At 64.3% G+C, this 57671-nt stretch carries 50 protein-coding genes, 1 tRNA gene and 4 pseudogenes (1 of these 55 running past the window's edge); 16 read left to right on the forward strand and 39 right to left on the reverse strand.

The window, feature by feature from the left end; translation table 11 throughout:
- From NCT32_RS28035 to NCT32_RS28090, 12 genes are all read right to left on the reverse strand, one after another.
- On the reverse strand, positions 1 to 212 hold a 212-nt coding region (locus NCT32_RS28035), incomplete at its 3' end, for an aldehyde dehydrogenase family protein (protein ID WP_250490734.1).
- Between the two features lie 33 nt (positions 213 to 245).
- Positions 246 to 662: a helix-turn-helix domain-containing protein gene (locus tag NCT32_RS28040; RefSeq protein ID WP_061121224.1), complete on the reverse strand. Its 417-nt coding sequence runs from the start codon at positions 660 to 662 to the stop codon at positions 246 to 248.
- The gene (locus NCT32_RS28045; RefSeq protein WP_061121223.1) at positions 659 to 1828 is read right to left on the reverse strand and encodes an FAD-binding oxidoreductase; all 1170 of its coding nucleotides are present in this window, start codon (positions 1826 to 1828) and stop codon (positions 659 to 661) included. Before NCT32_RS28045 ends, NCT32_RS28040 begins: the two co-directional genes overlap by 4 nt.
- Positions 1825 to 3213, reverse strand: coding sequence for an NAD(P)/FAD-dependent oxidoreductase (locus NCT32_RS28050; protein WP_250490735.1), 1389 nt, complete (start codon positions 3211 to 3213; stop codon positions 1825 to 1827). The genes NCT32_RS28045 and NCT32_RS28050 overlap by 4 nt, the downstream gene beginning before the upstream one ends.
- Positions 3198 to 3512 carry a (2Fe-2S)-binding protein gene (locus NCT32_RS28055; protein WP_061121221.1) on the reverse strand — a complete coding sequence of 105 codons (315 nt, stop codon included), beginning with the start codon at positions 3510 to 3512 and terminating at the stop codon, positions 3198 to 3200. Before NCT32_RS28055 ends, NCT32_RS28050 begins: the two co-directional genes overlap by 16 nt.
- Complete coding sequence (locus NCT32_RS28060; protein WP_250490766.1) at positions 3509 to 5332, reverse strand: ABC transporter ATP-binding protein; 1824 nt, start codon at positions 5330 to 5332, stop codon at positions 3509 to 3511. Before NCT32_RS28060 ends, NCT32_RS28055 begins: the two co-directional genes overlap by 4 nt.
- A 20-nt stretch (positions 5333 to 5352) precedes the next feature.
- Positions 5353 to 6282: an ABC transporter permease gene (locus NCT32_RS28065; protein ID WP_061121220.1), complete on the reverse strand. Its 930-nt coding sequence runs from the start codon at positions 6280 to 6282 to the stop codon at positions 5353 to 5355.
- Positions 6279 to 7235, reverse strand: coding sequence for an ABC transporter permease (locus NCT32_RS28070; RefSeq protein ID WP_250490736.1), 957 nt, complete (start codon positions 7233 to 7235; stop codon positions 6279 to 6281). Before NCT32_RS28070 ends, NCT32_RS28065 begins: the two co-directional genes overlap by 4 nt.
- A gap of 78 nt (positions 7236 to 7313) precedes the next feature.
- The gene (locus tag NCT32_RS28075) at positions 7314 to 8936 is read right to left on the reverse strand and encodes an ABC transporter substrate-binding protein (RefSeq protein ID WP_061121218.1); all 1623 of its coding nucleotides are present in this window, start codon (positions 8934 to 8936) and stop codon (positions 7314 to 7316) included.
- Between the two features lie 79 nt (positions 8937 to 9015).
- Positions 9016 to 10290, reverse strand: coding sequence for an FAD-binding oxidoreductase (locus NCT32_RS28080; protein WP_250490737.1), 1275 nt, complete (start codon positions 10288 to 10290; stop codon positions 9016 to 9018).
- A gap of 29 nt (positions 10291 to 10319) precedes the next feature.
- Positions 10320 to 10988, reverse strand: a complete 669-nt coding sequence (locus tag NCT32_RS28085; RefSeq protein WP_250490738.1) for a haloacid dehalogenase type II — start codon at positions 10986 to 10988, stop codon at positions 10320 to 10322.
- Positions 10989 to 11196: 208 nt separating this feature from the next.
- On the reverse strand, positions 11197 to 12675 hold the full coding sequence (locus NCT32_RS28090) for an aldehyde dehydrogenase (RefSeq protein ID WP_250490767.1): 1479 nt from the start codon (positions 12673 to 12675) through the stop codon (positions 11197 to 11199).
- 247 nt (positions 12676 to 12922) lie between these two features.
- Here NCT32_RS28090 and NCT32_RS28095 point away from each other — a divergent pair, with 247 nt between their 5' ends.
- Positions 12923 to 13795, forward strand: a complete 873-nt coding sequence (locus NCT32_RS28095; RefSeq protein ID WP_250478038.1) for a GNAT family N-acetyltransferase — start codon at positions 12923 to 12925, stop codon at positions 13793 to 13795.
- A gap of 33 nt (positions 13796 to 13828) precedes the next feature.
- On the opposite strand, the gene NCT32_RS28100 is transcribed toward NCT32_RS28095, so the two are convergent.
- Both NCT32_RS28100 and NCT32_RS28105 read right to left on the reverse strand, forming a co-directional pair.
- Positions 13829 to 15406 carry an ABC transporter substrate-binding protein gene (locus NCT32_RS28100; RefSeq protein WP_250490739.1) on the reverse strand — a complete coding sequence of 526 codons (1578 nt, stop codon included), beginning with the start codon at positions 15404 to 15406 and terminating at the stop codon, positions 13829 to 13831.
- Positions 15407 to 15468: 62 nt separating this feature from the next.
- On the reverse strand, positions 15469 to 17496 hold the full coding sequence (locus tag NCT32_RS28105) for an FAD-dependent oxidoreductase (protein ID WP_061121214.1): 2028 nt from the start codon (positions 17494 to 17496) through the stop codon (positions 15469 to 15471).
- 96 nt (positions 17497 to 17592) lie between these two features.
- Between NCT32_RS28105 and NCT32_RS28110 the strand changes: the two genes are divergently transcribed.
- Positions 17593 to 18555, forward strand: a complete 963-nt coding sequence (locus tag NCT32_RS28110; protein WP_250490740.1) for a LysR family transcriptional regulator — start codon at positions 17593 to 17595, stop codon at positions 18553 to 18555.
- Positions 18556 to 18561: 6 nt separating this feature from the next.
- On the opposite strand, the gene NCT32_RS28115 is transcribed toward NCT32_RS28110, so the two are convergent.
- Positions 18562 to 19764 carry a mechanosensitive ion channel family protein gene (locus tag NCT32_RS28115; RefSeq protein ID WP_061121212.1) on the reverse strand — a complete coding sequence of 401 codons (1203 nt, stop codon included), beginning with the start codon at positions 19762 to 19764 and terminating at the stop codon, positions 18562 to 18564.
- 165 nt (positions 19765 to 19929) lie between these two features.
- Between NCT32_RS28115 and NCT32_RS28120 the strand changes: the two genes are divergently transcribed.
- Positions 19930 to 20014 (forward strand) — tRNA-Leu (locus NCT32_RS28120).
- Between the two features lie 47 nt (positions 20015 to 20061).
- On the opposite strand, the pseudogene NCT32_RS28125 reads toward NCT32_RS28120, so the two are convergent.
- A pseudogene (locus NCT32_RS28125) lies at positions 20062 to 20997 on the reverse strand (LysR family transcriptional regulator); the annotation flags it as partial.
- A gap of 114 nt (positions 20998 to 21111) precedes the next feature.
- Here NCT32_RS28125 and NCT32_RS28130 point away from each other — a divergent pair.
- Positions 21112 to 22461, forward strand: coding sequence for an NAD(P)/FAD-dependent oxidoreductase (locus NCT32_RS28130; protein WP_250490741.1), 1350 nt, complete (start codon positions 21112 to 21114; stop codon positions 22459 to 22461).
- A 43-nt stretch (positions 22462 to 22504) separates the two neighbouring features.
- Here NCT32_RS28130 and NCT32_RS28135 read toward each other — a convergent pair whose 3' ends face one another.
- Entirely contained in the window at positions 22505 to 22753 is a 249-nt protein-coding gene (locus NCT32_RS28135) for a hypothetical protein (RefSeq protein WP_061121210.1), read from the reverse strand.
- A 350-nt stretch (positions 22754 to 23103) separates the two neighbouring features.
- Here NCT32_RS28135 and NCT32_RS28140 point away from each other — a divergent pair, with 350 nt between their 5' ends.
- The 3 genes from NCT32_RS28140 to NCT32_RS28150 all read left to right on the forward strand — a co-directional run bounded on the left by NCT32_RS28140 (position 23104) and on the right by NCT32_RS28150 (position 27323).
- The gene (locus tag NCT32_RS28140) at positions 23104 to 24636 is read left to right on the forward strand and encodes a NuoM family protein (RefSeq protein ID WP_250490742.1); all 1533 of its coding nucleotides are present in this window, start codon (positions 23104 to 23106) and stop codon (positions 24634 to 24636) included.
- A gap of 419 nt (positions 24637 to 25055) precedes the next feature.
- Positions 25056 to 26363, forward strand: a complete 1308-nt coding sequence (locus tag NCT32_RS28145; RefSeq protein WP_061121208.1) for a dicarboxylate/amino acid:cation symporter — start codon at positions 25056 to 25058, stop codon at positions 26361 to 26363.
- Between the two features lie 12 nt (positions 26364 to 26375).
- Entirely contained in the window at positions 26376 to 27323 is a 948-nt protein-coding gene (locus NCT32_RS28150) for an amino acid ABC transporter substrate-binding protein (protein WP_061121207.1), read from the forward strand.
- A 7-nt stretch (positions 27324 to 27330) separates the two neighbouring features.
- Here the strand turns inward: NCT32_RS28150 and NCT32_RS28155 are convergent, their stop codons facing one another.
- From NCT32_RS28155 to NCT32_RS28175, 5 genes are all read right to left on the reverse strand, one after another.
- Complete coding sequence (locus NCT32_RS28155; RefSeq protein WP_250490743.1) at positions 27331 to 28983, reverse strand: response regulator; 1653 nt, start codon at positions 28981 to 28983, stop codon at positions 27331 to 27333.
- A gap of 138 nt (positions 28984 to 29121) precedes the next feature.
- Complete coding sequence (locus NCT32_RS28160) at positions 29122 to 30645, reverse strand: sensor domain-containing diguanylate cyclase (protein WP_250490744.1); 1524 nt, start codon at positions 30643 to 30645, stop codon at positions 29122 to 29124.
- Between the two features lie 134 nt (positions 30646 to 30779).
- Positions 30780 to 31919 (reverse strand): acyl-CoA dehydrogenase family protein, encoded by a 1140-nt coding sequence (locus tag NCT32_RS28165; RefSeq protein WP_250490745.1) that lies wholly within the window; start codon positions 31917 to 31919, stop codon positions 30780 to 30782.
- Between the two features lie 12 nt (positions 31920 to 31931).
- Positions 31932 to 33110, reverse strand: a complete 1179-nt coding sequence (locus tag NCT32_RS28170) for an acyl-CoA dehydrogenase family protein (protein WP_250490746.1) — start codon at positions 33108 to 33110, stop codon at positions 31932 to 31934.
- Between the two features lie 38 nt (positions 33111 to 33148).
- Positions 33149 to 35275, reverse strand: coding sequence for a 3-hydroxyacyl-CoA dehydrogenase NAD-binding domain-containing protein (locus tag NCT32_RS28175; RefSeq protein WP_250490747.1), 2127 nt, complete (start codon positions 35273 to 35275; stop codon positions 33149 to 33151).
- Between the two features lie 123 nt (positions 35276 to 35398).
- On the opposite strand from NCT32_RS28175, the gene NCT32_RS28180 reads away from it, so the two are divergent.
- Positions 35399 to 36319 carry a LysR family transcriptional regulator gene (locus NCT32_RS28180; RefSeq protein ID WP_250490748.1) on the forward strand — a complete coding sequence of 307 codons (921 nt, stop codon included), beginning with the start codon at positions 35399 to 35401 and terminating at the stop codon, positions 36317 to 36319.
- A gap of 87 nt (positions 36320 to 36406) precedes the next feature.
- On the opposite strand, the gene NCT32_RS28185 is transcribed toward NCT32_RS28180, so the two are convergent.
- Positions 36407 to 37333 (reverse strand): DMT family transporter, encoded by a 927-nt coding sequence (locus tag NCT32_RS28185; RefSeq protein ID WP_250490749.1) that lies wholly within the window; start codon positions 37331 to 37333, stop codon positions 36407 to 36409.
- Positions 37334 to 37419: 86 nt separating this feature from the next.
- On the opposite strand from NCT32_RS28185, the gene NCT32_RS28190 reads away from it, so the two are divergent.
- Complete coding sequence (locus tag NCT32_RS28190; RefSeq protein ID WP_061121228.1) at positions 37420 to 38289, forward strand: LysR family transcriptional regulator; 870 nt, start codon at positions 37420 to 37422, stop codon at positions 38287 to 38289.
- On the opposite strand, the gene NCT32_RS28195 is transcribed toward NCT32_RS28190, so the two are convergent.
- Both NCT32_RS28195 and NCT32_RS28200 read right to left on the reverse strand, forming a co-directional pair.
- The gene (locus NCT32_RS28195) at positions 38281 to 39267 is read right to left on the reverse strand and encodes an FkbO/Hyg5 family chorismatase (RefSeq protein ID WP_250490750.1); all 987 of its coding nucleotides are present in this window, start codon (positions 39265 to 39267) and stop codon (positions 38281 to 38283) included. The genes NCT32_RS28190 and NCT32_RS28195 overlap by 9 nt on opposite strands.
- A 14-nt stretch (positions 39268 to 39281) precedes the next feature.
- Positions 39282 to 39545: a hypothetical protein gene (locus NCT32_RS28200; RefSeq protein WP_250490751.1), complete on the reverse strand. Its 264-nt coding sequence runs from the start codon at positions 39543 to 39545 to the stop codon at positions 39282 to 39284.
- A gap of 206 nt (positions 39546 to 39751) precedes the next feature.
- Here NCT32_RS28200 and NCT32_RS28205 point away from each other — a divergent pair, with 206 nt between their 5' ends.
- Positions 39752 to 41938 (forward strand): hybrid sensor histidine kinase/response regulator, encoded by a 2187-nt coding sequence (locus NCT32_RS28205; protein ID WP_250490752.1) that lies wholly within the window; start codon positions 39752 to 39754, stop codon positions 41936 to 41938.
- A 13-nt stretch (positions 41939 to 41951) separates the two neighbouring features.
- On the opposite strand, the gene NCT32_RS28210 is transcribed toward NCT32_RS28205, so the two are convergent.
- Positions 41952 to 42545, reverse strand: coding sequence for a nitroreductase family protein (locus tag NCT32_RS28210; RefSeq protein ID WP_061121198.1), 594 nt, complete (start codon positions 42543 to 42545; stop codon positions 41952 to 41954).
- A 216-nt stretch (positions 42546 to 42761) separates the two neighbouring features.
- Between NCT32_RS28210 and NCT32_RS28215 the strand changes: the two genes are divergently transcribed.
- Positions 42762 to 42899: a hypothetical protein gene (locus NCT32_RS28215; RefSeq protein ID WP_250490753.1), complete on the forward strand. Its 138-nt coding sequence runs from the start codon at positions 42762 to 42764 to the stop codon at positions 42897 to 42899.
- A gap of 26 nt (positions 42900 to 42925) precedes the next feature.
- Positions 42926 to 43564, forward strand: a complete 639-nt coding sequence (locus tag NCT32_RS28220) for an NADPH-dependent FMN reductase (protein ID WP_250490754.1) — start codon at positions 42926 to 42928, stop codon at positions 43562 to 43564.
- A gap of 48 nt (positions 43565 to 43612) precedes the next feature.
- On the opposite strand, the gene NCT32_RS28225 is transcribed toward NCT32_RS28220, so the two are convergent.
- From NCT32_RS28225 to NCT32_RS28235, 3 genes and pseudogenes are all read right to left on the reverse strand, one after another.
- Positions 43613 to 43837 (reverse strand): hypothetical protein, encoded by a 225-nt coding sequence (locus NCT32_RS28225; RefSeq protein WP_061121196.1) that lies wholly within the window; start codon positions 43835 to 43837, stop codon positions 43613 to 43615.
- A gap of 173 nt (positions 43838 to 44010) precedes the next feature.
- Positions 44011 to 44759, reverse strand: a pseudogene (locus NCT32_RS28230) (DUF2278 family protein).
- Positions 44760 to 44851: 92 nt separating this feature from the next.
- Positions 44852 to 45676 (reverse strand): CHAD domain-containing protein, encoded by an 825-nt coding sequence (locus tag NCT32_RS28235; protein WP_250490755.1) that lies wholly within the window; start codon positions 45674 to 45676, stop codon positions 44852 to 44854.
- A 215-nt stretch (positions 45677 to 45891) separates the two neighbouring features.
- Here NCT32_RS28235 and NCT32_RS28240 point away from each other — a divergent pair, with 215 nt between their 5' ends.
- Positions 45892 to 46263: an NUDIX hydrolase gene (locus tag NCT32_RS28240; protein ID WP_061121194.1), complete on the forward strand. Its 372-nt coding sequence runs from the start codon at positions 45892 to 45894 to the stop codon at positions 46261 to 46263.
- A gap of 27 nt (positions 46264 to 46290) precedes the next feature.
- Here the strand turns inward: NCT32_RS28240 and NCT32_RS28245 are convergent, their stop codons facing one another.
- The 4 genes and pseudogenes from NCT32_RS28245 to NCT32_RS28260 all read right to left on the reverse strand — a co-directional run bounded on the left by NCT32_RS28245 (position 46291) and on the right by NCT32_RS28260 (position 48542).
- Positions 46291 to 46575 (reverse strand): hypothetical protein, encoded by a 285-nt coding sequence (locus NCT32_RS28245; protein ID WP_250490768.1) that lies wholly within the window; start codon positions 46573 to 46575, stop codon positions 46291 to 46293.
- Between the two features lie 48 nt (positions 46576 to 46623).
- Positions 46624 to 47092, reverse strand: a pseudogene (locus NCT32_RS28250) (MFS transporter); the annotation flags it as partial.
- Between the two features lie 45 nt (positions 47093 to 47137).
- The gene (locus NCT32_RS28255) at positions 47138 to 47503 is read right to left on the reverse strand and encodes a BON domain-containing protein (protein ID WP_061121191.1); all 366 of its coding nucleotides are present in this window, start codon (positions 47501 to 47503) and stop codon (positions 47138 to 47140) included.
- Between the two features lie 103 nt (positions 47504 to 47606).
- Entirely contained in the window at positions 47607 to 48542 is a 936-nt protein-coding gene (locus NCT32_RS28260; RefSeq protein WP_250490756.1) for a LysR family transcriptional regulator, read from the reverse strand.
- 119 nt (positions 48543 to 48661) lie between these two features.
- On the opposite strand from NCT32_RS28260, the gene NCT32_RS28265 reads away from it, so the two are divergent.
- The gene (locus NCT32_RS28265; protein ID WP_250490757.1) at positions 48662 to 49519 is read left to right on the forward strand and encodes an oxidoreductase; all 858 of its coding nucleotides are present in this window, start codon (positions 48662 to 48664) and stop codon (positions 49517 to 49519) included.
- A 68-nt stretch (positions 49520 to 49587) separates the two neighbouring features.
- On the opposite strand, the gene NCT32_RS28270 is transcribed toward NCT32_RS28265, so the two are convergent.
- The 5 genes from NCT32_RS28270 to NCT32_RS28290 all read right to left on the reverse strand — a co-directional run bounded on the left by NCT32_RS28270 (position 49588) and on the right by NCT32_RS28290 (position 54600).
- Positions 49588 to 49872, reverse strand: a complete 285-nt coding sequence (locus NCT32_RS28270) for an alpha-hydroxy-acid oxidizing protein (RefSeq protein ID WP_250490758.1) — start codon at positions 49870 to 49872, stop codon at positions 49588 to 49590.
- A 174-nt stretch (positions 49873 to 50046) separates the two neighbouring features.
- The gene (locus tag NCT32_RS28275; RefSeq protein ID WP_250490759.1) at positions 50047 to 50880 is read right to left on the reverse strand and encodes a Rossmann-like and DUF2520 domain-containing protein; all 834 of its coding nucleotides are present in this window, start codon (positions 50878 to 50880) and stop codon (positions 50047 to 50049) included.
- A 23-nt stretch (positions 50881 to 50903) separates the two neighbouring features.
- Positions 50904 to 52352 carry an aldehyde dehydrogenase family protein gene (locus tag NCT32_RS28280; protein ID WP_250490760.1) on the reverse strand — a complete coding sequence of 483 codons (1449 nt, stop codon included), beginning with the start codon at positions 52350 to 52352 and terminating at the stop codon, positions 50904 to 50906.
- A 2-nt stretch (positions 52353 to 52354) separates the two neighbouring features.
- Complete coding sequence (locus NCT32_RS28285; RefSeq protein ID WP_250490761.1) at positions 52355 to 53458, reverse strand: tartrate dehydrogenase; 1104 nt, start codon at positions 53456 to 53458, stop codon at positions 52355 to 52357.
- A gap of 221 nt (positions 53459 to 53679) precedes the next feature.
- Positions 53680 to 54600 (reverse strand): LysR family transcriptional regulator, encoded by a 921-nt coding sequence (locus NCT32_RS28290; RefSeq protein ID WP_061121185.1) that lies wholly within the window; start codon positions 54598 to 54600, stop codon positions 53680 to 53682.
- 262 nt (positions 54601 to 54862) lie between these two features.
- Here NCT32_RS28290 and NCT32_RS28295 point away from each other — a divergent pair, with 262 nt between their 5' ends.
- Together NCT32_RS28295 and NCT32_RS28300 are read left to right on the forward strand one after the other, a co-directional pair.
- Entirely contained in the window at positions 54863 to 56191 is a 1329-nt protein-coding gene (locus NCT32_RS28295; protein ID WP_250490762.1) for an MFS transporter, read from the forward strand.
- Positions 56192 to 56230: 39 nt separating this feature from the next.
- Entirely contained in the window at positions 56231 to 57103 is an 873-nt protein-coding gene (locus NCT32_RS28300) for an NAD(P)-dependent oxidoreductase (protein WP_250490763.1), read from the forward strand.
- A gap of 64 nt (positions 57104 to 57167) precedes the next feature.
- Here the strand turns inward: NCT32_RS28300 and ilvD are convergent.
- A pseudogene (gene ilvD / locus NCT32_RS28305) lies at positions 57168 to 57671 on the reverse strand (dihydroxy-acid dehydratase); it runs 1355 nt beyond the window's last position.

Genomic DNA, 57671 nt, shown 5'->3' on the forward strand with positions numbered 1-57671 from the left:
TGTAGCAACGCGACGCGCTCTGCCACGCGCGTCTGCGAGAACGACACGAACGCGCGCCGCGCCGCTGCCACCGCGCGGTCCACATCGCGTGCATCGCCGAGGGCGACTTCGCCGATCGTTTCTTCCGTGGAAGGATCGATGACAGGCAAACGCATGCTGCCGAAAGGCTCGACCCATTCGCCATCGATATAGAACTGCTGTAGATGTCGCATGTTTTCGAGTAGTGGCGGATCGTTCAGGAAGCGTCAGGCGGCGTGCGCGCTGTCGAAAGCAAATGCCCGCGGTCGATTTTGCGCGACGCGCTTGGACAAACCGGCATCGAGCTCGGCCGAGCGGGCCTTCTTTTGCGTGCGCTCGACGAAAGCGCTCGGCGTCATGCCGCATAGGCGCTTGAAGTGCCGCGCAAGATGACTCTGATCGAAAAAGCCGACTTCCGTCGCGACGACCGAACCCGGCACACCCGCGAGCAACAAGGTCTGCGCGCGCCGCACACGCAGCTCGCACAGGTACTTGTACGGCGACAGCCCGAATTGCTCGCGAAACACGGTCGCGAAGCGCGATACGCTCAGCGCCGAGAGATCGGCGAGTTGCGCGAGGCTCACGGTCTTGTCGAAATTGGCTTCGATATAAGCGAGCGCGTCGACGAGATTGGCTTGGCTCATGGCGAAGTCTCGGAGGTGACCGATTCGGCGTGCGTCGACGAAGCGCGCTGAAATCGTCCAATGGAAAACGATGTGAGGTCGACGGGCGTGCTGCCGCTATCGAGCAACTCGGCGAGCGTTTCGCCGACGCCCGGCCCGATCTGAAAGCCCGATCCGCTGAAACCAAACGCATAGAAAAGACCATCGGCTTTCGTGCTTGGGCCGATCACCGGCTCCGAATCCGGCAGATAGCTTTCCACGCCGCTCCATACGCGAATCACATGCAGCGGGCGCATCGCGGGCACCATGCGGCAGAACTGCGCCATCTGTGCGACCGTATTCGCGGGCAGCACGGATGCGCGCCGCGTGCCGGCATCGGCGGGACCGGGAGGGCCGCCACCCAGCACGATATTGCCGCGCGGAATCTGCCGGAAGTACACGCTCTCTTCTTTGATGGACGTGTACACGCCCATCGAAAACTGGAAGACGTAGGGCACGGGCTCGGTCACGGCCATCTGCGGACCGCGTGCGGTGAGCGGCACAGGCTCGCCGAACTGCGTCGATAGCGCATTGGCCCACGCGCCCGCGCAGATCAGCACCTGCTCCGCGCGATACACGTCGCCCGTTGCGCTTTCCACGCGAAAGCCGCCCGCTTCCTTTTCGACGCGCACCACTTCCGTGTTCTCGACGATGCGCGCACCGAGCCGCGCCGCCGCGCGGCCGAACGCGGGCGCGGCGAGACGCGGGTTCGCGTGGCCATCGAGCGGCGAGATCGATGCGGCGAGCACATCGCGGCCGAGGAACGGAAAGCGCCTGAAAAGGGCCGCGCCTTCCAGCACATCGAGATCGAGGCCATACGCGCGCGCATCGGCGGCATAGCGATGAAAGTATTCCGCGTCATGCGCGTGATAACACACACGCGTATGCCCCGACGGCAGGAACTCGACGTCCTCGCCGAGCAATTCGCGCGAACGCCGCCATGTGTCGAGCGCACGATTCGACATCGCGAGTTGTTCGAGCGCGCGGCCTTGGCGACGCACGCCGCCGAAGTTCACGCCGCTCGCCTGCTGTCCCGTCAGACCGCGTTCGAGCAGAATCACCGAACGCTTGCGTCGGCGCAGAAAGAAAGCGGTCGAGGTGCCGACGATGCCGCCGCCGATCACGATCACATCGGCGCGTTCGATCATTCGCTCGTCTCCATGTCCTCGTGCGGCGCAAGCGCCATCGGTAAAGGTTTGACGGGCGCCTGCCCGCGCAGGCGCCCGACTGCTTCGAGCGGCACGCGTGCTTGCGCGGCGATCACTTCCGCGCCCGCATGCGCGCAGAACCGGCCCTGGCATCGGCCCATGCCGACACGGGAGAATGCCTTGGCGCGATTCGCTTCCTTCGCGCCCATGTCGTTCACGACGCGCCTCAGCTCGCCGGCGGTGACCGCTTCGCAGCGGCAGACGATGGTTTCGTCCGGCAGCGTGGCTGCGAATCGCGCGGGCCACGGAAATGCGGTACGCAAGCCCGCCGCGAAACGCGTGAAGCGGCTTAGTTGCGTACGCAATTTGTTTGCTTCGTCTTCGTTGCAGGTCATGCCGAAGTCTTTGATCGCCGCAAGCGCGGCGAGCCGTCCCGCGCGTTCAGCGGCATCCGCGCCGCGCACACGCGCGCCATCTCCCGCGAGATAGACGCCCCTTACGTTGCTGCGGCCGTCTTCATCGGCGACGGGAAGCCACTGTTGCAACGCATGATCGAAACGGAATTCGCAGCCCGCGAGATCGGCGAGTTGAGTTTCGGAGCGCAGGTGATAACCGAGCGCGACGGCATCGCATTCGACTTCGAGCATTGCGCCATCGGCAAGCGTCACGCGCACGGCTTGAACGCCACGCTCAGGTGTGCCGCGAACCTCGACCGGCGTAATGCCGCGATGAATCGGCACGCGCGCATCCTTGAGAATGCCCATCAGCGCGATGCCTTTCTTCAGCGTCGATGGAATCGCGAGCAGTTGCGGCAACGCGCGCAGACGTTGCGCAAAAGTCGATGTATCGAGCACCGCGCTCACCGTCGCGCCCGCTTTGACGTATTGCGCGGCGACGAGATAAAGCAGCGGCCCCGTGCCCATCATCACGACGCGAGAACCGATCGCGCAGCCCTGCGATTTCAGCGCAACCTGCGCGCCGCCGAGACTATAGGTTCCCGCGTGATGCCAGCCAGGCACGGGCATCACGCGATCGGCCGCGCCGCTGCAAATGATGAGCGCATCGAATGCAAGCTCGCGATGATGCGTGCCGCTCACTACATGCACCGCATTCGGCGCTACGTTCCACACGAGCGTATCGGGCATATAGTCGATGTGCGGGCGCAATGCATCGAAGGCCTCGTGCAACGCACGCGCGCGTTGCGCCTCGGTGCCGTACAAGGTGTCATAGGTGCGCGTGAATCCTTCCGGCTGACGACGATAGATCTGCCCGCCATCGCGCCGGCTTTCGTCGATCACCACGGGACGCAAGCCGGCTTCGACGAGCGCCTGCGCCGCGCGCACGCCTGCAGGCCCCGCGCCGATCACGATCACAGTCGCGGCCATACGCCCTCCTCGGCTTGCGAGAGACGCGTGACAATGGACATGCCTTCGACCGCCGGCGTCGTGCACGCGCGCACGCGCTCGCCGGCTTCCGTCCACACCCAGCAGTCCTGGCATGCGCCCATCACGCAGAAACCCGCACGGCGTCCGTCGCCGAACTCGGAATCGCGCAAGTCTTCCTGCGAGGTGAGCAGCGCGACCATCAACGTGTCGCCTTCGGACGCGAGCGCACGTCTGCCGTCGATGACGATACCGAACGTCCTGCGCTCTTTCTCCGCGACCCTCACGAAACGTCCGCTCATGCCGTCTCCGCTTCTGTGGACTGCATGCGCGAGAGATCGCCCGCGCTGTGATGACACAAAATCTGCGCGCCCGACGGCAAGGTCTTCCTCGCTGGCGGCGTCACATTGCATTTGCCGTCGATGCGCGCCGAACAACGCGAACGGAAGCTGCACAGTTCGGGTGCATCGCTTTCCGGGCCGAGCACGGGCAACGCGCCGAGCGCCATCGCGCGGCGCGAATCGAGCCAGCCGGGACGCAGCGCGGGCACCGAGTCGATGAGCAAGCCCGTGTAAGGGTGATAAGGCGGATGCGAAAGCGCATCGCGCTGGCCCGCTTCGACGCACTGGCCCGCATAGAGCACGATTACTTCGTCGCAGATCGCGCGCACCGTCGAGATGTCGTGGCTGATGAACATGTACGACACGTGCAGTTCGCGGCGCAGTTCCGCGAGCAGATCGAGGATCGCCGCGCCGACGACGGTATCGAGCGCAGACGTCACTTCATCGCAGAGAATGAGTTCGGGATTCGCGGCGAGCGCACGCGCGAGGTTCACGCGCTGCTTCTGTCCACCCGACAAACCGCCGGGCTGACGCTTCGCAATCGATGCGGGCAGCTTCACCAGATCGAGCAGTTCGAGCATGCGCTTTTGCGCAGCCGCGCCGCGCAAGCCGTGATAGAAGTTCATCGGCCTGGCGAGGATATCGGCGATGGTGCGGCTCGGGTTCAGCGCGGTATCGGCGTTCTGAAACACGATCTGCACGCGCCGATACTGCTCCAGCGTGCGCTCCGACAGCTTCGCGGGCAAGGGCTTGCCATCGAGCAGCACGTCGCCGCGCGCACGATCGACGAGGCCCGCGATCACGCGCGCGAGCGTCGTCTTGCCCGAGCCGGATTCGCCGATCACGCCGAGCGTGCTGCCGCGCGCGATCTTCAGGCTCACGTCATCGAGCACGCGCACGGCGGGCACGCCGTTCGCATCGATACGGCCATAGCCCGCGCTCAGGTTGCGTATTTCGAGCAGCGGCACGTCGCGCGCTTCGTCGGGCATCGTGAGCTGCGCTTCCGGACGGCGCGTAGCAGCAAGCAGTTGACGCGTGTAATCGTCGGCGGGTGCATCGAGCACTTGCGCGGTCGCGCCATTCTCGCGCACGCGGCCGCCATTCAATACGACGATGCGATCCGCCATCTGCGCGACGACCGCCAGATCGTGCGACACGTACACGGCTGTCGTGCCCAGTTCGCGCACCACGCCCTTGAATGCGGCGAGCACTTCGATCTGCGTGGTCACGTCGAGCGCGGTGGTCGGTTCGTCGAACACGACCACGGCGGGATCGGTGATCAACGCCATCGCCGCCATGAGCCGCTGCAACTGACCGCCCGACACCTGATGCGGATAACGATCGCCGATGGTCTCGGGGTCCGGCAATGCCAGCGAACGGAAGAGACCGATCGCCTTCTCACGCGCGGCGGCGGGCGTCATCAGCTTGTGCAGCAGCGCGGGCTCGGTGACCTGATCGATGATCGTGCGCGCCGGATTGAAGCCCGCCGATGCGCTCTGCGCGACATACGCGACCGTTCGTGCACGCAATGCGCGACGGCCCCTGGCGTCGAGCGACAATACATCCGTATCGCCGATCTTCACCGAGCCGCCCGCAATCGCGCATCCGCCGCGCGCATAGCCGAGCAGCGCGAGCGCGATCGTCGTCTTGCCCGAACCCGACTCGCCGATCAGCGCGAGCACTTCGCCCTTCTTCACCGTGAAATCCACGCCTCTCACGATCTCGACGACCGGATCGGGCGCCACGCCCGCGACGACGCGCAAGCCTTTCACTTCGATCATGTTCGTGCTCGTTGCCGTATTCACTGAGCGCCTCCATGCGAACGCGCGCCATGACGACGCAGGCTGTCGATAAGCAGATTCACACCGACGGTCAGCGTCGCGATCGCCACCGCGGGCATCAGCACCGCGGGCGCGCCTTCCGAAAGTCCGCCGATGTTCTCGCGCACGAGCGAGCCCCAGTCCGCATTCGGCGGCTGCACGCCGAGGCCGAGGAAGCTCAGGCCCGAGAGCAGCAGCACGATGAACACGAAGCGCAGGCCGAAGTCCGCGAGCATCGGATGAATCATGTTGGGCAGCACTTCCACGCGCGCGATATAGAAGAGTTTCTCGCCGCGCGCCTTCGCCACCTGCACATATTCGAGCGTCATGATGTTCACCGCGAGCGAGCGCGAAATGCGGAATGCGCCGGGAATGTAGGCGAGCGCGGCGACCATCATCAGCATCGGAATGGATGAGCCGAACGCCGCGATCACGACGAGCGCGAGAATCTTGCTCGGGATGGAAATGAGCGCATCGAAGAGGCGGCTCAGCACTTCATCGACCCAGCGCCCCGACACGGCGGCGATGAGACCGAAGAACGTGCCGATGACGCTCGCCGCCACCGTCGATGCGAGTGCGAGACCCACCGTGTATTGCGTGCCGTAGAGAATGCGGCTTAGCATGTCGCGGCCGAGATAGTCGGTGCCGAGCAAATGCGCCGGGCTATACGAGCCGAAGACTTCCGTCGATGTGAACGCGCCGCCTTTATACGGCGCGATGACCGGCCCGATGAATGCAACCGCGAGCCAGAACACGACGATGAAAAGACCGACGAGCCCCAGCACGGAGAAGCGATCGACGAGGCGCTTCGGCATGCTGCGCTTGACGACGGGCGCCTGTTCCTGCGGCGCATCGGCGGGAGGCTGCTCGTATAGCACGGTCGTGGCGTGAGAAGAGACGTTCCGGTTCATCGTTGACGCAGCCTCGGGTTGGAGACGATCTGAGCCAGATCGGCAATGAGCACGAGCGCGAGATAGGCCGCGCAGAAGACCATCACGCAGCCCTGCACGAGCGGCATGTCGCGATTGGTGACGGCATCGACCATCAGGCTCGCGAGACCGGGATAGTTGAAGATCGATTCGACGATCACCACGCCGCCGAAGAGATACGACAGCGAAAGCGCGACCGCGTTGGCAATCGGTCCAATGGTGTTCGGCAACACATGCCGCAAGACGACACGCATGGGCGTTGCGCCCTTCAGCAAGGCCATTTCCACATACGACGCATTCAGTTGATCGAGCACGGCCGCACGCGTCATGCGCGCCATCTGCGCAACGATCACGCAGCAGAGCGTCATCACCGGCATCGCATACGTGCGCACCAGGCCGCCGAACGACGACACATCCGACAAATACGACAACGCGGGCAGCCAGCGCAGCTTCACGGCGAAGATCAGCACGGCGATGGTCGCGACGAGAAACTCGGGCACGGCGACGGTCGACAGCGTGAGCACATTGAGCACGCGATCGACGAGCGAGCCGCGATACATCGCCGATGCAATGCCGATCACGAGCGCGAGCGGCACGGACACGAGAGCGGTCAATCCCGCGAGCACGAGCGAATTCGGCAGACGCGTCGAAATCAGTTCGCTGACCGGCAGATTGTTCGACAGCGACGTGCCGAAGTTGCCCGTCATCACATGCACGAGCCATTGAACATAGCGCGTGAGCGCGGGTTGATCGAGACCGAACTGATGCCGCAGCGCCGTCACCTGCTCGGGCGTCGCCGCCTGACCGAGCGCCTGTTGCGCGGCATCGCCAGGCAACAGTCCGGTGATGCCGAACACCACCATCGACACGATCAAGAGCGTGAGCAGCGCGAGGCCGAGGCGCGCGGCGACGAGTCGTTGCGCATGAACTTTCATCGGATATCGCCTCTCGTTGAAGGGTTGACTTCGCGCGCCGCCGCTTCAAGCCGGCTCGCGTCCGCTGTCAAATCACGCTCATGCTTCGAGCCACACGTTTTCGGCGAACATCCAGCCCATCAGACCCGCGAGCGGAATGCCGCCAAGACCCTTGAGCTTCGCGCTGTGCGCATCGAGCGAGCTCTGGAACATCGGAATGCCGATGCCGCCATCCGTATGCACGAGCTCCTGCATGTCGCCGTAGATCTTCTTGCGCTTCGCTTCGTCCGGTTCGCCGCGCGCGGCGACGAGCATCTGGTCGAACTGCGCGCTCTTCCAGTTCGCTTCGTTCCACGGCGCGTCGGACTTGAAGAACTGCGTGAAGATCACATCCGCGCTCGGGCGCGCATTGATGTTGCCGAAGCCGAGCGGATGCTTCATCCAGTGGTTCGACCAGTAGCCATCGGATGGCACGCGCACGACTTGCAGATTGATGCCGGCCTGCGGCGCGACCTGCTGCATCAGCACGGCCATTTCGACGGAGCCTTCCGCCGCCGGCGATGCGTACAGCTGGATCGGCGTGTTGCCGACCTTCGCCTTCTGGAAGTGGAACTTGGCCTTGTCGGGATCGAACGCGCGTTGCGGCAGGCCCGACATGTAGTACTTGTTGCTCGGATCGATCGGCTGATCGTTGCCGATCGCGCCATAGCCGCGGAAGATCGTCTTGCGCATCTGCTCGCGGTCCATGAGATACGTCATGCCGCGACGAAAATCCGCGTTGCCCGTGATGCCGCCGTCGTCGCGCATGATGAGGTCGGTGTACTGGCCTGTCTTCGTTTCCAGCACCGCGAAACCCGGCGTGCCCTTGATGCGCTCGGTCGAACGCGCGCTCACCGCGTTGATGAGCTGCACGTCGCCGGACATGAGCGCGTTCACGCGCGCGGGTTCATCCGCGATACCGATGAGTTCCACTTCATCCAGATGCGGCATGCCCGGCTTCCAGTACTTCTCGTTGCGTACGCCCACGGTGCGCACGCCCGGCGAGAACTCCTTCAGCTTGAACGGGCCCGTGCCGACGGCGGTCTTGAAGTCTGTCGTGCCGTCTTTGATGATGAGGAAATGCGAGTCCGCGAGAATCACGGGCAGGTCCGCGTTCGCACCCGTCAGCGTGATGGTCAGTTCGTTCGGGCCGGTCGCCTTGATCTCCTTGAACTGATCGGCGAGCGTCTTCGCCTTCGAGGCGACAGCCGGGTCTTTATGACGCATCAGCGAATAGATGACATCCTGCGGCGCGAGCGCTTTGCCGTCGTGGAACTGCACGCCGTTGCGCAGCTTCACGACCCATACGGTCGCGTCTTTCGTTTCGAGCGACTCGGCGAGCGCCATCTTCGCGCCGAGATGATTGTCGAGTTCGGTCAGGCCGCTATAGAACATGAACGCGCGGGCGTAGTCCGTGCCGAGCGCGCCCTTGGCGGGATCGAGCGTATCGGCGGCCGACGACGACTGCGTCGCCACGCGGATGCGTCCGCCCTGCTTCGGCTTGTCCTGCGCGAAAGCCGCGCCGCTTGCGCTCAGCAGCCCCGCGCCTGTCACTGACAGCAAGCCGCCCGCGGCCATCGCGCGAAGGACGTTGCGCCGCGACGCGCCGCGGCGCGTCAGTTCTTCGAGCCGTTTGCCGGCATCGGCATGGACAAGTGCTTCAGGCGATGTGTCGATGCTCATGAACTTCTCCGCGATAGGGACTGTGAATGTTCGACGGCTCTTTGATTGAATGCTGGCCGCCTGTCTTTGCTTCGATGCTTCAATAGAACACGTCTTTGATCGAGTAATACGCGCCGACGAGCGGTAAGAACCACGGCTTGCCCGTATGACCCGGAATCGCGGGCCAGTCGAAATCGCGCCACGGGTTCGCATCGGCGTGGCCGTTCATCACGTCGGCCATGATCTGGCCCATGTGCGTCGACATCTGCGTGCCGTGGCCGCTGTAGCCCATCGAGAAATAGATGCCGTCGTGCTGGCCCGCGCGCGGCAAACGATCCGCGGTGATATCGACGAGACCGCCCCAGCAATAGTCGATGCGCACGTTGGCCAGGCTCGGGAAGATCGCTGCGAGATTCGCTTGCAGAATTCGGCCGCTCTTCGCATCCGATGGGCGCTCGGATGCGGTGAAGCGTGCGCGCCCGCCGAGCAGGAGACGCGCATCGGGCGTCACGCGAAAATAGTTGTGCATCAGGCGGCTCGTCGTGTACGAACGCCGGTTCGGCAGCAGCCGTTGCAGTTGGTCCGCAGGCAACGGCTCCGTCACGATGATGAACGAACCCACGGGCGCGAGTCTGCGCCGATACCACGAGAACGGGCCGTGCTTCGACGGGCCCGTCGCGATCAGCACCTGCTTCGCGTGCAAGGTGCCGCGCCTGGAATCGATTCGATATGCGCCGCCTTCCTTCGTGATTCCCGTGACTTCCGCGTGCTCGTAGAGACGCGCGCCTTGCCTGACCGCTGCCTGCGCAAGCCCGGCGGCGAACTTGCCCATATGCATCTGCCCGCCATGACGCTGCAGCAAGCCGCCGTAAAAGGCATCGGACTGCACTTCGTTGCGGACCTGCGCGCGATCGAGCAGATCGATGTCCGGATCGACTTCACGCCGGATCAGCTCGGCGGTCTTCGCGATATGGTCGAGATGATGCGGCTTCGCGGCGAGCTTCAGCTTGCCGGACGCGAGATAGTCGCAATCGATGTTCTCTTCGCGGATCAGACGCTCGACGGTGTCTACCGCCGCCGCATACGCGCGATAACAGCCTTGCGCCCGTTCGACGCCGAGTTGCGCGCGCAGCGCCGCATAGTCCTGCGCGACGCCCGTATTGCACTGACCGCCGTTGCGCCCCGACGCGCCGCCGCCCATGCGCCCGGCATCGAGCACGACGACGCTCGCGCCGCGCCTGGCCAACGCGAGCGCCGCCGACAAGCCCGTGAACCCGCCGCCGATCACGGCGACATCGGCCTGGCCATCGGCCGGGCCTTCGCACGTCGGGATCATCGCGGGCGCGGTGTCGAGCCAGTAGGAGTCGAGTTTCATCGGCATTGCTCGCGTGGAAGTGGCTTTCTTTACAGACCGAGTTGCGTGGCGAGATCGCCGATGGTGTCCACTTCGTAATACTCGTAGTACGGCGTGCCCGGCTCATGGCCGCGCTTCACGAACGCCTTGTGCTTGATGCCCATGTCGTGCGCGGTCATCAGGTCGTAACGCAGGCTCGACGACACATGCAGCACGTCCTCCGGATTGCAGTTCAACTGATCGAACATGTATTCGAAGCCCTGCATGCGCGGCTTGTACGATTGCGCCTGCTGCGCCGTGAATACGCGATGGAACGGCGCGCCGAGCTTGTCGACGTTGCTCTGGATCTGATCGTTCGATGCGTTCGACAGAATCACGAGCTTGTACTTCGTAGCGAGCCGCGAGAGGCCTTCCGGCACGTCCGGATGCGGGCCCCAGGTCGGCACGGCGAGGTAAAACTTTTCGGCTTCCGCTTCATCGAATGCGACGTTCGTGCGTTCGCACGTGCGGCGCACGGAGTTGACGACCACGTCGCGATACGGCTTCCACGCGCCGAGCACTTCGTCGCGGCGATAGCCCGCGAAAAACTTCACGAATTGTTCGAGGTCGTCGCCTTGCAGGCGGTCGCCGTACATCTCGCGGGCCATATCGGCCATGCGGAATTTCGTCAGCGTGCCGTAGCAGTCGAACGTGATGTACTTCGGCTCGAAATCGATCATGGTGTCAGTCCTGTCGTGTGATGAACCCGTCCGGAGTTCAGTGGTGAAAACAAGGAACAGCGATGTGTTGAGGAAAATTTAAACAGTGCAAAAATGACTGATGGCGTCGAATGCGTGCCTCGCGGCGACATAAGTCATGCGTTTTGAGGCATCGCCACAGCAGAAAATGCGGCGCCTTTTTTGCACGATCGTGCATGTCTTGTGCGCCTCATCCTTCCGTATCGATGAGCACGCTCTTGAAGCGCAGATTCGCTTCGTAAGCCTGCCGCCCGAGGTCCTTGCCGATACCCGAGCGCTTGTAGCCGCCGGTCGGAAGCACGAAGTCGCTCGTGCGGCCATAGCGGTTCACCCAGACGGTGCCCGCCTCGATGCCGCGCACCATCCGCAAAGCCAGCCCGATGTCCGCCGTATGCACGCCCGCGGCGAGACCGTATTCAGGATGCGCCGCGAGTTCGAGCGCTTCTTCTTCCGTATCGAAAGACTGCACGGTGAGCACAGGGCCGAAGATTTCGCTGCGCACGGCGTCGTTGTCCTGCGTGACATCGCATAACAAGGTCGGCGCGTAGAACGCGCCCGGCGTCGCCGCATCCGCGCGCTTTGCGCCGCAACGCAAGGTCGCGCCGCCCGCGATGCTGCGTTGAACGATCGCGTCGATACGTTGCGCCTGCGGCTCGGAGATGATCGGCGGCAGCGTCGTGCCCGCGGCCCACGTCGCGCCGGCTTTGAGTTCGCCGAATGCCTGCGCGATGCGATCGGTCAGCTCGCCGGCGATTGCGCGCTGCACGAGAAGCCGCGAACCCGCAACGCACACTTGTCCGGCATTGCCCGTGATCGCGCCGGCAATGCGCCGCGCTACATCATCGATGCGCGGTGCATCCGCGAACACGATCTGCGGACTTTTGCCGCCCAGTTCCAGCGTGACCGGCTTCGTGCCGGTTTCGGCGCATGCGGCCATGATCGCGGCGCCGGTGCGTGTCGATCCCGTGAACGTCACTTTGCCGATGCGCGGATGACGCACGAGCGCGTCGCCGGTCGTGCGGCCATCGCCCTGAACGACGTTGAAGATGCCAGGCGGCACGCCCGCTTCCAGTGCGAGCTCGGCGAGACGCAGCGTGGAAAACGGCGTCATCTCCGAAGGCTTCAGCACCACCGCGTTGCCCGCCGCGAGCGCGGGCGCGGCCTTCCAGATGCCCATCACGAGCGGAAAGTTCCACGGCGCGATCGCGCCGATCACGCCGTAAGGCTCCGCTATCGTCATGCCCAGATGCCGATGATCGGTCGCCGCGACATCGCCGCCGATCTTGTCGGCAAGCTCCGCATAGAAGCGGATGCTTTCGGCGGTGAACGGCACGTCCCAGTGGTACGCATCTCGCACGGGGCGCGTCGAGCCGAGCGCTTCGAGCGGCGCGAGGGTGGCGGCATCGGCGGCGACGAGATCGGCGAATTTGCGCAATACTCGCGCTCGCTCGCGCGGCGCGCGGCGTGCCCAGTCGCTCTTCTTGAACGCACTGAACGCGTTCTGCACGGCGTAGTCGATCATCGCGTCATCGGCGACAGGCACCGATGCATACGCGACGCCATCCGATGGCCGCGCGACCTCGATGCGCGACGCGCCCGCATCGATCAATTCGCCGCCGATGAAATGCCCGCTCCTGATGACGATGCTGGCAGGATCGAACCGGTCCATATGCGTGAGTCCTCTTCCGTGATGCTGCGTTGACATGGCTTCATCGTAGGACCGGAGCACCGGCATATTTCGCCGACAAAATTGCCGATACAGCACAGCATGCGCGTTCTTGCGGCGATAACCCGTGGTTTTGCGTTGCACCACATGCGCCGGTCCATGCACCATGCGTGACAGGAAGATCGTCCTAGCCACGCGCGCGCTGCGGTGTCAAAGTTGCGATAAATGTATTCAAGGTCAGGAGGCCGGCGTGCCCGACTCGAGCAATAACAATGTGGTCGAATACCGGGCTTTCACGCTCGACGACATTCCCGCGGCGCACGCGCTGTCGGCCTCCGTCAAATGGCGGCATCGCGCGGACGACTGGCGCTTTGCGGCGCGTCTCGGCGACGGCCTCGCCGCCGTCGATCCGGCGGGCGCGCTCGTCGGCACGGCGCTCGCCTTTCCGTTCGGCGCGAACGCCGCGACGCTCGGCATGTTCATCGTGTCGCCGGAACATCAACGGCAGGGCATCGGACGCGCGCTGCTCGACCGGCTGACGGCGAAGCTCGGCTCGCGCACGCTCCTGATTCACGCATCGAACGAAGGCAGGCCGCTGTGCGAGCAACGGGGCTTCACGCGCATCGACACGATTCAACAGCATCAGGGTGCGGCGTTTCAACCGCCGCTGGTTTCGCTGCCGCCCGGCGAGCGGCTGCGTCCGATCGGCGCGAAGGACACGCCGCGTCTCGCCGAACTGGCATCGCGCGCGAGCGGGCTGGACCGCTCGGCGCTGCTTCCGCAACTGCTCGATGTCGCGAGCGGCATCGCGCTCGATCGCGACGGCGAGCTGATCGGCTTCGCGCTCTTCCGGCGTTTCGGCGACGGACATGTGATCGGTCCGGTGATCGCACCCGAATCGCCGGATCAGAGCCGCGCCAAGGCGTTGATCAGTTACTGGCTCGCGCTGAACGCGGGCATGTTCGTGCGCGTCGATACGCCCTTGCGATACGGGCTTTCCTCGTGGCTCGAAGGGCTCGGGCTGCCGCTCGTCGATACCATCGAGCAGATGGCGTTGAACGGCGTGCCCGCCGCCGATGCCACGCTCACGCAGTTCGCGCTGACGAGTCAGGCGGTGTGGTAGTCGCGTGCGCGCAGACATCGGCGGAAGCGGCTTTCACGCCTTGTCCAGCCACGCGAACTCCGCGAACCGATAGCCCATCACGCGCCCCGAAGGCGTGCCCTTCAATCCGCGCAAGGTCGAGCTCTGTGCGTCGATGAAGTTAATGAATGCGGGAATCACGAGACTGTTCTTCTCGTAGATGATCGTCTGCATGTCGCCGTACATCTGCTTGCGCTTCGCTTCGTCGCGCTCGCGGCGCGCCTGGGTCAGCAACTGATCGAACTGCTCGTTCTTCCATCCCGACTCGTTCCAGTTCGCATTCGAGCGGAAGAACTGCGTGTACAGCAGGTCGAGCGTCGGGCGCGGCAGGATGGAGCCGTAGGTCATCGGATACTTCATCCAGTACGTCGTCCAGTAACCGTCGGCGGGCACGCGGCGCACGTTGATATCGACGCCCGCCTGCTTCGCGGCCTGCTGAATCATCATGGCGGAGTCGAGCGCGGTTTCGACCGATGGCGGCGCGATGATCTCCGCACGCGCGGCTGGCGTGCCGGCCTTCTTGAAGTGGAACTGCGCCTTGTCCGGATCGAACGTGCGTTGCGGCAATCCCTTCATGAAGTACGGATGCCACTCCGGCACCGGATGATCGTTCGCAAGCGTGCCGTGGCCGCGCAGCATCACGTTCACGATGCGCTGCCGGTCGTGCAGATACTTGACGCCCTCGTTGAAGTCCGCGCTCTTCGTCGGCAGCATGTCCTGCCGCAAGGCGAGGTCCGAGTAAAGCTGCGACGGACTTTCGAGCACCGTCACCTTGCCTGTCTGCTTGACGCGATCGACATCGCGCGCGGGCAGCGGCGAGATGAGCTGCACGTCGCCCGCGAGCAGCGCATTGGTGCGCGCCGCGTCGTCGCCGATGCCGATGATCTCCACTTCGTCGAGATACGGGCGCCCCGGCTTCCAGAAGTTCGGGTTGCGCGCGCCGATGCAGCGCTGCGCCGGCGTGAACTCCTTGCACGTGAACGGGCCCGTGCCGTTCCCTTTGGAGAAGTCCGTCGTATTCGCGGCGACGATCACCAGATGCGGAATCGCGAGCAGCGCGGGAAGATCGACGTTCGGCTCGGTCAACGTGATCTCGACCTTCAGCGGCCCCGCCGCCTTGACCGAGCTGATGCCATCGACGATCGACTTCGCCTTCGATGCCGTCGCCGGATCCTTGTGGCGCATCAGCGAAAAAACGACATCGTCGGATGTGAAGGGCTTGCCGTCGTGGAAATGCACGTTGGGCCGAAGCGTGACGGTCCATTTCACGAAGTCGTCGGATTCGAGCTTTTCCGCGAGCGCGTTCTGCGTCTTGAAGTCGGCGTCGAGTTCGGTGAGGCCGCTATAGAACATGTACGCGCGTGAATAGTCGCCGGTATGCGTGCCCTTCGCTGGATCGAGCGAATCCATGAGCGACTGGTTCGCCAGCGCCACGCGGATGCGTCCGCCGCGCTGCGGCGCGGGCTCCGTCGCGGCGAACGCGAGTGACGATGCGCCCGGCAGGATGAGCGTCGCCGCGCCCGCGGCGGCCAGCGTCTTCATCGCCTTGCGGCGGCCAGGATCGGCGACTACGAGTTCCTTCGGCAATATCATGGTCAGCCTCGCTCGGTCATGTCGTTATGCGGATGGTATGGCGAATACGATGCAACCGGCCTTCACAGCGCGAGGCATAGCCTGCAGGCGTCGTAGATGGCCGTGTGAATGTCGCGCGACGCGCTCGCGTCGCCAATGCGGTAAAGATGGAACTGTCCTTCTTCGCCCTTCTGCACTTCGGGCTGCGGCTTGCCCGTGGCGAACGCTTCGAGATCGGTGTAGCCGTCGTTCACGGAATACATACGCGTCGCCTCGAACAGATCATCGACTGCGAGCATGCCGCGCTCGACGACGACATGATCCGCTTCCATCTCCACGAGATCATTCGTCAGGTGATGACGGAACACGGCCCGGCGCTTGCCGGTATCGGACGTGCTCACTTCGATGAGCTCGATGTTCGTGCGCACGGGCACGTCCCAGCGCGCGATATTGCGCATCCAGACCTGATCGTCGCCGCGGCCGCCGGTTTCCTGCGCCGGCATGCTGTCGATGAGCGCGAGCGATACATCGAGGCCCGCATCGACATAACGCTCCGCGCACAGATACGCGTTGTGGCGGCCGGTGCCGTCGTACACGAGCACGCTGCCTTCGCGCGGCGGCGTGTCCGTGAGCGCGTCGAAGACCGACTTGCACAGCTCGCCGCCCGGCAGCGCATCGAGATTGGGCAGACCGCCCGTCGCGATAATGACGACATCCGCGCCATGATCGAGCACGTCGCTCAGTTCGGCGTAGTGGTTATAGCGCACGTCTACGCCGAGCTTTTCGATCTGCGCCACGCGCCAGTCCACGATGCCGATGAGGTCGCGACGCCAGCTTCCCGTCGCCGCCAGCAGCATCTGTCCGCCCGCCGTCGAGTTCGCTTCGAGCACGGTGACGTGATGGCCGCGCGTCGCGCAGATGCGCGCAGCTTCGAGACCCGCCGGTCCCGCGCCTACGATGAGCACGCGCTTCTTCCGCGCGGCTTCGGGTATGTCATGCGTGAGATAGGTCTCGCGCGACGTCGCCGGATTATGGATGCACGTCGCGCGGAAGTTGCGGCAAAACGATGCGCCGACGCACGGCCGCGCCTCGTCCTCCTTGCCCGCTGCGACGAGCTTCACGAGATGCGGCTCCGCGATATGCGCGCGCGTCATGCCGACCATGTCGAGCAGGCCTTCGCGGATCGCGTAGCGCGCGGTGGCGAGATCGGCGATCTTCGCTGCATGAAACACGGGCAGATCGACTGCGCGCTTGAATGCGGCGGCTTTCGGCAGCCACGGCGCGGACGGCACGAACATCCCCGGCATGGAATTGACCGCGAGCGACATCTTCGTGTCCATGCGCCCGAACGTGACGTTGAAGAAGTCGAAAAGGCCCGTGCCTTGCAGAATGCGCGACATCTCCAGCCCTTCCTCGAAGCTGCATCCGTCTTCGAGCGCGAAGCGAAAGCCGACGATGAAATCATCGCCCACCTGCTTGCGAATCTCCTCGTGAACCTCAATCGCGAAGCGCACGCGATTCGCCGTCGAGCCGCCGTATTTGTCGGTGCGCAGGTTCACGGTCGGGTCCATGAACTGGCCGATGAGATGACCGCCCGCATGCGATTCGATGCCGTCGAGGCCGCCATCGCGGCAGCGCTTCGCCGCGAGGCCGAAGTCGCGGATCACGCGTTTGATGTCCGCGTCGTGGATTGCTTGCGGCATGGCGCGGTGCAGCGTTTCACGCACGGCCGATGGCGCGATCATCGGCAGCCACGGCTCCGTGTACGCATCGCCGCGCCGCCCGAGATGCGTGATCTGGCACATGAGCGCCGCGCCGTGCGTGTGGATGCGATCGGAAAAGCGCCGCAGATGCGGCACCACGGCGTCGGTTCCGACGTTGATCTGCTGGAATGTGTTCGGACTGTCGAGGCTGACGTTCGACGACCCGCCGAACATCGTCAGCGCGATACCCCCTTTCGCCTTTTCCTCGTGATACCGTTGATAGACCTCCTGCGGGAATTCGTCGCGCGTCAGACGGCTTGCGTGACTCGTGCTCATCACACGATTTTTGAACACGAGATGCCTGAGTGCGAATGGCTGAAGCAACGGGTCCGACGAAGCAGTAGTCATGGCCTGCCAGATGAAGTGAGCGTCGGACTCAAGGTAAGGAGGTCAATATGCGCCGTCAAATTACAAATCGATGCATGCCCCATAACATGGTGTTGTATGAGTCTGCGACTTCCCTCGCTTCAGGCACTGGTCGTTTTCGAAACATCCGCGCGGCTGCTGAGCTTCACCAAGGCAGCCGGCGAACTCAACGTAACGCCCGTCGCGGTGAGCCGCATGGTGGCGCGGCTTGAAGACGCGCTCGGCTTCAGGCTCTTCGAGCGCACGAAGCTAGGGCTAACCCTGACCGATCGCGGTGCAACATTGCAGCACGCCGTGGCTTCCGGCTTCGGGCAGATCGGCGACACCATCGAGGAACTCAAGCGCGACCACGCGCAAGGCGAGATAGTCACGCTGTCGCTTGCAAGCGGTTTCGCCGCGTTATGGCTCCTGCCGCGATACGCCGAGTTTCGCCGTGCGTTTCCTTCCGTCAATCTGCGCTTGCAGGTGATGGCGGGACGGTTGTATGGACCGCTCGAAGATGCGGACCTCGGCATCCGGCTGCATGGTCCGGGTTCGGACAAGGACCCGCTTCTGCTGTGTCCGGAGATCATCGTGCCCGTCTGTAGTTCGAACTATCTGGCGCAGTTCGGTCCGCTCGATGCACCGAAGAGCATCGACGGTCACGCCTACATTCATCTCGACGTGACCACGCTCTCATGGGCTGATTTTCATCGGGCGACGGGACTCTCGGAGAAAGGCATCGGCGAAGCGGTGCATCACACCGACCCGGGACTTGCCGTGCAATGCGCGATGCTCGGCCAGGGCGTCGTGCTCGGCTGGCTGCTCGCGGTCGCGGCGCCGCTCAACGAGGGCAAGGTCATTGCCGCGTGGGATCGCTATATCGAAACGGGCTCCAATTACGTGCTCGAATTTCGCTCGTCGAATCCGTCGGAGAGCACGCGCGCGGTGGCGCGGTGGCTCATCGACGAGATGAAGAAGGAACTCGACGACGCGCGGCGCGTGCTGGCTTTGTTGAAAGCGGTGCCCAAGGACCGCGTCGATCATGCGAGCACGCTTTGAGCATCGTCATGACGCCGCTGCCGACGCGCGCTCGCGCTGCCAGCAGCGCAGGCCGAAGAGCGGCACGACGCCATAAGCGTGATCGAGCATGTCCGACAGCAGGCTTTCGTATCGCTCCCAACGTATCTCGTCGATAAACACGCAAATCTCTAGCGCGACGATGGGCGCCGTCGACTGCACCTGGCGAATCACGAGCGGCATGTCACGGCGCACGGCCGGATGCTCACGGAAATATCCGCTGAGATAGAGCCTGTACAAGCCGAGGTTCGTGCGGCGCTCGCCTTCGGGCATCGCGAGCGGTCGTTCGAATGATTCGCGCAGCCGCGCGAGCAAGGCATCGTCGGGGAAGCGGATGGTATCCACATCGAAGTGAATCGCGTGCCGCAGGCGCCGCCCGCCGGACGCGATCATGCCGCGCCAGTTCTTCACGCTGTTGGTTAGGAGAAGCTGGCTCGGCAGCATGACGACCGTGTTGTCGAAGTTGCGCACCTTGATCGTGTTCAGCGCGATGTCGATCACGATGCCATCGGCGACGAATCCCGGCACTTCGATCCAGTCGCCCACGCGCAGCATGTCGTAGGCCGCGAGCTGAATGCTGGCGACGAAGCCGAGGAGCGAGTCGCGAAAGATGATAATGAGCAGCGCCGTGACGGCCGAGAGACCGGTGAGCAGATAAACCGGCGAACGCTCCAGCAGCAACGACACCACCGCGATCAGCGCGACCAGATATACGACGATGGTCGCGATTTGCAGAAAGCTCTTGATCGGCCGTTCGCTCGCGGAAGGAAAGTGGCTGTATCGCTCGTCGATGCTGTCGCGCAACGCGAGCGCCGCGCGCACGAGCGTATAGACCATGTAGCAGGCTGCAAGGATGGCCAGCGGGTGGCCGAGCGCAGGAATGACCGGGAACGAGAGGCCGGAGAGCAACGGCGCCGACGCATAGATGATTGCCGCGGGCACGAGCGGCGCGAGCCGGTGAAACACGCGATGACGCTCCGCCGCGATCAGCCACTTGCGCCCTTCCTTGCGTGCGAGCCGGCCGACGATCAGGAGCATGATCGAGCGCGTCACGTAGTAGCAGATCACGCTCGCCAGCAGGATCGCCAGTAGCAGGGCGGCCACCAGCAGTGTCGCGACGAGCCAGCTCTCGGTGGCGACGTGGACTTGCCAGTCCGGTCCGACTTCGAAACGCAAGGTGTTGCCGAACATGGACGCTCCCGATGTGGGCGAAGCGAAATGATTATTCAGGCGAATCGGACGTGGCACTTGCTCCGCTGGCTATTGTAGTAGCGTCGTCTTGATCGTCGGGTGCCCATGTGACGCACGAAGGCACTTCGCATCTGCGGATTTTCCCGCTACAATTCGGTCCCCTTTGCCCAGGTGGCGGAATTGGTAGACGCACTATCTTGAGGGGGTAGCGCCGCGAGGCGTGCGGGTTCGAGTCCCGCCCTGGGCACCAGTCGCATCGGCGACGACTTCCGTTTTCTTCTGTTCCTTGCGTCCCGAACGTGCCTTGTGCATCTCCGGCGGCGCAGTCAGGCCCGCTACAGCCGCCCCCGACTGCATCAGAAACTCCCTGAATGCATTGGCGACCTGAGGCAGGCGCCGCTCCGACATATGCACCACATGCCACGCCCGCTCGATCGGCGTAGATGGCACGGGCAGCGTCGCGAGCAAGCCCGCCTGCATCTCGAGCGCGCACGCGTGCAGCGAAAGAAACGCGACGCCGAGTCCCGCTTCGACGAGCTGCTTGATCGCCTCGTTGCTCGATAGCTCCGATGCGGCATGCAGCTTCAATCCCGCTTCCTTGAAAAGCCCTTCGATCGCGACACGCGTGCCCGAGCCGCGCTCCCGGACGAGCAGATTCGCCGATTCGACATCGGTCAGGCTCAGGCGCCTGGCGTGCATGAGCGGATGCGACGGCGCGGCGACGAACGCCATCGGATGCTTCGCGAATGCCGCCGCGTTCGTGCGCAATTCGCGCGGCTGACGTCCCATGATCGCGAGATCGATTTCATTCGTCGCGAGCATGCGCACGATGTCATCGCGATTGCCGATGCGGAACTGCAGCTTCACGCCGGGCCGGTCTTTCGTGAAGCGCACGAGCAGCGGCGGCACGAGATACTCCGCCGTCGTGATCGCGCCGATGCGCAGCGTGCCCCCCAGCTCGCCGCGCAGCGCCGCCACTTCTTCGCCGGCTTCATTCCACAGGCTCAGAATCTCGTTCGCATAACGCGCCATCACCTCGCCCGCGGCCGTCAACTGCACCTCGCGCCCTACCCTGCGCAAGAGCGGGGTGCCGGCCGCCTCGCCCAGCAGCGAAATCTGCAGCGACACCGCCGGCTGCGTGAGATGCAGTTCGTCGGCGGCGCCCGAGATGCTGCCCACGCGCGCAACGGTCTGCAGCGTGCGCAACTGGCGGAAAGTCGTCGTCTTTAACATTAGTGAAAACTTATGAGTCGGCGATAAATACTCAATGGCGCAAATGTTTTCGCGACCTTATATTTTTTCCAACGAGGTCGTCAAGCATCCAACAGCACTCCCGGGAGGTCCACGATGTTGAATCCGTATGCGCAACAGCAGGTCGATTCGCCCCATCGCATCGTCGTCGTGGGCGGCGGGGCCGCCGGGCTGGAGCTCGCGACGCGTCTGGGCAATGGCGTCGGCAAGCGGCGCCGCGCCGAAGTGATCCTCATCGACCGTTTCCCGACACACTTCTGGAAGCCGCTTCTGCACGAAGTCGCCTCAGGCCAGATCGACGCGTCGAGCCATCAGATCGATTACGCCGCGCATGCGAAGTGGAATCACTTCCGCTTCGAGCAGGGCGCGCTCGCGAGCATCGATCGCGGCCGCCGCGAGATCGTCATCGACGAGACGACCGATATCGACGGACGTCCGCTCCTGCCGAAGCGAACGCTCGCATTCGATACGCTCGTGCTCGCGCTCGGCAGCGTGACGAACTTCTTCTCGATTCCGGGCGCCGAACAGCACGCATTGACGCTTGAGACGGTGGAGCAGGCAGAGACGTTCAGGCGGCGTCTGCTGTCGAGCCTGCTGCGCTCGAGTCACGCGCGGCAAGCGACGCCCGGCGCGAGCGCGACACCTGTTTCGGTGACGGTGATCGGCGGCGGCGCGACCGGCGTCGAACTGGCCGCCGCGCTGCGTGGCTCGGCCGAAATGTTGCGCGACTATCACCTCGCCTCGCTCGATCCGGCGCGTGACATCCGCATTCGCCTGCTGGAAGGCGCGCCGCGCGTGCTGCCCGCGCTGCCCGAGCGCATTTCGGCGCGCGCCCAGGACGTGCTCGCCGGGCTCGGCGTCGAGGTTCGGCTGGGCTGCCGTGTGCGCGCGGTCGATGCGAATGCCGTTTCAACCGTGGACGGCGAAACGCTCGCCAGCGACATCACGATCTGGGCCGCGGGCGTGGAAGGGCCGCCCGTGCTGCGCACGCTCGAAGGACTGCCGTTGAACAGGCTCGGGCAGGTCATCGTCGATGCAACGCTGCAGGTCGAACCCGGCTCGGGCATCTACGCGATGGGCGACTGCGCCGCGTGCGCCGCATCGAAAGGCGACGCGCTCGTGCCGCCGCGCGCGCAGGCCGCCTGGCAGCAGGCCGTCTATCTCGCCGATGCGCTCGCGCGCCGCCTCGACGATCGCGCCGTGCCGCTTTTCTCCTATCGCGATCAAGGCACGCTCATTTCCTTCGGACGCGCGGGCGCGGCCGGCGCGCTGATGAGCGAGTTGCTGCGGCAGCCGCTTTTCATCGACGGATGGTTCGCGGCGTCGTGCTACCGGCATCTGTATCGCCGGCACATCATGGGTCTCACGGGTGTCAAGCGAGCCGTGATGTATGCCGCGAGCCAATGGCTGCGCGAACGCGTGCGGCCCACGGTGAAGCTGAACTGAGGCGGCGACTGTCCGCGCAAGCCCGCGTGAACGGGCTGCCGTTTCACCGCATCGCCACGGCCTCGCCAGGCTGCGAGCGGCCCGACACGAGGCATTGCGACCTGAATGCGTCGCGCTGGCTGCTCGCGGCGGCATGACTGAAACCCTTGCTCAGGGCGTCGAATTCGACTTGCGCGGCGCTCTGGGCACACGAGGCCGCGCCGATGTCGTGTCCCTGCGCGTGAAGCATGGCGCGATCGGCGACGAGGTACGCGACGAGTGCGAATACGACGGCCTTGAATGTTTTCTTCATGCTTGTCTCCTTGCGGTCTAGGCTAAGGGCCAGCGGGCCGCGGGCAAATCAGGGCAACCCCGGAGCGAACGAATGTTTGATTCGATGCGGCGCGCGTCGGACCGATAAGCGGTAAAAAATGTCAATGCCGTCCGGCGCAATGAATTTGATACGCCGCAACGTCCCCAAAATCTTTTCTTTTGGGTTATCCTCGTTAACCCTTAGGAATACGTCTAGCGTATTCGGGTTGCGCTTGCGGATTCAACCTTCCGCGCATCTCGTCCTGTCTTACATTCCACTGTCACCGCGCCTTTCCCGCGAGCACGCCATTGCGTGCTAACCGTGCTTTGCGCCTGATTAGAACCAAGCTTATGCATCTGCCGTCCGTTCTCAGCTTTCTCATCTGGATTCCAGTGGTGTCGGGCATCTTCGTGCTGACGTTCAGCGCGTCGGCCACGCTTTCGCGCGCCGTCGCCCTGTGCGGCGCGGTTCTCGGCCTGCTGCCGGTCGTGCCGCTGCTGTCGCGCTTCGACGCCTCTTCCAGCGCGATGCAGTTCGTCGAGCGCATCGAGTGGCTGCCGCAGTTCGGCATCTCGTACCATCTGGGTGTCGACGGCATTTCGCTGTGGTTCACCGTGCTGACGGCGGTAACGACGCTCATCATCTTCATCGCGTCGTGGCAGTCGGTCACGAAGCAGGTCGCGCAGTACTACGGCGCGTTTCTCGTGCTCTCGGGCTGCATGCAGGGCGTGTTCGCATCGCTCGACGGCATGCTGTTCTTCGTGTTTTTCGAGGCGTCGCTGATTCCGCTGTATCTGCTGATCGGCACATGGGGCGGCGAGCGGCGCGTGTACGCGGCCATTCGCTTCTTCTTTTTCTCGCTGCTCGGCTCGCTCGCGATGCTGGCCGCGCTGATCTATCTCTGGACGCAGGCGCATACCTTCGACATCGACGCATGGCGCCATCTGAAGCTCGGCTTCGCGCCGCAGATCGTCGTCTTCGTCTGCTTCCTCGCGGCTTTCTCGGTGAAGGTGCCGATGTGGCCGGTTCACACGTGGCTCCCCGATGTGAATTCGGAAGGCCCGACAGGCGCGGCAATTCTGCTCGGCATGCTCAAGATCGGCGGCTACGGCATGTTGCGCTACGTGTTGCCGATCGTGCCCGACGCATCCCACTTCTTCGCCCCGGCGATGATCGCGCTGTCGCTCGTCGCCGTCATCTACGGCAGTCTCGTCGCGCTCGTGCAGACGGACATGCGCAAGCTGCTCGCATACTCGGCGGTCGCGCACATGGGTCTCGTGACGCTCGGCCTCTTCACGTTCGACCGCATGGGCACCGAAGGCGCGGTCGTGCAGATGCTGTCGTACGGCATCGTGTCCGGCGCGATGCTGTTGTGCACCGGCGTGCTGGTCGAGCGCACGAAGAACGGTTCGATCGATGCCTACGGCGGCGTCGCCAACACGATGCCCCGCTTCGCCGTCTGCGCGATGCTGTTCTCGATGGCCAACGTCGGCCTGCCGGGGACCTCGGGTTTCGTCGGCGAGTTTCTGGTGCTGATGGGCGCGATCCGCCTGAATTTCTGGATCGGCGCGGCAGCCGCTTCGTCGCTGATTCTGAGCGCGGCCTACACGCTGTGGATGGTCAAGCGCGTGATCTTCGGCGCGGTGAAGAACGAGCGCGTGGCCGGCCTGCGCGATCTCGGCAAGCGCGAGCTCGCGCTGTTCGGCGCGATGGCCGTGCTCGTGCTCGCGATCGGCGTTCATCCGAAGACCTTCACGGACGCGATGGGCCCGTCGGTCGAGAGCCTCATGTCGGCGGTGCAGGGCTCGACGCTGCCGGACGACGCCAGCGCGCCTTCGTTCAACGCGCGTCGTGAAGCGAGTTCGGAACGCACGCCGGGCTGAGTCCCGCGACGCTGTCAGCCTGTCGCGGCGTGCCGGTGCACGAGCGGCAGGCGCACCTGCAACGGGGTCCCGCTCGCCTGGCGACGGCTTTCGCTATATTCCGGCATCCTTATCATTCGATCACGGCGCATTGGCCCGCGTTGATCGCATATCGGTGCATCAGGCACGCAACGCGACGTGACGTCCCCGATCACGCCGGAAGGCTTATGATAGGCACTTGCGGCCATAGTGATCCAGGCCCGGACGACATGGAAGCGCACCGCGCCGTGCAAAGATCGGGAAGCAACGCTAACATCTGATCATTCGCGGATCGACGCTGCCCGGCCCCACGCACGGGGCAGCCCGCCCGTCTTGTATCGCCTGCTCCATCCGAAATTTGAAATGCAATCGCTCGATATGCAGTCAAAGGAGGCCTGGACATGAACAAGAAAAGCTCCGCAGCCATCTGGATCCTGGTCGCGATGGTCATCGGCATCGGGGTCGGCTACATGATCTTCACGAGCTTTCCCGACAAGAAGACCGCCACGGAGATAGCCGGTTACATCTCGCTCGTGTCCGACGTCTTTCTGCGGCTCATCAAGATGCTGATCGGGCCGCTCGTGTTTTCCACACTGGTCGTCGGCATTGCGCACATGGGCGACGCGGCCTCGGTCGGCCGCGTGTTCGCCAAGGCGCTAGGCTGGTTCGTCACCGCCTCCCTCATTTCACTGCTGCTCGGCTTGGTGATGTCGAATCTGCTCAAGCCCGGCGACAACCTGGGATTGCCGCTGCCCGACATCGGCGCATCGGCGAATCTCGCCACATCGAAATTCACGCTGAAAGACTTCGTCGGCCACATGGTGCCGCGCTCCTTCGCCGAATCGATGGCCAACAACGAGATCCTGCAGATCGTCGTGTTCTCGATGTTCTTCGGCGTCGCGCTCGCCGCGCTCGGCGACAAAGGCAAAATCCTGCTCGCCGCGATCGATCAGCTCTCGCACGTGATGCTCAAGATCACCGGCTATGTGATGAAGATCGCGCCGCTCGCCGTGTTCGCGGCGATGGCCGCCACCGTTGCCGTGAACGGGCTGACGATTCTTTTGAAATTCGCCGTTTTCATGGCCGATTTCTATCTCAGCCTGTTTCTTCTGTGGGGCCTGCTCGTGCTCGCGGGCTTCGCGTTTCTCCGGCGGCGCGTCTTCAGGCTGCTGTCGCTCATCAAGGAAGCATTCATGCTTTCGTTCGCGACCGCCAGTTCCGAAGCCGCGTATCCGAAGATCCTCGACGCGCTCGACCGCTTCGGCGTGAAGCGCAAGATCTCCAGCTTCGTGATGCCGATGGGCTACTCGTTCAACCTCGACGGCTCGATGATGTACTGCACCTTCGCAACGCTCTTCATCGCGCAGGCGTACAACATCCATCTGCCGTTCAGCACGCAGATCACGATGCTGCTGATCCTGATGCTGACGTCGAAGGGCATGGCGGGCGTGCCGCGCGCGTCGCTCGTCGTCATCGCGGCCACGCTCAATCACTTCAACATTCCCGAGGCGGGCCTGTTGCTGATCCTCGGCGTGGACACTTTCCTCGACATGGGCCGCTCCGCCACCAACGCGGTCGGCAATTCCATCGCGAGCGCGGTGGTCGCCAAGTGGGAAGGCGAGTTGCTCTCCGAACCGGAAGCGGCAGCGAATGCGGCGCGCATCGAGGCCGAACAGGAAGCCTCGCTGGCGCATCCCGCGCAAGTCTGAAGGAGGCGAGCCATGACAACGCAGCGCTTCTGGGCGGCGCTGGCTCTGGCCAGTCTGATCGCCGTGGCCTTCGGCGTGCGCGCCGCCGAAGACGTGCAGACGCCGCCGCCGGACAACGACGCCTTCGCGCCCGCCACGCTGACGGGCACGCTAGCCAAGGCGCGCGACACGGGCACGATCGCGCTCGGCTATCGCGAGTCTTCGGTGCCGTTTTCCTATCTCAATGCGCGCAAGGAGCCGATCGGCTATTCCATCGAACTGTGCAAGGCGCTCGTCGCGGCGGTCGGCAATACGGTCCACAAGAACCTGAAGATCCAGTGGGTGCCCGTGACGCCGGAAAATCGTATCGATGCCGTCGTCGATGGCCGCGTGGATCTCGAATGCGGCTCGACCACGAGCAACGTCGAACGGCAAAAACGCGTGGCCTTCTCGCCGATCTTCTTCGTGGCCGGCACCAAGGTCATGGTCAGGCGAGGCTCGCCGATCCGCTCGTTTCGCGATCTGGCGGGAAGGAAGGTCGCGGTCACGGCGGGCACCACCAATGAAAAGGCGCTGCGCGACATCGACAGGAAGTTCGGGCTCGGCATTCAGTTGCAGGTCGTGCCGGATCACGCGGAAGGCTTCGCGCGCGTGGCGAACGGGCAGGCCGACGCATTCGCCACCGACGACGTGCTGCTTTACGGCCTCATCGCGGAGAACGCGGCGAAGGGCGGCGCGTATCAGGTCGTCGGCGATTATCTGTCGTACGACCCATACGGCATCATGTATCGCAAGAACGATCCGCAACTCGCGCAAGTGGTGAAGGACACGTTTCAGGCGCTCGCGGCCGATGGCGAAATCGAGCGGCAGTACAAGCGCTGGTTCCTGCAACGTCTGCCGTCGGGCACGAGCCTCGACATGCCGATGAGCGCGCAGCTCGAAAGCATCATCGAGACGATGGCGGGCGGCGAGGCGCAGTGAGCGCGCGTTATTCGTCCACGAGCTGGCGGACGCGAGCGGCGAGCGTTTCGATCGCGAACGGCTTGGTCAGCACCTGCATGCCGGGCTCGAGGCGCCCGTTGCCGATCACCGAGTTCTCCGCGTAGCCGGTGATGAAAAGCACCTTGAGATCCGGGCGCGCCTGCCGCGCGGCATCGGCCATCTGGCGGCCGTTCATGCCGCCGGGAAGGCCGACATCGCTGATCAGCAGGTCGATCCGCACGTTCGACTGCAACAGCTTCAGGCCGGCGACGCTGTCGGCGGCTTCGATCACCGAGTAGCCGGCCTCTTCGAGGACATCGACGATCAGCATGCGCACGCTCGGTTCATCGTCGACGATCAGCACCGTCTCGCCGGCCTCCGCGCCCGAGACGGGCGACGCGGCATGGTCGGCCGCGTCGGTGTCGACACCGCCGTAGAAGCGCGGCAGATAGATGCACACCGTCGTGCCCTGCCCGGCTTCCGAATAGATCCGCACCTGACCGCCCGACTGTTTCGCGAAGCCGTAGATCATCGAGAGACCGAGGCCCGTGCCCATGCCGATCGGCTTGGTGGTGAAGAACGGATCGAACGCCTTCGCGACCACTTCGGGCGTCATGCCGGTGCCGGTATCGGTCACGCACAGCGACAGGAACTGGCCTTCGGGCATGTCGTGGGTCTCGGCCGCGCGCCGGTCGATCCATTTGTTGGCGGTTTCGATCGTGATGCGCCCGCCGTCGGGCATCGCGTCTCGTGCATTGATGCACAGGTTCAGCAGCGCGTTTTCGAGCTGGCCCGCATCGACCAGCGCGGGCCAGAGGCCCGCTGCGCCGACCGCCTCGACCTTGATGCCCGGCCCGGCCGTGCGCTGTATCAGATCGGTCATGCCGTTCACGAGCGCGTTGACATCCGTGGGCCGCGGATCGAGCGTTTGCCGGCGCGAAAAGGCGAGCAGCCGATGCGTCAATGCCGCCGCGCGCCGCACCGCCCCTTGTGCCGCGACGACGTATTTATCGACCTCGGCGACGCGTCCCTGGCTCAGCCGTATGCTCAACAACTGCAGCGAGCCCGACAGGCCCGCCAGCAGATTGTTGAAGTCGTGCGCGAGGCCGCCGGTGAGCTGACCGACCGCTTCCATCTTCTGCGCTTGCCGCAGTTGCTCTTCCGCGCGCATCAGTTCCGCCGTGCGCTCCGCAACCCGCTGCTCGAGCGTCTCGTTGAGCGAGCGCAGCGACGCGTCCGCGCGGTCGCGCTCCTCCTCGGCTTGCTTGCGCGCGGAGATATCGCGAAACAGGACCGACACCTGCCGCAGGCTTGCCGGTTCGACCCGCGCCGCCGACACTTCGATGCGCCGTCCCGCTGTCAGGAAGTAGCGCTCGAAACGCGCCGGGACGCCGGTGCGCAGCACGTTGCCATACAGTTCGATCCAGCGGTCCGCCTCAATCGGATCGATCTCGCGCAAGGTCTTGCCCGCGACGTCCGGGATGCCCGTATGCCGCTCGTATCCCGGATTCGCTTCGACATGAACGTAATCGCTGAGCGGCCCGTGCGGGCCGTCGAAGAATTCGATGATGCAAAAGCCATCGTCGATTGCGTTAAATAGCGCGCGATAGCGCGCCACGGCGGCGAGACGGTGCGCTTTGGAATCGGGGGCGTGGGTCATCGGAGCAAGTTCTTGTTGATCGCGCGGCACGGCGGGTGAGAGCTTACGCGAAACCTGGCAGAGGGTGCACGCGAGAAAAACGTTTCCTGCCTGCGACGAACTTTCGTCCAGCCTTCCAATGAAAAATAACGCGCAGCTTCAGGCGGGACTCGCCAGCCTCACCCGATTGCGTCCGGATGCCTTCGCATCGTAAAGCGCCTCGTCGGCGGCGCGGATGAGCGCGCTCACGTCGTCATCGCGCTCGGGCCGCCAGCTCGCGAGGCCGATGCTGGCCGTGACGCGACCGAACTCGCTGCCGGCGTGCTCGATCGACAGATCGCTGATGGCCGCGCGAATCTGCTCCGCGATTTTCGCGGCGCCATCGGCTGAGGTGTCGGGCAACACGACAACGAATTCCTCGCCGCCATAGCGCGCCGCCGTGTCGCCCGGCCGCCGGATGTTGTCGCCGATGCAGCGTGCGACGGCAGCGAGCGCATCGTCGCCGGCCTGATGACCGTAGGCGTCGTTGAAGGCCTTGAAGCGATCGATATCGACGAACAGCAGAGAGAAGAGACCGCGCGTGCGACGCGCCCTGCGCCATTCCTGATCGAGGATTTCGCCCAGCGTGCGGCGATTGTGCAGCCCGGTCAGTCCGTCGGTGCGCGCGAGCAATTGCAGTTCAGATTCCGCGCGCATGCGCCGCCTGAATTGTGCGGCGAGCACGAACGACAAGGTGATGAAGCCGACCGCGAGCACGCCCATCGACGAACCGATGATGGCCGCGCGCCGCCGCCACGCCGCGTAGATGTCCTCTTCCCCTTCGGCCACCATGATGATGAGCGGCAGGTCGGGAAAGTTGCGGAAATAGTAGAGCCGGCGCCTGCCGTCGATCGACGATGTCTCGGCGAAGCTGCCTTCCGCGGCCGCGCGGAAGTGCCTGAAGGTGTCGGCCTTGCTGATGTCGCGGCCGATCACGCTGGAATCGAAGGGTTGACGCATGATCATCACGCCGTCGTGGTTGATCAGCGAGACGGCGCCGTGCGGCCCGAGCGAAAGCCCCGCGAAAAGATTGCGAAAGTATTCCAGGTTGATGGCGAGCATCGCGACGCCTGCGAACGAGCCATCCGGATGCGACAGCCTGCGGCTGAGTGCGATGCTGGGCGCGCCGCCACGCAATCGCGACGCATAGGGGCTGCTGAGATAAAGACCGGTGTGCGGGTTGTCGCGCTGAACCGTGAAGTAACGGCGGTCCGCAAAGTTGCCCGGTCGGGGCGCCACGCTGCCCGAATCGATGACGATATTGCCGTGCTCGTCGAGGACGAGAATCGAGCCGAGATCGCGGGCGGTGGCGGCCCGGTCGAAGAGCACGTCGTTGCGCAGGTGCGGCGGGAGTCTGATCACATCGTCGCGCTGCACGCCCTCGACGACCGCCTGCAACGACAACTCGTACAGCTCGAAATTGCGTTCGATATCGCGCTCGGCGAGCAGCGCCAGATTGCGCGACGTGTCGCGCGCGCGATCGAGCGCATCGACTCTGCCCTGATAGAGGACCAGCGCGCAAAGCCCCATCATGACGAGCGCGATGAGGGTGCCGCACAGCACGATGACGTTCGGCGTCGATGTTCGCGCGCGCGTCGGCGGCTGTGCATTGAGACTCGGATTGTAGATATTTTCGGATGCCACTTTTCTGGGTGTCCCCGGAATACTGCTTCGCGCGTTTGTCAGTGCTCTGTACGGTCCTCAGTCAGCGAGCCAGGGCAATATTCTCTCCTATTTGTCCAGGCAGGGTGTGGACGAGGGCGATGTCGCTCGCCAGGTCAAGCCACCGGAGCGCGCCCCAGTTCGATGTATCGCGCAAGATGATGGTCTTCATCGCCCAACTGATGGTCGATCATCACGAGCCGCTTTGCGTAGTGAGCGAGCGGCAATTCCCACGTCATGCCGATGCCGCCGTGCATCTGAATGGACTCTTCCGCGACGCGCGCGCCAATGCGCCCGATGGAATACTTCGCCGCCGACAAGGCGCGTTCACGCGCGACGCCCGACTCACCGACCGTCGCGGCCGCATTGATCGCCGCTGAACGCGCCTGTTCGATGTCGACGAGGACATCGGCCATGCGATGCTGCAGCGCCTGAAACGCGCCGATGGGCACGCCGAACTGCTTACGCGTGCGCAAGTATTCGAGCGTGTGCTCCTTTGCGACATCCATCGCGCCGACCGCTTCCGACGCGAGCGCGACGAGACCATAGCCGATCGCATGCGTGAGCACGGCGTAACCATCGCCTTCAATACCCACGAGCGCGTCCGCTTCGAGTGCGACGTCATCGAGCGACACCTCCGCCGCCCGTCCGCCATCGATCTTGCGATAACCGCGCACATCGACGCCCCCGGCATCCCGCGGCACGACGAAGAGCGAAATGCCCGCTTCGTCATGATCGCCGCCCGACGTGCGCGCCGACACGAGCAACACGTCGGCGTGTTCGCCCTGTTGCACGACGCCTTTCGCGCCGTTCAACACCCAGCCGTCGCCGCGGCGCGTCGCGCGCGTGCCGACGCGTGCGCGCTCGTAGTGCGAGCCGGGTTCGTCGTGCGCGAATGCTGCAAGCGTGGAGCCGTCGATCATCTTGGCGATGATCCCGCGCTGCGTGTCGTTGCCGGCACGCGCGAGCGCGCGTCCGACGATGAGCGCATCGAGAAACGGTTCGACGACGAGCCCGCGTCCGAGCGCCTCGAACACGACGCTGACATCGAAGCCATCGCCGCCGAATCCGCCCGCCGCTTCATCGAAGAACGCGCCGATGATGCCGAGCTCGCAAAACCGCAGCCACATGTCGCGGCTGTACCCTTGCGCCGAGCGCGCGATCCCGTCTCGCGCATCGAACGCATATTGCTCGGCAATGAAGCGGTTCAGCGAATCCGCGAGCATCCGCCGGTCTTCCGTGTGCTGGAAATTCATCGTGCGAATCCTTTAAAGCCCGAGCATCATCTTCGCGATGATGTTCTTCTGTATTTCGTTGGAGCCGCCGAAGATCGACAGCTTGCGATTGTTGAAGTACTGCGCGGCCGCGGTGGACGCTTCATCGTCGCTATCTTCCTCAATGAATTGCTGCGCATACGGACCCATCGCGCGACGCATCAGCGACGAGATTTCCTGACGAATCTCGGTGCCGCGAATCTTGAGCATCGAGCTTTCCGCGCCTGGCGCGCCGCCGCCCGCCACCGCCGCGAGCACGCGCAGATTCGTCGTCTTCATGTTCTCCAGATCGATCTCGACACGCGCGAGCCGCGCGGCGAACAACGGATCGTCGATGAGGGCGCGGCCATTACTTTGCAGTCTGCTCGCCGCCTCTTTGAGGCGGCCCAGCGCCGCGACCGAGAAGCCCACACCCGCGATGTTCGTGCGCTCATACGTCAGCAGGTACTTCGCATACGTCCAGCCCTTGTTCTCCTCGCCGACGAGATTCGTAACGGGCACGCGCACATCGGTGAAGAAGACTTCGTTGACTTCGTGCTCGCCATCCAGTGTGATGATCGGACGCACTTCGACGCCCGGCGTGTTCATGTCGATCAACAGGAAGCTGATGCCCTCCTGCTTGCGCGCGTCCTGCGACGTGCGCACGAGGCAGAAGATCATGTTCGCGTAGTGCGCGAGCGTGGTCCAGGTCTTCTGGCCATTCACGCGGTAATACTCTTCGCCGTTCTCCATCGCGCGCGCGGCCGTCGTGCGCACCGATGCGAGATCGGAGCCCGCGCCCGGTTCCGAATAGCCCTGACACCACCAGTCTGAGCCATCGAGAATGCGCGGCAGCCAGTGACGCTTTTGCGCTTCGCTGCCGTACTTGATGAGCACCGGTCCGAGCATGTTCACGCCGAAGGGCACGACACGCGGCGCGCCCGCTATCGCGCATTCGTTCTCGAAGATGAACTTCTGCACCGCGGTCCAGCCGGGTCCGCCGTACTCTTTCGGCCAGTGATTCGCGAGCCAGCCCTGCGCGTTGAGGATGCCGTGCCACTGCGCCATGTCGTCGCGTGTGAGGCGCCTTCCCGTGTGCACTTTCTGCGCGATTTCGTCCGGCAGTGACGTGCGCAGAAACTTCAGCACGTCGGCGCGAAACGCCTCTTCTTCTGCGGTGAATTTCAGGTCCATGACTGCGATTCCATGAAGAGATTGACGAAGCCCGCGGCTCAGGCCGCCTGATTGAGGCTGGCGAAATTCTTGCCGCGCGCAACGAGATCGACGATCAGCGGCGACGCGCGCCAGAACAACGGATCTTCCTTGGCGAACTCGCGGATATCGGCGAGCACGGTGTCAAGGCCGATGCTGTCGGCGTAATGCATCGGGCCGCCGCGATAGCGCGGAAAACCGAAGCCGTGCATCAACGTAGCATCGATATCGAGCGGGCGCTGCGCAATCCCTTCATGCACGATATTCGCGCCTTCGTTGATCATCGCGGCCATGTAGCGGCGCACGATCTGCTCGTCGCTGAACGCACGCGGCGTGACGCCCGCACGCACCCGCTCCGCGTCGATGATCGCTTCGACTTCGGCATCCGGCTTGCCGATGCGCGCGCCGTCTTCATGACGATAGAAGCCGCGTCCCGTCTTCTGGCCGAGCCAGCCGCGCTCGCACAGCGCGTCGCCGATGCGCACATAACGCGCATTCGGATCGCGCGTCGCGGCGCGGCGCTTTCTCGCGGCCCAGCCGATATCGCCGCCTGCTAGATCGATGACCTGATACGGTCCCATCGGAAAGCCGAAGTCGCGCACGGCCTGATCGACCTGATACGGCGAGGCGCCGTCTTCCATCAGATGATCCGCCGCAGCGCGATACACCGCGAGCATGCGATTGCCGATGAAGCCGTCGCACACGCCCGCGCGCACCGCGACCTTCCTGAGTTTCTTCGCAAGCTCGAAGCCGGTCGCGACGACATCTGCGGTGACGCGCGCGGGCACGACCACTTCGAGCAGCTTCATGATGTTCGCGGGCGAGAAGAAGTGCAGCCCGAGCACGTCTTGCGGGCGCGTGATGCTCGCCGCGATCTCGTCGATGTCGAGGTACGAAGTGTTCGTCGCGAGCACCGCGCCGGGCTTGCACACGCGATCGAGTTGCGCGAATACGGCCTTCTTCACGGTCATGTCCTCGAATACGGCTTCGATGACGAGATCGGCACCGGCGAGCGCGTCGTAGACCGTGTCGCCATTGAAGCGCTGCAGCGCGCGCGCTTTCGCTTCGGGCGTCATGCGGCCTTTTGCGACCGATCCGTCGTAGACCTTTTCGACATGCGCGCGGCCGCGTTCGAGCGAGGCGTCGTCGCGCTCGATCATCGTCACCGCGAGGCCCGCATCCAGCAGCGCGACGGCGATGCCCGCGCCCATCGTTCCGCCGCCGAGCACGCCGACCGAGCGCAGCGCGCGCGGTTGCGCACCGCGCGTTTCCGGCGATTTCTGCGCCTCGCGCTCGGCGAAGAACGCGTGCACGAGACCGGCGCGCTGCGGACTCTCGCGACATTCCAGGAATCGCTCGCGCTCGAATCGCAGACCTTCGTCGAACGGCAGATTCAACGCCGCCTCCACGCAGTCGACGATCTTCAGCGGCGACGCCAATCCGCGCGCTGTCTTCTGCGTGTCGGCGCGCGCGGCGGCGATCGCGGCGGCGCTGGCTTCCTTGTCCGCCAGACCGCGCGCGTTCTTCGTGCGGCGCGGCGCGGCGTGCGTCGCGATCAGTTCGTGCGCGTAAGCGAGGCCTTCGGCGAATACGTCGTCGCTCTGGCCGACGCGATCGACGAGGCCGAGACGCAGCGCATCCTGCGCGCCGACATGACGGCCGCTGAGCATCAGCGACAACGCGGCCTGCGCGCCGGTCAGATGCGCCGAGCGCTGCGTGCCACCGGCGCCGGGCAGGAGGCCCAGTTGCACTTCCGGCAGACCGAGCTTCGCACCCTCGACGGCGATCCGGTAATGCGACGCCAGCGCAACCTCCAGCCCGCCGCCGAGCGCCGCGCCATGAATCGCCGCGATGACCGGCTTGCCGCACGCCTCGATGCGATTGCACACCTCGGGCAGCGAGGGCGGCACGGCGGGCTTGCCGAACTCGCGGATATCCGCGCCGGCGATGAAGTTGCGGCCCGCGCCCACGATCAGCACCGCGCGCACGGCGGCGTTCGCATCGGCGGCGTCGATGGCGTCGATCAGACCGCGCCGCACGGCGGCATTGAGCGCGTTGACGGGCGCATGATCGATCGTCACGACGAGGACGCTGCCACGCAATGCGTGCTGGACTACCGCGGTTTCGGGCGCGCTCGAAAGCGTCATGGCTGGTGTCTCCTGTTCCGATGTTTGCCGACTGTGTCGAGCATTCTCGCGGGGACAAGCTTCCTTGACAATGACAGCGACGGTTGACAGACTGTCAAATCGCTTTTGACAATTGGTTGGGCCGTGGACGTCAACGAACTTACGCTGCTGGTCGAAATCCTCGATGCGGGCAATCTCAGCGAAGCGGCGCGGCGCCTGAAAATGAGCCGCGCCAATGTCAGCTATCACCTGAATCAGCTCGAAAAGTCGGTCGGCTTGCAGCTCGTGCGGCGCACCACGCGCCGTGTGGAGCCGACCGAACTCGGCCTCGAGTTGTATGAGCATGGCAGGTCGATCCGGAATGCGCTGCTCGCGGCGCAGGAATCGGTGTCGATGCTCGGGCAGAGATTGCAGGGACGCGTGCGCCTGTCGGTGCCGAGCGGTTATGGGCAGCTCGTGATGTCGGAATGGCTGATCGCGTTCAAGCGCGAGTATCCGGATATCGTGCTCGATGTGATGTTCGAGAATCGCGTGGAGGATCTGTTGCGCGATGAAGTCGACATCGCCGTGCGCGTGATGCCGGAGCCCCCGCCGAGTCTCGTCGCGCGCGACATGGGGCCGGTGCGGTACGTCGCGTGCGCATCGTCCGCTTATGCGGATGCGCACGGCATGCCGACGCGCCTCGAAGACTTGGGCGTCGCGCCGGTGATTACCGCGACGGTCGTTGGCAAACAGACGCGCGTCGCCGCCTATCTCGACGACGAGCGTCACGAAGTGCTGCTGGAGCCGAGCCTGATCTCGGAGAACTTTCTGTTCCTGCGCGATGCGATTCTCGCGGGCCTGGGCGTCGGGATCGTGCCGGATTACGTCATGGCGGAAGACATGCGGCGCGGCGAGGTCGTGACGGCGCTCGATGAATGGCGGCTCAGCATTTTCGGCACGCACATGTACATGCTGTATATGCCGAACCGGCATCACACGCGCGCGACGCTGGCGTTCATCGAGTTCATGCTGGAGCGATCGCGGAAGGCGGGACGCGGGCGGCTTCTTCCAGGCACGCATTGAACGAAGCGTGCGCGGTCAGTCGCCGCCAAAAAGCTCGGGAGCAGGCCGGATGATCTCCCTGAACATCGCACACCGGTCACCGCTGCGTCACCCACGCCGCCCGCGCTCCGCAAACCAGATCGCCGCCGACATCAACGCGATGCCCGCGATCTGCACGCCGCTCAAACGCTGATCGAGAACCAGCCAGTCGATGACGATGGCAAGCGCCGGATAAACGAACTGAAACACGGCGATACGCGCCGTATGAAGCCGCGCCATGCCGATATACATCAGCGTATACGCGAGGCCCGTATGAATCAGCCCAAGGCCCGCCAGCCACGCCCACGACATGCCCCACGCGGGCCAGCCATGCTGCATCGGCGAGAGCCACAGCAGCATCGTGCCGACGGCGCACTGCCACCACGCAAGAATGCCGGCGGGCATATCGCGCAGGCGTGTGGCGATGATGGTCACGCACGCCATGCACAGCGAGCCCGCCAGACACGCAGCAACGCCCATCCAGTATTGCGGCTGAAGCGCGCCGCCCGCCGTGTGCTCGACGATGCCCGTCGCCAGCACCAGCCCGCACATCGCAACCGACACCGCGACGACGCGCTGCCCGCCGATCGCTTCTTTCAGCCATAACGAGGCGAACATCAGCACCCACATCGGCTGGACATGGAACAGCACGATCGCGACGCCCGCCGATATTCGCTCGACCGCGCCGAAGAACAAGGCCCAGCTCAGCACCATCAACGCGCTGGCGCTCAGCACCCACGGTCCGTTCGCCCGCGTGAGAAGCAGAAAGCGCGCTTGCCCGCGCAGAATCACCCACGCGCTCATGCAGACGAGTCCGAACGCGCAGCGAAACCACGTCGCGGTCAGCGGGTCAGCCCTGGCCTCGTGCAAGAAAACGCCGATCGTGCCGAGCAGCGCGCAGCCGGCCAGAAACGGCCACGCGCCTGCTGCGCGGCCTCCTTCGCCGCGCGCAACGATGCGTGCCGCCGCCCGATGAGATGATGAATTCGTGTCCATGTCCGCAGTGTGTGCCGCGACGGATCGAACGAAAAGCGCATAATTCGAACTTAATCCATTCGATTTTCGAAAGCCGCCTGAACACGATGAAACACCACGATCTGCAAACCGACTGGCTTAAATGCTTCGTCGCCGTCGTCGACGCGGGGTCGCTGTCGAGCGCGGCCAGTGAAGTGCACCGCTCGCAATCGGCGGTGAGCATGCAGTTGAAGAAGCTCGAAAACGCGCTGGGGCTGCGACTCGTCGAGCGCGGCTCGCGCACGCTCGCACTGACTCACGACGGGCAGACGCTGCTCGGTTATGCGCGCCGCATCCTCGATTTGCACGCCGAAGCTCAGGTCGCGCTTCAGGGCGAGCAACTCACCGGCCGCGTGCGGCTCGGCGTACCCGACGACTACGCCGCAAAGTATCTGACGCCCGTGCTCAAACGCTTTGCGCCGCGGCACAGCGGCGTCGAAATCGAGCTGATCTGCGAGCAATCGACTTCGCTCATTCCGCGTATCGCCCATGGCGAGCTCGATCTTGCACTCGTGTCGCGCGATCATGGCCGGCGCGGCACGTCGCTCTTTCATGAGCCGATGGTCTGGGTCGGCGCCGCGCAGTTCGAGTTATGGCGGCGCGATCCAATGCCGATTGCCGTCTACGAGAGCACGAGCCTCGCGCGGCGCAGCGCGATTCATTCGCTCGCGCAACAGGGGCGCCGATACAAGGTGGTCTACAACAGTTCGAGTCTCGCCGGGCAGATCGCCGCCGTCGAAAGCGGCCTGGCCGTGGCGGCGCTGACGCAATGCAGCGCGCCGGAACATCTGCGGATACTGGGCCGTGAAGAAGGCCTGGGGCCGCTCGAACCGATGGAAGTCGCGGTGTATCGCAGCCGCGATTCGCGCGGCTCGAAGGCCGTCGACAGCCTGCACAGCCTGCTCGTGAAAACCCTGCGGCAATCGGCGTCAGTCTGAGCGATGCCGATGTGACGCGATCCCCTCGATCTCGACGAGCAGATCGGCGCGGCAAATGTCGACGTTCAGATAACGCACGCTCGCATCGGGATGAAACGCAGTCTGCGCCAGCTTCATCACGCGCGGCAAATCCGCAGGATGCCGGTAGTACACCTTGATCTGGTCGAGATCGCGCAGCGTATAACCGTTATGCACACCCTGCTTTTCCAGACTCTCCCCGCCGATCAGGTGCGCGATGTTGCCGGTCGCGACGCTCCACTGCTTCTCGAGATCGCCCACGTGAGCGGTCTCGTGGCCGAGAATGCTGGCCGTGCCGGATACGAAGAGCGTGTCGCGCAATTGCGTGGCCCGGGCGAAGCTCGGCGACTTGGGGCCGTAACGTTGCGGATACTCATACGCGGGCGTCTGGCGTGAGTTCTCGATATGCCGAATCGGACTTTCGCGGCACGCCAGAAAATAGAAACCGACGCCATCGCCCCATGTGCCGATGCCCGTCGCCGCCGGCATGCCCGACGCATTCGCATAGTCCTGCTCGAAGGCGACGGCACGCCCGCGGCAAAAATCGCGATACACCTCGAGCCCTTCCCGATTCGCCCCGTTGATGTGCGGAATGAAGTTCCACATGCGGAAGATCTTCGGGAAGTTCAATTCGCCGACGAGCGCGAACGCATCGCCATAGGTCTCGCGCGTGGCGTCGGTGTATCGGTCGGAAACGGGGAGGAAACCCGCGCAAAACAGGAACTCGTCGTTGTGCGCGAAGACGAGATCGTTGATGCATCCGCTGCGGATCGGTCCGGCGCTCGTCCAGATTTCGGCGAAGCCGTCACGGGCGTCGTCGCACATTGCGAGGCGCAGCGTGGGCACGCCGTTTTCGATGCACGGCCGGCCGCTCGCTTCGCCGAACACGATGCGCGCCAGCACCTCGTTGCCGCATGTCGCCTCGGGCGTAATGAAGCGGCACTCGATCGTCGCGCTCATCGCTTACTCATGGACTATTCATCGACCTGATCGCCGAACAGGTCCGCGGTCGCGACGCGATCCTGCAGCGGCGGCAATGCGCCGCTTCTCACCTGTTCGAGGACGGCGGGCGGCAGCCAGGTCTCTTCCATGGCGCCGATGCCGTTCTCGATCATCTGCTGGAGGAAGAACGATTGCTTGCGCCCCGTTACTTCCGCCAAGAGTCGCAGCCGTTGCTCGAATTGTGGATCGACCCGCACTGCGACCACCTTCAGCTTGTTTTCGGCGGTCCTTCTCACTGCATGCTCCTGTTACGTTCGGTGCGCGCCGCAAGCCGGCGCGCGCATGCGTGCTTATACCACAGCGCAACTTCGGCCCGATCCGGCTTCGCCCGGCGCACGACCGTGCGCGGCGCTCGCGGACGTGCGTGCTACCATCGAAAAGGGCATCCTGCATCCGTCCGACGACGTCCGCGCCGGCGCTCGCGCACGTCTCACACAGCGTCATGAACGAATCAGAAGACCACCCCGGACTCGGCACGGCAGAGGTCTTGCCTTCGCTTCCTCCGCTCGACTTTCGCGCGGCGCGCAGGCGGCTCTTCGCTGCGCTCGTCGCGTCGATCGTCATCCCGCTCGCGTTTTTCTGTCTGTACGGTTACTACACGTATGAACGCGCGCTCAGCGAAACGGGCCAGTCGCTCGAACGGCTGGCGCGCGTCATCGACGAAAAAGCGAACACCGTTTTGAGCATCAACCGCGAGCTGATTTCACGCATCGAAGACATGCTCGGCAGTGGCGACGAGGACTTCATCGCACGCAGCGAGTCCGAACTGCACGACAAGCTCGCCCGTCTCGCACAGAGCCACGCGCAGATCGCCGCGCTGTCCGTGCTCGACAGTCGCGGCAGGCTCGTTCTCAGCAGCCGCCTTTTTCCGGCGCCCAATGTGTCCATCGGCGATCGCGCCGATTTCATCGCAACGCGCGACTCGCGCGCGACGTTCTATGTCTCCATGCCCGAGCGCGGGCGCGTGAAGAACACCGACATCATCGATACGCTGAGCGCGCGATTTGCGAAGGACGGGCGCTTTCTCGGCGAGATCTCGATCGCGGTGCGGCGCGATTATCTGATCGGCTTCTATCGCGAGCTCGCCACGAGCGATTCCGCGCTCACGCTCGCGCTGCATCGCGCCGACGGCGCCGTGCTCGCGCGTTATCCGCCGCCGTCCGTGCGGAATCCCCCCGATCGTCATCTCGTGCTCGCCGACGCATTCGCGCAAGGCAAGCCCACGGGCCTCATGCGTTACCTGTCGCCGCTCGACAACGACGAGAAGCTCGCCGCCTGGCGGCGCGTCGGCGACTTTCCGGTCTATGCCGCCGCGGGCTTCGCCATCCGCGACATACGCCTCGCATGGTGGCGGCGAGATGTATCGATTGCGTCGATCGCGCTGATACCGTGCATTGCGCTGTGGCTGCTGATCGGCTTTTCGCTGCGCCGCCTGAAGGCCGAAGAAGCGGCGTGGCACAACTGGCGCGGCGAGCTCTCGCTGCGCCGCTCGGCCATCGCCGCGACGCGCCGTTTGCAGCGCATGGGCGCGCTCGGCAATCTGGTCGCGAGCGTCGCGCACGATTTCAATAACCTGTTGATGGTCGTCACGGCCAACATGGAGATGGCGCGGCGCAAGGGCTTCAATGGCCTCGAGAAAGAAGTCACCGCGGTCGAGCGCGCAGCGACCAATGCGCAGTCGCTCGCGCGCCGACTGCTGAGCGTCGCGCGCCGTCAGCCGTTGCAGATGCAGGTCATACGGCTCGACCGATGGATGGCGGAACTGGAGCCGCTCGTGCGCGCGTCGGTGGGCGACAAGGTGACGTTCGGCACGCGCGCGCCGGATACGACGTGGCCCGTGCGCGTCGATGCGACGGAGCTGACATCGGCGCTCATCAACATCGCCGTGAACGCGAAAGACGCGATGCCCAATGGCGGCGAGTTCCGGATCGATTGCAGCAACGTGCGCTACGCGGACACGCACGACGGCCTCGGCGCGGGCGAATATGTCGTGATCTCGTGCAGGGACAGCGGCATCGGCATGCGGCCCGATGTCGCGAGGCAGGCGTTCGAGCCGCTTTTCACGACCAAGGGCGCAGGCGCCGGCACGGGGCTCGGCCTCGCGCAAGTGCTGGCGATGACGGAGCAGGCGGGCGGCACCGCGCGCGTGAACTCGGCATGGGGCTTCGGGACGACCATCGACATCTATCTGCCGCACTGGACCGGAGAAGCCGAAGCGCTTGCGGACGCGCCGCACGTCGAGGCGATCGAACACACTGCGCTTTCGTCGACCGTGCTCCTCGTGGAAGACAACGAGGAAGTCGCGGCGGGCCTGTGCGCAGTGCTCGATGTGCTCGGCTGGCAGGCGCGCCACGCAGCTTCGGGCGATGCCGCGAAGCAGATGCTCGAAGCGGGCAACGCGTTCGATCTCGTGCTCTCGGACATCCAGATGCCCGGCAACTATGACGGCATCAGGCTCGCGGAATGGATCAAGGCGACGCGCCCGACGCAGCCGGTCACGCTGATGACGGGCTACGCCGATCAACTCGACGAGGCGCGCCGCACGGGCTTTGCGATCCTCGCGAAGCCTTTCAACATCGACGATCTGCAACGGCTGCTGAACGGTCTATCGATGCGTGTGACAAAGTAATTCCGATAGCCGATCAACGCGGATCGCGCCACCCGCCGAATTGCGCGATATCTTCGAGCGACAGGCGCGCACGCGGCGCGCGCTCACGCTCGGCCAGCGACGCAGGCAGCGCGCGGGCGTCGCCGTGATGCGCAACGGAAATCACGGAGAGCGGCGTGAATCGCTCCGGAATCGCGAACGCCTCTTTGAGGCCGCTTGCATCGAATCCGCCCATCGCGTGGGCGGCGAGTCCTTGCGCGTGCGCCTGGAGCAGCAGCGCCATCGCGGCGGCGCCCGCATCGTAGGCTGCGCTCACGTTGACTTCGCCCTTCGCATTCAGTGTGTCCGCGAGCACCGCGATCAACACTTGCGCATTCGCATTCCATGACTGATTGAACGGCACGAGCAATGCGAATGCGCGCGCGAAGGCGTCGGGATCGTGCGCCTTCTCGAACACGACAAAGCGCCAGGGCTGCACGTTATAAGCCGACGGCGCCCAGCGCGCCGCTTCCAGCAACGCGACCACCTGCGCATGCGCGACCGCGCGATCCGCATAAGCGCGCGGGCTCCATCGTCCCGCGATGAGCGGATGAATGGCGATATCGGTCGGAGCAGGTCGATGTGTCATGAATGATTCGGATGAACATGAAGTCTTGCAACGCGAAATCATATGCGCGATGGTCCCGGGCACAAACCAATTTACCTTGCTAAGCAAATGAATGGGCTTTGCACATACACAGCTATTCAAAGCATCGATTCATTCAAAAGCATCGCTGAAATGATCGGTTCGTCACGAATGCACGCGCGGCGAAGATAGGCTTCTTTTCTTCGCACGAAGTGCTTCATGTCCACGACTCACACGCTCGACACTTCGGCGCGCTCGAAAGTGCCCATCGACGAACTCGCGCTCGACCGTCACCGGCGCAACATCCGCGCCATTGCCTCGCACCGCGCGGCGTTACCGAACGGCACATTCTTCTGACAGCCCATTTTCACGGAGTATCGATCTTGTCTCGATTCAATTCATCGCGCGGTCCACGGGTGGTCGGCATCGGCGGCACGACGCGGCCTCAATCATCGACCGAACGGGCACTCGCGTTCGCATTGCGCGGTGCGCAGGAGAGCGGCGCGAGCGTGCAACTCTTCGGCGGCGCGTTTTTACACAGCCTGCCGCACTACGCACCGGAATCGCGCGAACTCACCGATGAGCAACACGAACTCATCGAGGCCGTGCGCGCGGCGGATGCGCTCATCATCGCGACGCCCGGCTATCACGGCGGCATCTCGGGCCTCGTCAAGAATGCGCTCGATACGCTGGAGGAGCTACGGCTCGACGAGCGCCCCTATCTCGACGGACGCGCGGTCGGCAGTATCGTCACGGCGTATGGATGGCAGGCGGCGGGCACGGTGCTCACGTCGCTGCGCTCGATCGTGCACGCGTTGCGCGGCTGGCCGACGCCTTTCGGCGCAACGATCAACACGCTGGAGACGCGTTTCGAATCCGCGGATACTTGCTCCGATCCGAAGGTCGTCGAGCAACTCCGCACCGTGGGGCGGCAGGCGTCGGGCTTCGCGCTGGCGTTCGGCGCGGCGCGTGCGGACGACTACCATGAAGTGGACCGACGCGTCGCGCTCGTGCCGCATTGACTTGCGGATGACGAAGCTGCGCATGGCGCGCAGCTTTTCCGCTTCGTTTCAGTGCAGCGGCGGCTCGCCGGGCAGCTGAAACGCATCGACGGTATAGCCCATGTTGAAATAGCCCGCGCGTGCATAAGCGGAAATGTGCTCGAGCTGTTCCGCGCGCGTAGTTTCGCTGACGGCGTGCGCCTCGTGTGCCGCCCCTTCTTTCGTGAAGTGCTTACGCACGCGCCCGGCCGGCGCCGACAGCGCCTGCCAATATTGAGTCAGGAAGTGCGGCATGGTACGCCTCCTCGAATGCACGGATGACTCGACTCTAGGCTGTCAAAAACGTTTGGACAAACAAGGGTTTCTGCAATGCATAGCAGGCGGCACCTGTTTGGCGCGTTGAGGCGGCTTTCCGCATGGGACGAAGACGGCGCCGGTAGCCTGGGCCCGCGAAGCGCTTCATGCAATCACTTCGTGCCATCCAATATCGGATGAGACTGCCCCGGTATCGGACGGCCGCGATTATCGGTCGGCACGAGCTGCGTCTGAAACGCGACGAAAAGCGCCTGGAACTTGCCGTCCACTTCGACCATCACCGCGCCGTCCTGAAACACGCCGTTCTCGTTCGAGTGGTCCTTGACCGGGCTGCCCTTGCCCCGCTTCGGGTTGCCCTGATTCATGTGTGTTTCGTGCAAGCCGTCTTTCCCCGGTTCGAACAGAAAGCCGAAGCCGTAGACGGTGACGTCTTTCGCGGGTTTCCATCCGAGGCGATCGTCGCTATAAGCGGGCGTCTTGTAGACATAGTCGACGCCGTCGGCCGACATGTCGAGTTGCAGCATCTCGTTGAGAAGCGCATTGATATCGTTGTGCTCGTCTTTGGTATCGAGCGGGATCGGACGCATCGCGCCGAGATCCAGGAGACGCGTGTCATGCACATAATCGAGCTTCGGGAAGTTCGACGTGGCGACACCGGCAGGCAGCCGGACGAGATCGGCGGTCATCGGGTGATCGAAGTATTGATTCCAGAGATACAGCACGAGATAGCCCGCCGGCCCCGTCAGTGAGCTGTCCGATTTCACATTGGTGACGATATTGAACGGCTTGCCATTCGTATCTTCGCCGACGATCACATAGTGCGGATCGCCCTTGTAATTCCGGAGATAGGGCACGCGAGCGTGACCGTGCCCTTGAAAAGAACGTATTCGTTGCGCGCCATGATGCTGCTCCGTGAAGTGAGCGATCATTTGATGCGGCCAGTGTGACATCTTTGCGATCGACAGGCGACCCGCGCCCGCGACGGCGCCGCCGTCAGCGTATCGCCTTTCTCGCGGGCTTGAAGCGATGCTTCTGCTCGCTTTTGAGTGCCCGTATCGCCGGCTTGGTATCGACGTCATCGGGAAACGCGCCTTCCGAGCCGGAAAGCAGACCGCGACTCGCGACCACGTCGTTCAACGCGCCGAAACGCTTTTGCAGCCGCTTAAGGCTCTTCACACTGTCACGCATGCCGGGCGAGACATCCCCGAAAAATTCGAGCAGATAGCGCACCTTCTTTCCGGCCTTGCGCACTTCGTGATAAGCGGCATAGTCGGATCGCTTCGCGCGCAGCGCCCGCTTGATGCGCTTTTTCAACTGACCGCGCGCCGCGCCGATCCGCTTCTTTGCAAACCGTTCGACCGGCACGCGACTATGCCCCGTGTTGAGCTGCTGATTCGCCTCCTTCACGCCCGTCAGCAACACATGCTTTACGTCCGCGTTCGCAGTCGTTTCGATGCTGGTCGCGAGCACCGCCGCACGACGCGCCTTCACGGAGTCGTCGAGCCCTTCCACATGGAGTTCGTCCAGCAGCTTCAGCAAAATATCCCAGTCGCGCGCCCTGCCCGCCGACGTCGCCAGATACTTGAGCAACGCGCGCTGATGCGTGTCGAATTCGTCTTCCAGCAAGGGGCTGTAAGCCCAGAACAATGTGCGAAGCCGTCGCAACGCGACGCGCAGCTTGTGCAGCACCTCGGGGTCCGCGTTCCCGTCGAGCGTGGACGCATGCCGCAGCGCCTCTTCGACCAACGGCGATGCCAGTTCACCGAATTTAGATTCTGCTGTTTCGCTCCTCGCGCGCGCGCTGCCATTCGAAGCCATGATCGTTTCCCGTTACGCAGTACCATCCCCATGCAACATGCATACCCGCCGCCGCGCTTGCCCCAAAACAAGGCACGAAAAGCGGAACATGTCTTGCTGGATTCGCAATACGGGAAATGCCGCTGTCAAGGAACGCTCCACAACAAAAAAGCTGTTGGGTACACTTGGACGCGCCTGCAGATTCAAACGAACAGAATCACATATTCGGAGCCAGCTTGAGGAAGCGAGCCACGGTCATCTGTCGAAAGGGCAACCGGATTTTGCTGGTTGCGCGACGTCGCACCAAATGGGCGCTGCCCGGCGGCATGCTCAAACGGGGCGAGGATTTGCCGGATGCCGCACTGCGCGAACTCAAGGAGGAAACGCGTCTTGCGGGCAAATCGGCTAAATTTCTGTTCCAGCATCGCGGAAGGCAGAAGCATCATCACGTCTTTTTCTGCGATGTGCCGAAACGCGCGAAGCCGCGCGCGAGCAATGAAATCTCGCGGTGCCGCTGGGTCCACGTTTCGGAAATTCAGCGGCTCGCCACCAGTGCGCCGACCAAAATGATCGTCAAAGCGCTCGGTGACGAAAGGCGAAAACGCTGACCGTGCAAGGCTCACGGCGACCAGGCATCAAACGCCCTGCTGTTTCGCATCGCCGTACACGACTCGCACCGCGGGCACGAACCACGCGAGACACAAGCCGACGAACGCCGCCATCGCGGCCACGACAAGCCCGACGTGAATCGACGCGACGAGCGCCATGCGCGCCGAGTGCATCATCGCGTCGCCCGGCTGGCCTGCAGCTACAAGCCGTTCGATCAGCGCTGACTCTTCCGCACGGTCGATCAGCAAATCGGGGCTCGCGAACGATTTGAGCCACTGCGTCGCCTGATACGAATCCAGCGGACGATGCACGTTTCGTAGAAATGCCCGAGCAGCGCGCCCGTGATCGCGGTGCCGAGCGCCGAATGTCGACGTGACGAGCACGAGCCAGCGCAAAAACGCAGCTTCGGATCGGGAAAGAGATCGGCGACGGCGGCGAATACCGTGCCGAGCAGGATACCGCCGCCGATGCCCTGCACACCGCGTGCAATGACGGGAAACAGCATGCTGCGCGCGGATCCGCATAACACGGACGCCAGCGTGAGCAGCACGATGGCCGCGAGCAAAAGAGCTTGCGCCCGTAGAGGTCACCGAGCCGCCCGAAAATCGGAATCGTGATGACGGAGGCGAGCATGTACGAGGTCGCGACCCACGCGTACAGATCGGAGCCCTTCCGCTCGGCGATGATGCGCGGCATTGCGGTGCCGACGATGGTCTGATCGAGCGCGACCAGCATCGTGACGAAGGCGATGCCGAGCATCGCGAGCAGCGATTCGCGAAACGGCAGGCGCTGGCGCTCCGGCTCGTGAACGTCAGCGAACGAGTTCATGACACGCGCGAGCACACGCGTTTCGTCGTGCTCGCGTGCGAGCGCCTACTGCCCGCCTTCCTGAATCGTCAGAACATTCTTCACGGACGTGACGCCGCTCACGCCCTTCGCGATCGAAGCGGCCTTGTCGATCTGCTCCGCATCCGCGGCATGTCCGGCGAGCGTGATTGCGCCGTTCTTCGCGATCACGTTGATGCCGTTCAATTCGACGCCGCCTTTCTGCAGCGCCTGGGACACCTTCTTGCTGAGCGCCCGATTGGCCTTGCGGGCCGCGGATTTCGAGGTTCCGGCGCTCGCCGACGGCGTAGCGGACTGAGTCGAGGCCGCATCGCTGGTCTGTGACCACACGTTGACGGAGAAGGCAATCGCTGATGCAACGGCGGCAAATCTGAGCGCATTGATCGTTTTCATCGCTTGGCTCCAGGTTGGCTTGATTGGCTTGAAGGGCTTGGGTGAAACGAAGGCACGATGAATTCTAGTCGCGGGTTCGCGAGATCGCAGGGATTCGGGCCGTTCATTTCGCATACGCGCGCAATTCGGCGGGCGACAGGAAGAAATCGCCGTTGTCCGCGAGCTTTTCGATCATGAAGTCAATGAACGTTCGCACGCGCAACGGTTGCTCCGTCCGATGCCGGTAGTAGATATAAATCGATTCGCGCTGTGTCAGATGCCGCGTGAGCAAGGGCACGAGCCGCCCTTCGCGGATATGCGTCACCGCCGAAAAACTCCCGAGCTGGCCGATCGCGACACCGGCGAGCACCGCGTCGGTTTCCGCATCGATATCGTTCGCGCAAAGCGCCGCCGCGACCTCGCGGTAGACGATTTCATCGCCGATCATGAATTCCCACGGCGCCTGCTTGCCGGTGTTCGCACGCCGATAACCGGTGCAACGATGCGAGGATAGATCGTCGACGGTACGCGGCGTGCCATATCGTTCGATATACGCGGGCGACGCGCACACGATCAGCTGGATCGGCACGAGCCGCCGTGCAATCGCGCCGCCTGAGGGCGGCGAGCCGCCACGCAATCCGACATCGGCGCGTTCTTCCACGAGATCGGTGAAATGGTCGTCGAAACGCACGTCGAGTCCGACTTCCGGATAAAGCCGCGCGAACGCCAGCACCGACGGCCACAACGCGCGCGCGAGCGCTTTCGGCGCGCTGATGCGCAACGGACCGGCGATGACTTCCTTCGCGCTCCTCGCATCCGCAATGGCCGATGTGAGCATTGCGAGCGCCGGCTCGACACTTTGCAGGAGCCGCTGCCCTTCCTCGGTCAGCGAGAGCTTGCGCGTCGTGCGATGAAACAGGCGCACGCCCAGCGACTTTTCGAGCTGCATCACCGCGTGACTCGCGGCTTGCGGCGAAATCCCCTGATCAATGGCCGCACGCCGCAAATTGCCGAGCGTGGCGGCGCGCACGAAGATCGAAATCGCGCGGACCTCGTTCATGAAGCGCCTCGATTCGCAAATTCAGGTTGATTATCAGTCTAGCGTTCGACGGCTAGTTCGTGCGAATCGGACGTCCTATGCTTCGTTTCACCTTCACCACCGGCACAACGGAGCACATCATGAGCAACGCCATTCAACAGCAATACAAGCGGGTCTGGTTCGTCACGGGCGCGTCGCGCGGCCTCGGCGCGCTGATCGCCCGCGCGGCGCTCGACGACGGCAACGCGGTCGTCGCCGCGGGCCGCAATGTCGAAGCGATCGTCGAGCGTCTCGGCGAATCGCCCGCCCTGCTGCCGGTCGCGCTCGACGTCACGAGCGAAGCGCAGGCCAAGGCGGCCGTCGAAGCCGCCGTCGCGAAGTTCGGCCGTATCGATGTGCTGATCAACAATGCGGGCTTCGGGCTGCTCGCGGCCGTCGAAGAATCGAGCGATGCCGATGTGCGCCGCATGTACGACACCAACGTCTTCGGCCTGCTCAACGTGACGCGCGCCGTGCTGCCCGTCATGCGCAAGCAGCGCGGCGGGCATGTCATGAACATGTCGTCGATCGGCGGTTATCGCGCGGCAGCGGGCTTCGGCGTCTATAGCTCGACGAAGTTCGCCGTCGAAGGCATCACCGAAGCGTTGCATGCGGAGTTGAAGCCGCTCGGCATTCACGCGACCGTCGTCGAGCCGGGCTACTTTCGCACGGACTTTCTGGATGCGTCGTCGCTTCTCGTCGGCAAGGAAATCATCGACGACTACGATGCGACTTCGGGCAACGTGCGGCGCTTCGCTGCCGGCATGAATCACAATCAGCCGGGCGATCCCGAGAAGCTCGCGACCGCGCTCGTCACGCTCGCCGATGCGCAAACACCGCCGCTGCGTCTCGCGCTCGGCACCGACACGCTGAAGGCTATAGCGGAAAAGAACGCGTATGTCGCGGCGGAAACGGAAAGCTGGAAGGCGCTGTCAAGCTCGACGGACTTCGCGGTTTAAGCGGTTTCGGGCGAAAGAGCGGTGTCTCTGAAGGAACGACGAGCCCAATCCTTCTGGCGACGTCGCGTCTATGTTTCGAAGGCAACGGGACGTGACGAAGCGATCACATCGCCCGCGCGGATCGCATCGACGCTCGGCGTGCCGCACAGCGTCATCGCGCGTTTTGCTTCATCGAGCAGGATGTCGATGGCGCAGAGCGCGCCTTGGTCGCCGCCGATGGCCGCGCCGAACAGCACGGGACGCGCGATCGCCGCCGCCTGCGCGCCGAGCGCCACCGCCTTTACGATATCGACGCCGCGCCGGATGCCCGAATCGATGAGCAATTCCGTGCCCGGCCCGAGCGCGCGACGCACCGCATGCAGCGATTCGAGGCTCGAGCGCGCGGCGTTCGAACGCCGCGCGATTCGCCGCGAGCGTGATCTCGTCTTCCGCGCCGCCGTCGATGAACTCGAACACGAAGCGCGGCAGCGTGCGGCGCGCGAGTTCGCGCAGATCGGCGCTCGACAGCGCGCTGTCGAGCGTAAGCCTTATGCCTCGCGCACTTTGCCCGTTTGCGCGAGCCGCATCGCGAGCGTCGAGAGCGCGTCATACGCGTCCCGCGATACCGCGTCCCACGCGCCGATAGCCTGCGACTGCGCTTCGACGACCGCGCGATCGCCGCGCGCGGCCGGGCCCGTCAACGCATCCTTCGGCCCGAGCGCGACGATGTTCGCGGCCGCATTGCGCGACAGCGTATGCATCATGTCCTCGATGAGCGGCTGCGGAATGCCCGCCGCCTGCCACATCTCGACGGACATCGCCGCGAGTATCGGCAGAAAGTTCGACGCGACGACCGCCGCCGCGTGATAGAGCGCCTTGCTGCCCGGCTCGATATCGAAACAGCGCGCGCCGATGGCCGCGAGAATCTCGCTCCATGCGGCACGCGCGGCCCGGTCGCCTTCGAGACCGCACGGCGTGCCTTCGAACTGAAACACGGCCGTGCCGGGATTGGCGAAGCTCAGCATCGGATGCGCGCTCGCGACATTCCAGCCGAGCGCGCGCAAGGGCGCGAGCGTGTCCGTGTCGAGCGCGCCGCTGCAATGCACCGCAATCGACGGCCCGTCGTCCCTGCGATGCCCCGCGAGCGATTGCGCCACTTCCGCGATGCGCATGTCGGGCACCGACAGCAGCCAGATATCGGCGGGGTGCATCGCGGCGATGTCGTCGAGCGCGCGGCCCGCGCCGATGAAATCGACCGCGTCACGCGCATGCGCGATATCGCTGTCGCATACGTCGCCGATATCGAGCACGCGGTTCGCGACGATCAGATTGCCGAGCGTCGCGCCGACGCGCCCCGCGCCGATGATGTTGAGAGTCGCCATGATGATGTGAGGCCGCGCGAGACTCAGCCGTGCCTGATCGCGATGGTCTTCAGACTCGTGAAACCATAGAGCGCCTCGAAGCCCTTCTCGCGTCCGTGGCCGCTCGCCTTCACGCCGCCGAACGGCAACTCGACGCCGCCGCCCGCGCCGTAGTTGTTCACGAAGACCTGCCCCGCCTGCAGCTTGCGCGCGAGACGCAAGCCACGCGAGCCGTCGCGCGTCCACACGCCCGCGACGAGGCCGTAATGCGTCCCGTTGGCGAGCTTCACGGCTTCGGCTTCATCGTCGAAGGGCATCGCCGCGAGCACCGGCCCGAAAACTTCTTCTTGCGCGAGGCGGCTTTGCGGCGGCACGTCGCGGAACAGGACCGCCTCCTGGAAAAAGCCGTTGCGCGACGCCTCCACGACGATCCTGCCGCGCGCCGCCACGCGAATGCCTTCGGCCTCTGCCTGCTCGACCATGCTGCGCACGCGCGCCTGCTGCTTGGCGTTGACGAGCGGGCCCATGTCGAGGTCCATCGCGGGCGGGCCGGAGCGCAGCCCTTCGAAACGCTGCGTCAGACGTTCGATCACCGTCTCGTAGATGCCGCGCTGAACCAGCAGGCGGCTGCCCGCCGAGCACGTCTGCCCGGCGTTCTGGATGATCGCGTTGAGAATCACGGGCAAGGCTTCGTCGAGATCGGCATCGTCGAACAGGAGTTGCGGCGACTTGCCGCCGAGTTCGAGCACGCTCGGGCAATGACGCTCCGCCGCCGTGCGTCCGACCAGCGCGCCCGTCGCGCTCGAGCCGGTGAACGAAATATGGCCGATGCCGCCGTTCGCCGACAACGCCGCGCCCGCTTCGCTGCCCAGACCCGTGACGACGTTGATCGCGCCCGCCGGAAAGCCGATGTCGGCGGCGATTTCGGCGAGACGCAGGATCGACAGGCTGGCGTCTTCCGCCGGCTTGATCACGCACGCGTTGCCCGCCGCGAGCGATGCGCCGACGCTGCGGCCATAGATCTGCATCGGGTAATTCCACGGGATGATGTGCCCCGTCACGCCGATCGGCTCGCGCACCGTCAGCACCGTGAAGCCCGTCGTATAGGGCAGCGTCTCGCCATGCAGCTTGTCGACGCAGCCGGCGTAGTACTGCAGATAGCGCGCGAGCACGGCCGCGTCGGTGCGCGCGGTCTTGAGCGCCTTGCCGGTGTCGCGCGCTTCGAGCCGCGCGAGTTCGTCGGCGTTCTCCAGCACCGCCGCTGCATACGCGAACAGCAGATTCGCGCGCTCGACCGGCGAGCGCTTCGCCCACGGACCGTCGAGCGCCTCGCCCATTGCGTCGCGTGCGGCGGCGACAGCGCGGTCGACATCGGCGGCATTGCCGCGCGCGATCGCCGCGAACGGCTCGCCCGTGCTGGGGTCGATGACATCGAGCGATTCGCCGTTGTCGCCCGCGCGCCATGCGTTGCCGATGAAGTGACGATATTCCATGCTTACTCCGTGATCAGTGCGTGTTCGGTGACGGCTGCGGCGATCGCCGTGCCGACTTCGATGGTGTTCGCCGCGCCGCCCATGTCCGGCGTGCGCGGACCGCTTTCGAGCACGGTTTCGATGGCCGAGACGATGGTCTTCGCCGCCGCTTCATAGCGCGCCTCGCCACGGCCGAGATGCTGCAGCATCAGCGCCGCCGACCAGATTTGCCCGATCGGATTGGCGATGCCCTTGCCCGCGATATCCGGCGCGGAGCCGTGCACCGGCTCGAAGAGCGACGGAAAGCGCCGCTCCGGATTCAGGTTGGCCGAAGGCGCGATGCCGATGGTGCCGGTGCACGCAGGCCCGAGGTCCGAAAGAATGTCGCCGAAGAGATTGGACGCGACGACCACATCGAAACGATCGGGATGCTGCACGAAATGCGCGCACAGAATGTCGATATGAAACTTGCGCGTCTCGATGTCCGGATAGCGCTTCGCCGCTTCCGCGAGGCGCTCGTCCCAGTACGGCATCGTGATAGAGATGCCGTTCGATTTGGTCGCGGCGGTCAGCTGCTTTTTCGGGCGGCTTTGGGCGAGCTGAAAGGCGAAGTCGAGAATGCGATCGACGCCCGTGCGCGTAAACACCGCCTGCTGCGTCGCGAACTCGCGGTCGGTGCCTTCGAACATGCGTCCGCCGACCGACGAATACTCGCCTTCGGTGTTCTCGCGCACGACCAGAAAGTCGATGTCGCCGGGCTTGCGGTGCGCGAGCGGCGACGGCACGCCTGGCATGAGTCGCACCGGGCGCAGGTTCACGTACTGATCGAAGTCGCGGCGAATCCTGATGATCGATTCCCACACGGCCGTGTGGTCCGGCACGACATCGGGCGTGCCGACCGCGCCGAAGAAGATGGCGTCGTGCTTGCCGATCTGCCTCGCCCAGTCGGCGGGCATCATCGTGCCGTGCTGCACGTAGTGTTCGGTGCACCACGACGCGAATTCGTCGAAGTCGAGCGCGATGTCATAGCGCGCCGCGACCGCCTTCAGCACGCGCAAGCCTTCGACCATGACTTCCTTGCCGATGCCGTCGCCCGGAATGACGGCGATGTGATGCGTTGTTGCCATTGCGCTATGTCTCCTCGATTTCGACGCGGACATGCCCGGCGTGCGCACGAGAGGAGACCTTGCACATGGCAAGAGCCTAGTTGTCTCCTTCGTCTCTGTCGCCCTCGGAACGCGTGCGTGTCCGGGCATCGGACTATTCAGATGAGCAATCTAGCGGACCCCCTCACGCGGCGGAAGTGCGAATCCGCAAACGGGAGTCTTCGAATATCCGCAAGGGGGCTTTAGCCGGCCGGACGTTCGCCGCCCGGCGCAACCAGCGATGCGGGCGCGAACGCGCTCAGGAAATCGAACAGCTTGCGCGCGGGCAAAGGCGCGGCGCCGGCGCGAATCCCGACCGACATCACGCGCTCGGCCCAGGGATTCGTCAGGCGGATGAAGCGCAGATGCATCGGCTCGCGAAAGAGCCGCACCGCGCCTTCGGGCAGCACGCCGACGCCCTGCCCCGCCGCGATGAGCCGGCACATCGCCTCGAAGCTTTGCACCTGCACGCGAAAGCGGATCGTGCGGCCCGCGAGCGCGGCTTCCTTGACGAGCATTCGCGTGACTTCGGCCTTGTCGTCGAGGCCGACGATATCGTGTTCGAGCAGCGCCGCGAAGTCGATCTGCTCGCCCTGCAAAACATGGTCTTCCGGCACGACGACGCTGATGCGGTCCGCGCAGTACGGCGCGAGGCGAATGCCCTCCATGCCGACCTGCGAAGTCACCACGCCGACATCCGCGCGCCCTTCACGCAACGCCTGAAGAATGTCCATGCTGCGCAATTCGCTGATATGCAGCTTGATGTCCTGATACCGCTGCGAGAACGCGCGCAGATGATCGGGCAAGTCCTGGCTGATCGCCGAGATATTGGCGAACACGCGCACGCGGCCGACGGAGCCTTTGGTGTAGTCGGACAGCTCGCTGTAGATCGCATCGGTCTTGAGCAGCAGCTCGGTGGCATGACGCGCGAGCGCTTCGCCCGCGGGCGTGGGCTCGACACCCGCCGACGTGCGGTTCAGCAACCCGACGCGGAAGTGATGTTCGAGCAGCGCAATACGCCGGCTCGCCGTCGACAGCGACATATGCGATTGCTGCGCCGCCTTCGACAGGCTGCCCAATTCGACTGCGCGCAGAAAAAGAGCCAGCGACGTGAGATCGAACAAACCGGACGCTCCTTAAAGTCTTGCCGCGCAGTATGGCATCCGGGCGCGATCGGCGCGTCGTGGCCGGATACAGGAAAACCCTGACCGATGCGCACGCCCGTGTCGCGAAGGGCGTGTTCGAACTATTCGAAAGCCCGCTTCAGCGATTTCGCATATCACCGGCGCTCGGCAGCCGCTACATTTCCCCTGTTCCGCCGCGTCTTCCGTCCACGAATCCGGGCGGCGCAGGACGGAGCTTAAAAAAACATACATGGAGACAGACGTGGAAATCGATGCGACCAACATGCCGCCCGGCGCGGCATCGCCCGCCCCGTCACACGACGCGGCCACGGCGGACCGGATCTTCCGCCGCCTGGCTCTGCAAATCCTGCCGATTCTGATGTTCGCGTACATCACGTCGTACATCGATCGCGTGAACGTGAGTTTCGCGAAATTGCAGATGGCGCAGCAGCTCGGCTTCTCCGATGCCGTGTTCGGCTTCGGCGCAGGCATCTTCTTTCTTGGCTATGTGATTTTCGAAGTGCCGAGCAACATGATCCTGCAACGCGTGGGCGCGCGCAGATGGATCACGCGCATCATCCTGTCGTGGGGCGTCGTGTCGGGGCTGACGGCCTTCGTCGCCACGCCGATGCAGTTCTACGTGATGCGCTGCCTGCTCGGCGTCGCGGAGGCCGGCTTCATTCCGGCGATCGTCTTTTATATCGGCCAGTCGTTTCCGCGTAACCGCCGCGCGCGCATCCTCAGCATGTTCTATGCGGCGCTCGCGCTCGCGGGTCTCATCGGCTCGCCGTTGACGGGCTTCATCATGCAGTACTTCGACGGCCTCATGCAGTTGCCCGGCTGGAAGTGGATCTTCATCGTCGAAGCCTTGCCCGCGTTTCTCGCGGCGGTCTACACATGGAAGGGACTCGACGACGACGTCACGAAAAGCCCGCGCTACAGCGAGGCCGATCGCGCCTTCCTCTCGCGCGTGCTCGCCGAGGATCGCGCGGTGACGGCGGAATCGAACCACAAGGGCCTCTTCTCGAGCTGGCTCGTGTGGGCGTTTTGCCTGATCTATTTTCTCGATGTATTCGGCATCTATGGCTACACCTTCTGGGCGCCGACGATGATCAAGTCGATGGGCATCTCCGGCGACTTCGCGATCGGCGCGCTCGCGGCGTTGCCGAACGCGGTTGCCGTCGTCGTGATGTTGACCTTCGGCCGCAGCGCGGACAGGCGCGGCGAGCGGCGCATGCATGTCGCGGCATTGCTTCTGATGGGCGCGGTCGGCTTGTCGCTGTCCGTGCTCTGGCATGACAATTTGTGGCTCGGCATGATCGCGCTGTGCATCGCCAACGCGGGACTGCTGTCGTTTCCGCCGCTCTTCTGGAGCATGCCCACGGCCGTGCTCGGGCAGGCCGCGGCGGCGGTCGGCATCGCATGGATCAGCGCGTTCGGCAATCTCGGCGGCTTCTTCGGCCCGTATGTGGTCGGCTTCCTGAAGCAGGCTTCGGGCGGCATGACATTGCCGATTTTCTCGATGGTAGGCTGCCTCGTACTCGGCATCGTTCTGACGATGCTGCTGCCGAAGCGGCTCGTGAACCGCTGAGCTTTTTTCCACAAACACGACAAGACGAAGAGAGGCAGGATGAAGCAGCGAATCGGCATGATCGGTATCGGCCTGATGGGGCACGGCATCGCGCGCAATGTGATGAAGCATGGCTATCCGCTTACGGTGGTCGAGCATCCCGGCAATCAGCCACTCGACGAACTGCGCGCGGGCGGCGTGAAGACCGTCGCGAACGGCGAGGCGCTCGCGCGCGAATCGGACATCGTCATTCTCTGCGTGACAGGATCGCCTGAAGTCGAAGCGGTGTTGACCGCGCCCGATGGCGTGCTCGCGGGATTGCAGCCGGGAACGATCGTGATCGACTGCTCGACGGCCGTACCCGCATCGACGGCGCGCATGGCATCGCTCGTGAAGGAAGCGGGCGGTCTGTTCGTCGATGCGCCGATGACGCGCACCGCGAAGGAAGCGCATGAAGGGCGCCTGAATCTGCTGGTCGGCGCCGAGGCGGAATTGTTCGCGCGTATCGAGCCGCTGTTGCGTACGTATGCGGAGAACGTGACGCTCGTCGGCGGCCTCGGCGCGGGGCACAGCATGAAGCTGCTGCACAACTTCGTATCGCTCGGGACGATCGCGCTGATTTCCGAAGCGGCGGCCTGCGCGAAGCGCGCGGGTGTCGATGCGCAAACCTTCGTCGATGTCCTCGCGAAAGGCGGTGGCGGCGGCGCGGCATTGGAGCGGCTGCGTCCGTCGCTCGTGGAAGACGATCCGTCGGGCATGCCGTTTCACATGTCCAATGCGCTCAAGGATCTCGGCTACTACGTGACGATGGCCGGGGACACGAACGCGGTCGATGCGATCGCCACTGCTGTTCGCGCGACGTATGCGGACGCGGTCGAGCAAGGCGGCGCGCATCGGACGTTGCTGGAGTTGCCGAAGCTGCTGGGCGCCTGATTGCGACGACGCGAAAAAAAGCCGCTCCGAAGAGCGGCTTTCGCAACTTGCGGGTGGCGCCGCTTCAGTCGTCGAGCAAGGACAAATCCCGCACCGCGCCCTTGTCCGCCGACATCACCAGCTTCGCATACGCCTTCAGCGCCGCCGACACCTTGCGCGGACGCTGCTTCGCGGGCTTCCAGCCTTTCGCGTTCTGTTCCTCGCGACGGCGCGCGAGTTCATCGTCCGAAAGCAGCACGTCGATCGTGCGATTGGGAATGTCGATGCGGATCTTGTCGCCGTCGCGCACGAGACCGATCGCGCCGCCTGCCGCCGCTTCGGGCGAGCAATGGCCGATCGAAAGCCCCGACGTGCCGCCCGAGAAGCGGCCGTCCGTCAGGAGCGCGCATGCCTTGCCGAGACCTTTCGACTTGATGTAGCTCGTCGGGTAGAGCATTTCCTGCATGCCCGGGCCGCCCTTCGGACCTTCATAACGGACGATGACGACATCGCCGGCCTTGACCTTGTCGTTCAGGATGTTCTCCACGGCTTCATCCTGCGACTCGGTGACATGCGCCGTGCCTTCGAA

This window comes from Caballeronia sp. INML2 (assembly GCF_023631365.1).
GTDB classification, from domain to species: Bacteria; Pseudomonadota; Gammaproteobacteria; order Burkholderiales; family Burkholderiaceae; genus Caballeronia; species Caballeronia turbans.

Coding starts and splice junctions, on each gene's coding strand:
- NCT32_RS28235 (WP_250490755.1), bottom strand. CDS start 45,676: ATGGCTTCGAATGGCAGCGCGCGCGCGAGGAGCGAAACAGCAGAATCT.
- NCT32_RS28185 (WP_250490749.1), bottom strand. CDS start 37,333: ATGGACACGAATTCATCATCTCATCGGGCGGCGGCACGCATCGTTGCG.
- NCT32_RS28225 (WP_061121196.1), bottom strand. CDS start 43,837: ATGCCGCACTTCCTGACTCAATATTGGCAGGCGCTGTCGGCGCCGGCC.
- NCT32_RS28055 (WP_061121221.1), bottom strand. CDS start 3,512: ATGAGCGGACGTTTCGTGAGGGTCGCGGAGAAAGAGCGCAGGACGTTC.
- NCT32_RS28050 (WP_250490735.1), bottom strand. CDS start 3,213: ATGGCCGCGACTGTGATCGTGATCGGCGCGGGGCCTGCAGGCGTGCGC.
- NCT32_RS28205 (WP_250490752.1), top strand. CDS start 39,752: ATGAACGAATCAGAAGACCACCCCGGACTCGGCACGGCAGAGGTCTTG.
- NCT32_RS28255 (WP_061121191.1), bottom strand. CDS start 47,503: ATGAAAACGATCAATGCGCTCAGATTTGCCGCCGTTGCATCAGCGATT.
- NCT32_RS28265 (WP_250490757.1), top strand. CDS start 48,662: ATGAGCAACGCCATTCAACAGCAATACAAGCGGGTCTGGTTCGTCACG.
- NCT32_RS28285 (WP_250490761.1), bottom strand. CDS start 53,458: ATGGCAACAACGCATCACATCGCCGTCATTCCGGGCGACGGCATCGGC.
- NCT32_RS28085 (WP_250490738.1), bottom strand. CDS start 10,988: ATGATCGATTTCGAGCCGAAGTACATCACGTTCGACTGCTACGGCACG.
- NCT32_RS28155 (WP_250490743.1), bottom strand. CDS start 28,983: ATGACCCACGCCCCCGATTCCAAAGCGCACCGTCTCGCCGCCGTGGCG.
- NCT32_RS28300 (WP_250490763.1), top strand. CDS start 56,231: ATGAAGCAGCGAATCGGCATGATCGGTATCGGCCTGATGGGGCACGGC.
- NCT32_RS28145 (WP_061121208.1), top strand. CDS start 25,056: ATGAACAAGAAAAGCTCCGCAGCCATCTGGATCCTGGTCGCGATGGTC.
- NCT32_RS28040 (WP_061121224.1), bottom strand. CDS start 662: ATGAGCCAAGCCAATCTCGTCGACGCGCTCGCTTATATCGAAGCCAAT.
- NCT32_RS28150 (WP_061121207.1), top strand. CDS start 26,376: ATGACAACGCAGCGCTTCTGGGCGGCGCTGGCTCTGGCCAGTCTGATC.
- NCT32_RS28275 (WP_250490759.1), bottom strand. CDS start 50,880: ATGGCGACTCTCAACATCATCGGCGCGGGGCGCGTCGGCGCGACGCTC.
- NCT32_RS28140 (WP_250490742.1), top strand. CDS start 23,104: ATGCATCTGCCGTCCGTTCTCAGCTTTCTCATCTGGATTCCAGTGGTG.
- NCT32_RS28215 (WP_250490753.1), top strand. CDS start 42,762: ATGTCCACGACTCACACGCTCGACACTTCGGCGCGCTCGAAAGTGCCC.
- NCT32_RS28075 (WP_061121218.1), bottom strand. CDS start 8,936: ATGAGCATCGACACATCGCCTGAAGCACTTGTCCATGCCGATGCCGGC.
- NCT32_RS28070 (WP_250490736.1), bottom strand. CDS start 7,235: ATGAAAGTTCATGCGCAACGACTCGTCGCCGCGCGCCTCGGCCTCGCG.
- NCT32_RS28260 (WP_250490756.1), bottom strand. CDS start 48,542: ATGAACGAGGTCCGCGCGATTTCGATCTTCGTGCGCGCCGCCACGCTC.
- NCT32_RS28165 (WP_250490745.1), bottom strand. CDS start 31,919: ATGAATTTCCAGCACACGGAAGACCGGCGGATGCTCGCGGATTCGCTG.
- NCT32_RS28280 (WP_250490760.1), bottom strand. CDS start 52,352: ATGGAATATCGTCACTTCATCGGCAACGCATGGCGCGCGGGCGACAAC.
- NCT32_RS28065 (WP_061121220.1), bottom strand. CDS start 6,282: ATGAACCGGAACGTCTCTTCTCACGCCACGACCGTGCTATACGAGCAG.
- NCT32_RS28090 (WP_250490767.1), bottom strand. CDS start 12,675: ATGGACCGGTTCGATCCTGCCAGCATCGTCATCAGGAGCGGGCATTTC.
- NCT32_RS28115 (WP_061121212.1), bottom strand. CDS start 19,764: ATGTTCGGCAACACCTTGCGTTTCGAAGTCGGACCGGACTGGCAAGTC.
- NCT32_RS28195 (WP_250490750.1), bottom strand. CDS start 39,267: ATGAGCGCGACGATCGAGTGCCGCTTCATTACGCCCGAGGCGACATGC.
- NCT32_RS28175 (WP_250490747.1), bottom strand. CDS start 35,275: ATGACGCTTTCGAGCGCGCCCGAAACCGCGGTAGTCCAGCACGCATTG.
- NCT32_RS28110 (WP_250490740.1), top strand. CDS start 17,593: ATGAGTCTGCGACTTCCCTCGCTTCAGGCACTGGTCGTTTTCGAAACA.
- NCT32_RS28190 (WP_061121228.1), top strand. CDS start 37,420: ATGAAACACCACGATCTGCAAACCGACTGGCTTAAATGCTTCGTCGCC.
- NCT32_RS28135 (WP_061121210.1), bottom strand. CDS start 22,753: ATGAAGAAAACATTCAAGGCCGTCGTATTCGCACTCGTCGCGTACCTC.
- NCT32_RS28045 (WP_061121223.1), bottom strand. CDS start 1,828: ATGATCGAACGCGCCGATGTGATCGTGATCGGCGGCGGCATCGTCGGC.
- NCT32_RS28060 (WP_250490766.1), bottom strand. CDS start 5,332: ATGATCGAAGTGAAAGGCTTGCGCGTCGTCGCGGGCGTGGCGCCCGAT.
- NCT32_RS28130 (WP_250490741.1), top strand. CDS start 21,112: ATGTTGAATCCGTATGCGCAACAGCAGGTCGATTCGCCCCATCGCATC.
- NCT32_RS28210 (WP_061121198.1), bottom strand. CDS start 42,545: ATGACACATCGACCTGCTCCGACCGATATCGCCATTCATCCGCTCATC.
- NCT32_RS28100 (WP_250490739.1), bottom strand. CDS start 15,406: ATGATATTGCCGAAGGAACTCGTAGTCGCCGATCCTGGCCGCCGCAAG.
- NCT32_RS28170 (WP_250490746.1), bottom strand. CDS start 33,110: ATGGACCTGAAATTCACCGCAGAAGAAGAGGCGTTTCGCGCCGACGTG.
- NCT32_RS28105 (WP_061121214.1), bottom strand. CDS start 17,496: ATGACTACTGCTTCGTCGGACCCGTTGCTTCAGCCATTCGCACTCAGG.
- NCT32_RS28080 (WP_250490737.1), bottom strand. CDS start 10,290: ATGAAACTCGACTCCTACTGGCTCGACACCGCGCCCGCGATGATCCCG.